Below are 42,976 nucleotides of genomic sequence, written 5' to 3'. Positions count from 1 at the left end.
CCATCCTGCGCACCAGCGGCTCGGTCCCCCGCCGGTAACCGGTGTTGAACTGCGGCTGCCCGCAACACGTCTGCGCCACCGGGAAATCCACCACCACCCCCAACCGCTCCAGCAGAGCCACCACCGCACGACCCGTGTCCGGGAAGAGGGCATCGTTGACACAGGTGACGAAGAGTGCGACACGCATCACAGCTCCCTCGGACGGCGATCGGGTACGGCGGCTGCCGGGTCGGGCCGCCGGCCACGGCCTGCGGCACCGCTCCTGCGGCCCGTCGCCGGGCCACCGGCCGGAGTGTAGCCGCGCGGTCGCCGACGGACGGCTGCCAACGCGCCCGCGGCGCTGGCCGCTTCCGGCGGTTCCGAGGGCGGGCCGGTCGACGGCGGTCGGTGCCGCCGCCCACACGTCGCCGGTCCTCACGCACCAGCCGTGGGCTCCCTCCCGCAGGGATCCCCCGGGCGCGTGCGCCGATCCGTCGATGGCCGCCACCGCGCCTGTGTAATATCCAAAGACAGGAATCAGTCATTACTTGGAGGGGTGTCCACATGTGGGAACTCGCGCGCTCGTGGGTCGACGGATGGACCGTCTCGCGGGGGACGCCGAAGCCGGTGGACGAGCCGTGGGGGCTGAGCATCCAGGTCGGGCTGCCGACCCGAACGGTCCGCCACGTCCTGCTCGACACCGATGTCGCGACCGTCCGCGGGCTCGTCGGCTCGATCACCGAACCGGCCACCTGCATCAAGGCCTTCCTGGAACCGGACGTCATGGAGCCGTGGTTCTCGTCCGAGTGGGAGCCGACCGATCCCGGCTTCCTGATGGCCGTCGACCTGCGCCCGTCCGCCGTGCGCGCGCCTGACGGTTACACGGTCACCGCCGAGGCCGCCGGCGACGTCACGAGCGTGCGCATCCTGGCCGCCGGCGGGGAGCTCGCCGCGCGCGGTCGGATCGGCCTGACAGGCGCCGCCTGTGTCTTCGACCAGATCGTCACCGAGGAGGCGCACCAGCGCCGCGGCCTCGGGACGGTGGTGATGGGCGCACTCACCGACGCGGCCGTCGGGAACGGCGCGGCCACCGGCATCCTGGGCGCGACCGTCCAGGGCCGGGCGCTCTACGGAACGCTCGGCTGGAAGGTCGTCGCACCGCTGACCGGCTTCCTCCGCAAGCCCGTCACCCCCTGAACCGCAACCCGCGGCACAGGCCGCCGGGGGCACCCTCGACAGCGGCGGCTGCGGCGGCTGCGGCCTACGGCCGACCGGCGCCCGGGTCAGCCGGCGCGGCGGGCGCCGGGCTCGTGCGCGTACCAGCGGGCGCCGCCGTGGAAGCGGTAGGAGAAGCCGGAGTCGAAGGAGCCGGGCTGGCCGGCGGCGGTGCGGAAGGCGACCAGGCCCTCGGTGGCGACGGTCAGTTCGACCCGGGTGCCGGCCGGGACGGCGCCGGGCAGCGCACCGGTGACGGCGGCCTGGACGGTGAAGCCCTCGTCGAGGGCGACGACGTACGGCATCGGCTCACCGCTGCCGCGACGGGACAGCGGCAGCAGGCGGCGGACGGTGCCGGCACCCGCGCTGCGCTCCTCGACGAGGTCGGTGCTGCCGCACGCGGGACAGAGCATCCGGACCGGCGCGGCCGCGGAACGGCACCACTGGCAGCGCAGGAAGTGCAGGGCGGGCCCACTGTCCCCGTCGGCCGGGGTGCCGACGGACGCACCGTCGGCGGTGGCGACGGACCCGTGGGGGACGGCGGTGGCGACGGGGTTCATGGCGGCTCCTCCCGCTCCGGGCCGGGACATGCGGCAACGGTGCCGCGCCCGGCCGACCTGAGACCGTCAGCGTATGGCACCGAGTGCCAGAACGTAAAGGCACTGGGTGCCGACATCTGGCACCGTCGACCGCTCAGGCTTCCAGCGCGCTCTCGACGCCCTGGACCACCCGCCACATCGGCGTGCCCCGGCGGGCGACGACGACCACGACCTCCTCCTCCCGCACCGGCGCCTGCGCCGGGCCGGGGCCGTCGCCGAAGGTCTTCGCGGCGTAGCCGAGCGCGCTGTCGACGGCCTCCTCCACATCGCCCTCCCCGCCGGAGCGCAGCCAGGTGCGGAGCGCGTGGTTGTGGGCCGCGACCACCGCGGCGGCGATCACGTCCGCCCGCAGCGCACCGTCGGAGCGCACCGCGAACCGGGCGCGCAGGTGGTCGGCGAGGGCCCGCTCGTAGCGCCACACGACGGAGAGCTCGTACGCCCGGAGGCCGGGCACCTGCCGGGTGAGGCGGTAACGCTGGACGGAGAAGGCCGGGTTGGCGGCGTACGTGCGGAGCACCAGCCGGGTGGCGTCGCACACCTGCTCCACCGGATCTCCGGCGTCGTCCGCGTCCGCCAGGTACGCCGTCATCGCGGCGAGCCCGCCCTCGTGGTCGGGGAAGACCACGTCCTCCTTCGACGGGAAGTGCCGGAAGAAGGAGCGCCGGCCGACACCGGCGAGCGTGACGATGTCGTCGACGGTGGTCTGCTCGAAGCCCCGTTCGCCGAACAGCCGGAAGGCAGCCGCGACGAGGGCCTCGCGCATCGCCGGACGCTCGGCGGCCGCGGCCTGGCCGCGCCCCCGTTTCTGCAGGTCGCTCATGGCTGGGACGGTAGCACCGGACGCCGCGCCACTCACGCACCAGACGGCACTCCACGCACGGCATGCATGGCACTCCGTGCCGCCGGAGTGCCACCCCGGACGACCATGGCACGGCGGACGACCACGACACCCCGGGTATCCAGGGCGCCCAGGGCACCCGGGGCACCCGGCGCCCGGCGGCTCCCACGCCCGGCCGGATCCCCCCCCCATGGGTGGGCGCCACGCCCGCCACACAATCGAATCGATTGTCGAAACAATCGAATCAGCCGTCATTTGTTGCCGAGGCACATGATCCGACCTACAGTCGTGCCACATCCCGGCCCCGACGTGAGGCATCTCCCATGGACCGAGCACGCCTGCAGCACCTCCTCGCCCGTGAGAGCGTCGAGGCCGAGCGCCGCAACCCCCGGTCGAAGGCGGCCTTCGACCGGGCCGACCACCTCTTCGGGCGCGTGCCGATGACCTGGATGAACAAGGCCGCGGGCGCGTTCCCCCGCTACCTCGCCACCGCGCACGGCGCCCGCATCACCGACATCGACGGCCACGAGTACATCGACTTCTGCCTCGGCGACACCGGCGCCATGGCCGGCCACTCCCCCGGGCCCGTCGCCGCGGCCGTGCAGCGGCGGTTCGCCGAGCAGGGTGGCGCGACCGCGATGATGCCGACCGAGGACGCCGAGTGGGTCGGCGCCGAGCTCACCCGGCGCTTCGGCCTCTCGCACTGGAGCTTCTCGCTCACCGCGACCGACGCCAACCGGTGGGCGATCCGGCTGGCCCGCGCCGTCACCGGACGTTCCAAGATCCTCGTCAACAGCTACAGCTACCACGGCAGTGTCGACGAGTCGCTCATCGTGGTCGGCCCCGACGGCCGGGGCATGTCGCGGCCCGGCAACGTCGGGGCGCCCTGCGACGTCACGCTCACCAGCCGGGTCGCCGAGTTCAACGACCTGGAGCAGCTGGAGCGGGAGCTCGCCCACGGCGACGTGGCCGCCGTGCTGATGGAGCCCGCCCTCACCAACATCGGCATCGTGCTGCCCGAGCCCGGCTACCTCGACGGGGTCCGCGAGCTCACCCGGAGACACGGGGTGCTGCTCGTCAACGACGAGACGCACACCTTCTCCGCCGGGCCCGGCGGCTGCACCGCCGCCTGGGACCTCCAGCCCGACATCCTGACGATCGGCAAGGCGATCGGCGGCGGCATCCCCGCGGGCGCGTACGGGCTCTCCGCGGAGCTGTCGGACCGGCTGCTCGGCCGCAACGACCTCGACCTCGTCGACATGGGCGGTGTCGGCGGCACGCTGGCCGGCAACGCGCTCTCCGTCGCCGCGATGCGGGCCACCCTGGAGCACGTCCTCACCGACGACGCCTTCGACGGCATGGCCAAGCTCGCCGAGCGCTTCGAGGCCGGCGTGCAGCAGGCCGTCGACGCGCACGGGCTGCCCTGGTCGGTCAGCCGGCTCGGCGCGCGCGTCGAGTACCGCTTCGCCTCCCCGGCGCCGCGCACCGGCGGCGCGTCCGCGGCGGCGGCCGACACCGAGCTGGAGGACTACCTGCACCTCCACCTCGCCAACCGGGGCATCCTGCTGACCCCGTTCCACAACATGGCCCTGATGTGCCCGGCGACCACCGAGGCGGACGTCGACGCGCACACCGACGTCTTCTCCGTGGCGCTCGCCCAGCTGGCCGGCTGAACCCGCCCGGCCGGAGCCCAGGCCCGGAGCCCCGGCCGACCCGACGCCCCGGCCGACCTGCGGACGGCCCCCGCCCCGCGCCGCCGGCCCCGAGTAGTCTTCGGGGCTGACAGCAGGGCGGGGGCCGTCGGCACGGAGCCGGGGCCGGGGCGGCGGGACCGAGGAGCACACGTGGACGACATCGACCGGGCGATCCTGCGCGAGCTGCAGACCGACGGCCGGATCGCGTACGCCGATCTCGGCCCGAAGGTCGGACTGTCGGCATCGGCCGCCCGCCAGCGGCTCCAGCGCCTGCTCGACGCCAAGGCCGTCCAGGTCGTCGGGGTGACCGACCCGATGGCGATGGGCGGACAGGCCATGGCGATGCTCGGCATCGGCGTGGACGGCGACCCGCGCGGCGTCGCCGACGCGCTCGCCCACCACGGCGAGGTCGTCTACTCGGTGCTCACCTCCGGCGGCTTCGACCTCTTCGCCGAGGTCGTCTGCCCGGGGCCGCGCGAACTCCTCGACTTCGTCAACGACGTCGTCCGGCCGATCGAGGGGATCCGACTCGTCCAGTCGTTCCCGTACTTCGGCATCCACACGCACCGCTTCTTCTGGGAGGTCGGCTGACACCCCGTCGGGGCAGGCCCGTCCGCCCGCCGGCCGGGCCTGCGGCGCACGGCCCGCGACCCGCGTCCGTCGCGGCTGTCGCGGCCGTCGCGGCCGTCCGGAGCGCGGCCACCGGCGGGTGCCCGGCCACCGGCGGATGCCCGACGAGCGCCCGGTGTCCGACGAGCGGCGGGCGGGCGGCAACCTTCCGGCGGGCGGCGGCGACCAGCACGTGTCAGCCCTCCCCGAAGGAGACGCCACGTGCCCACCCCTGCCTCCGCCCGGCCGTCAGGCCCGCACCCCGCGCCCGGCTCACGCGCGGCCGTGCCCCCGCACGCCCCGGGCCGGTGCGAGGCCGCGGCCCCGCCGGTCCGCGCAGCCCTTCGCCCGCGGTCCGCGGGCTGATGGCCGCGGACGTGCTGCCGGCGTCCGGCCGGGTCCGGGGCCGGAGGGCGGCCGGATTCCACGGCGCCGCCGCGGCGGGCACGCACCCGGCTCCGTGTGATGCGGCGGTCCGAGCGGTTGGTACGCTGCCGCCTTCCCATCGGGATGAGAACGCTAACATCGGATCGAGAGGCCCCGCCCCGGACATGATCGTCGATGAGGCGTCCGCGGAGTTCCACGACTTCTTCGAACGCCACCACGCCGAACTCGCGCGCTTCGCCCACCTCATGACGGGTGAGGCGGACGCCGCCGACGACCTCGCGGCGGACGCGATGGTCGCGCTCTGGCACCGGTGGGACCGCGTGCGCGGCGCCGACCATCCGGTGGCGTACGCCCGCGGGGTGGTCGCCAACATGGCGCGCAGCCGGATCCGCAGCCGGGTCAGGGAGCGCCGCCGGGTGCTGCTGTTCTGGTCCGAGCGGTCGGAACGGACGGACGGGCCGGACGTGGCCGCGGTGGTGGACGTCCGGTCGGCGCTGGCGCGGCTGCCGTTCCGCAAGCGCGCCTGCGTCGTGCTGCGGCACGCCTTCGACCTGTCGGAGAAGGAGACGGCGCTCGCCCTGGGCGTATCGGTCGGCACGGTCAAGAGCCAGACCTCCAAGGGCATGGCCGAACTGCAACGGCTGCTCGGCAGCCGCGCCGCCGGTGAACTGGCGGGGAGGAAGCGGTGATGGACGATCTGCACGGCCGACTGCGGGAAGCCGCGGAGGCCCACCGCCCGGACCGGGAGCGGATGCTCGCCCGGATCGAGCGCGGCACGGAACGCCCCGCCGACCGGCGGGCGGGCCGCCACCGGGAGCGCACCCGGCTGCTGGGGTGGCCGAAGGTGGTGCTCGCCGCGGTGGCCGCCGCCGGTGCGATGGCGGCCGGCGGTCTCGCCGTGGCCGCGATCGCGCAGCGCCCTGACCCGAAGCCGGTGCCGACGGCGACGGCGACGGCGACGGCGACCGCGAGCCCCTCGGTGTCGGCCGCACCGAGCCCGTCGGCGGCCGTGGTGCCGCCGTCCCCGGGGCCGAGCCCGTCACCGACCCGGAGCCCGTCGGCCCGGCCGTCGGCGAGCGCCTCGCCCACCCACCGCCCGGCCGCCCGACCGGCCGGGAGCCACACCGAGGACGGCCCGCTGTGGGCCGACGGCTCCGTCGACCCGCACAGCACCGACGCCTGGGCGCAGAGCAACATCACGCTCAAGACGCGCAGCCCGCTGACCGCGCTGACCCTGGAACTGCACGTGGCGAGGACCTCCGGGGTGAAGGACACGGGGCACTGGCAGACCCTGCCGGCCGCCGACTTCACGGTGACCGTGCGGGTCGAGGACGGCGTGCTGGTCTACCGCTGGACCCTCAGGGCCGGACGGACGGTCCCCGCCGGGGAGCACGTCTTCGCCGGGCAGTACGACCATGCGACCGGCGGCCGCGACGCGAAGGACGACTGGTACCGCGCGGACACCGACGGGGCGGCGGGCACCGCCTCGGTGTGGGGCGACTTCGCGCGCACCGACTGAACGGCGGCCGGGACGGGAACGGCGGCCGGGACGGGAGCAGCGACCGCGGACGGGAGCGGCGGAGGGCCGCGGCGGAGCGCCGCAGTGGCAGGACCGGACGGCCCCGGGGTGTCCGACGGCACACCCCGGGTTTATGCACCCAGTTGCAAAGAGCGCCCGCGACGGTCTACAAAGGGCTGGTCACGAGCGACCGAGGAGACCCCGGATGACCGCGTACCCCCACCTGCTGAGCCCGCTGGACCTGGGCTTCACCACGCTGCCGAACCGGGTGATCATGGGCTCGATGCACGTCGGGCTGGAGGAGGCCCCCGACGGCTTCGAGCGGATGGCGGAGTTCTACGCCGAACGCGCCCGCGGCGGCGTCGGCCTGATCGTCACCGGCGGCATCGCCCCCAACGAGGAGGGCCGCCCCTGGGAGGGCGGGTCGATGCTCACCACCGAGGAGGAGGCCGCCCGGCACCGGCTGGTCACCGACGCCGTGCACGCCGCCGGCGGCCGCATCGCGATGCAGATCCTGCACTTCGGCCGGTACGCGTACCACGCCGGGCTCGTCGCGCCGAGCCCGCTGCAGGCACCCATCAGTCCCTTCGTGCCGAACGAGCTGACCGACGAGCAGGTCGAACGCACCGTCGAGGACTTCGTGCGCTGCGCGGCGCTCGCCCGCAGCGCGGGCTACGACGGCGTCGAGATCATGGGCTCGGAGGGCTACCTGATCAACGAGTTCGTCGCCGCCCCGACCAACCGCCGCACCGACCGCTGGGGCGGCACGTACGAGAACCGCATGCGCTTCCCCGTCGAGATCGTCCGCCGGGTGCGGGAACGGGTCGGGCCCGACTTCGTGCTGATCTACCGGCTCTCCATGCTCGACCTCATCCCCGGCGGGTCCACGCTGCCGGAGGTCGTCCGGCTCGCGCAGGCCGTCGAGGAGGCCGGCGCCACCATCATCAACACCGGCATCGGCTGGCACGAGGCGCGCATCCCCACCATCGCCACCTCGGTGCCGCGCGGCGCCTACACCTGGGTCACGAAGAAGCTGATGGGCTCGGTGGGCATCCCGCTGGTGACCAGCAACCGCATCAACACCCCCGAGCTCGCCGAGCAGTTGCTCGCGGACGGCCACGCCGACCTCGTCTCGATGGCCCGCCCGCTGCTCGCGGATCCGGCCTTCGTCGCGAAGGCCGCCGCGGGCACGCCGGAGGCCGTCAACACGTGCATCGGCTGCAACCAGGCCTGCCTCGACCACACTTTCAGCCTCAGGATCACCTCCTGCCTGGTCAACCCGCGCGCCTGCCACGAGACCGAGCTGGTGCTCGCCCCGACCCGGCTGCGCAAGCGGATCGGCGTCGTCGGCGCCGGCCCCGCGGGTCTGGCCTTCGCGGTGTCGGCGGCCGAGCGCGGCCACGCCGTCACGCTGTACGACGCGGCCGACACGATCGGCGGGCAGCTCGACGTCGCCCGGCGCATCCCCGGCAAGCAGGAGTTCGACGAGACGATCCGGTACTACCGGCACCAGTTGGAGGCGCACGGCGTCGACGTCCGCCTCTCCACCACGGTCACCGCCGACGACCTGGCCGACGCCGGGCACGACGAGATCGTCATCGCCACCGGCGTCACCCCGCGCGTGCCCGACATCCCGGGCATCGACCACCCCAGCGTCGTCGGCTACCTGGACGTGCTGCGCGACGAGGTGCCCGTCGGACGCCGGGTCGCCGTCATCGGGGCGGGCGGCATCGGCTTCGACGTCGCCGAGTACCTCACCGACCCGGGCACCGGACCGGACCGCGACCCCGCGGTGTTCTTCGCCCAGTGGGGCGTCGACACCGGGCACACCACGCCGGGCGGCCTCACCGCGCCCGTCCGGACGGCCGCGCCGCGCACCGTGCACCTGCTGCAGCGCAAGACCGGCAAGGTCGGCGCCGGCCTCGGCAAGACGACCGGCTGGATCCACCGCACCGAACTGAAGCACCGCGGCGTCACCATGACCGCGGGCGCCGCCTACGACCTCGTCGACGACGCCGGCCTGCACCTCACCCTCGACGGCGAGAAGCAGGTGCTGCCGGTCGACACCGTCGTGCTCTGCACCGGCCAGGAGCCCCGGCGCGACCTGTACGACGCGCTCCGCGCACGCGGCCTCGCACCGCACCTGATCGGCGGCGCCGACGTCGCGGCCGAGCTCGACGCCAAGCGCGCCATCGACCAGGGCACCCGCCTGGCCGCCGCGATCTGACCGTGCGGTGCGGTGCGGTGGCGGCCCGGCCCGGCGGTTGATCCGGTCGGGTGGTGGCGGACCACCCGGAAGCGTCGGCGCCCGGAAGCGGCCGGGACGCTTGCTACCGTCACCGTTCCTGCACATGTCCGCGCGCACCGGCTGTCGTACCGGGCTGCACCGCTCCTGGGAAGGGAGTCAGGCATGACCGATCCGTCCGGGGAGGCGTGTCCGCCGCGTACGTGGGACCGCCGGGGGTTCCTCCGGTCGGCCACGCTGGCCACCGCCGCGCCGATCCTGACCACCGCGCCGATCCTCACCACCGCGGCCGGCCGGGCGGCCGCCGCTCCGCTCCCCCCGGCCGCGGTGACCGCCGGCCCGCCCGGCGCGGTCGCCCGGCTGATGGCGGTGGCCGGCCCGGGGCGGGACCTGGAGTGGCTCAGGTCGGCGCTGCAGATCGCCGTGGAACTCGAACTCGCCACCATCCCGCCCTACCTGTGCGCCTGGTGGTCCATCAGGGACCGCGCGGGCGAGGCGGCCGCCCTCATCGCCGACATCGTGCACGACGAGATGTTCCACATGGGCCTGGCGTGCAACATGCTCGCGGCCGTCGGCGGCACGCCGCGCATCCACGACGCCGTCCCCGCCTACCCCTCGGGGCTGCCGGGCGGTGTCCGCGAAGGCCTCACGGTGTACCTCGGCGGGCTGACGCGCCCGTACGTGCAGGACGTGCTCATGGGGATCGAGACCCCCGAGTCGCCGCTCACCCGCGCGGGTGCCGTGCCCACCATCGGCGCCTTCTACACCGCCCTGCTGGAGACCTTCCAGGACCTCGCCCCCGTGCTCTCCCCGGACCGCCAGCTCGGCACCCGGATCGGCTCGAACACGCTGCGCCCGGTGCTCGGCCCGGCCGACGTCGAGGAGGCGATCGAGACCATCAAGGAGCAGGGCGAGGGCAGTTCGGTCTCACCCGACCCGCCGCACGGCAGTCACGGCGCGCCGTCCCACTACTACGCGTTCGGCGAGATCTTCCACGGCGCCCGCATCCGGGAGGCGGGCGGCCGCTTCGAGTACACCGGGGACGTGCTGCCCTTCCCGGAGGCCCGTCCGATGGGCGCGGTGCCCGCCGGGGGCTGGCCCGACCCCTCCCCCGAGGTCCGGCGGCTGCTCGGCCGGTTCGACGCCACGTTCTCGCGGGCGCTCCGCGCGCTGCAGGCGGCCTGGACACGCGGCAGCGCCCGCGCCCTGTCGGCGGCCGTCGAGGAGATGCGCGCACTGGAGGGGCCGGCCGTCCGCCTGATGGAGATCCCGCTGCCCGACGGCAGCGGCCGCACGTACGGGCCGCAGTTCCGCCCGATCAGCTGAGGGCGGTGCGGGCGCCGGCCTCCAGGTCGAGCAGCCACCGCTTGCGGTCCAGCCCCCCGGCGTAGCCGGTCAGCGAGCCGTCCGCACCGATCACCCGGTGGCAGGGACGCACGACGAGCAGCGGGTTGGCGCCGATCGCCGCGCCCAGGGCGCGGACCGCCGCCCGCGGGATGCCCGCCCGCTCGGCGAGCCCGCCGTAGGTGGTGGTGGTGCCGTACGGGAGGGCGTCCAGCGCCTGCCACACCCGGCGCTGGAAGTCGGTGCCCGTGGCGGTGCGCTCCAGGTCGAAGGAGTCCGCCGAACCGGCGAAGTACGCGCGGAGCTGCCGGGCGACGCCGTCGAACCGCTCCGGCGCGTGCCGCCAGCCGTCACGCACCAGGGCGGCGTTGCGCTGCCCGGTCATGGACACCGAGGCGAGCGCGACGCCGCCCGGCGCGGTGGCGGACTCCTCGCCCACCAGCAGGAGGTCGCCCAGGGGGCTGTCCACGGCGGTGTACACGGTCACGGTCTTCTCCTCGGTCCTTCGCCCACGTCGTTCACCCGCCAGTCTCCCCTGCCCGCGCCGGCGGCTCCGGCGGGAATCGGACACCGCGCTGCCGCCCCGCCGGACCGCCCGCACCCGGCGCGATCAGGTCGGCGACCGCCGCGACCGGCGGCCACGACCACTGGCCGGTCCGCGCCAGCAGCAGGCTGCGGCGGGTGCCCGCGAGCGGGTCGACCGGGCGGAAGGAGACGTCCGTCCGGTCGCGTTCGATGCCGGACTCCGCCAGGAGCGCGACGCCGAGGCCGGCCCCGACCAGACTGTTGACCAGGTGGAGGCTGTCCATGCGGTGCACGATGCGGGGGGTGAACCCGGCGACGGCGCAGACCCGGTGCACGAGCTCGTCGTCGTCGCTGCCGCGGGAGTTGGCGATCCAGCCGACGTCCGCGAAGCCGCGCAGGTCGGCGAGGGCCACCGGCCGGCCCGCGCCCGGGGAGCCCGCCGGTACCGCGAGGTAGAGCGGCTGCTCCGCGAAGAGCCGGGCGTCCAGCTCCCCGGGCACGGCCCGCGGCACCAGGCTGTACTCGTAGACCAGGCCCAGGTCGACGGCGCCGGCCCGCAGCAGCTCGACGGTGTGCTCGGGCTCGTGCTCGTGGAGTTCGAGGGAGACCCGCGGGTGCAGCGCGCGGAGCCGGGCCAGCGCCGGCAGCACGACCGGCTCGACGGCGGTGAAGAAGCTCGCGAGACGCACCCGGCCGACCGGTTCGGTGCCGCCGCGCAGTTCGGCCCGCACCGCCTCGACCGAGGCGAGGACGCCGACGGCGTGCTCGGCGAGCCGCTCCCCCGCGGGCGTCAGCTGCACTCGGCGGCCGACCGGGCGCAGCAGCCGCACCCCCATCTCCTGCTCCAGCACGGCGAGGTGCTTGGAGACCGCGGAGGTGCCGTAGCCGGTGCTCGCGGCGACGGCGGCCATCGTGCCGAGGCGGTGGAGTTCGGCGAGCAGGCGGAGCCGTCCGAGGTCGGGCAGGCGGGACGGCCCGTCGGCGGCCGTCGGGTCGGGCAGGCGGGACGGCCCGTCGGCGGCCGTCGGGGCGGGCAGGCGGGACGGCCCGTCGGCGGCCGTCGGGGCGGGCAGGCGGGGCGGCCTGTCTGTGGTCATCGGGGCGGCCTGTCGGTGGTCACCCCGGGATCATCCACCATCGGTGGACGGTCGGTCCACCGATGGCCCGTGGACGGAAACGGGTGCGGGCCGGTCCAATGGCCGGGTGACCTCCACCGCCGCAACGGCCCCGGCCGCCCCTCCCGTCCTTCCCGTCCTTCCCGCCCCTCCCGTCCTCCCCGCCCTTCCCGCCCCTCCTGTCCTTCCCACCCCTGCGGCACCGCCCGTGCCGGCACCCGCACCCGGTCGGCGCCGGGTGCCCGGGGCGGTGCTGCTGCTCGTCTCCATGGCGCTGCTGCACACCGGCAGTGCGCTCGCCACCGAGCTGTTCCGGTCGCTCGGCCCGGCGGGCACGACCTGGCTGCGGCTGACGTTCGCCGCCGGGGTCCTGCTCGCGTTCACCGGGCGCTCGCTGGGCCGGACGCTGCGGGCCGCGTCCCGGCGGGACGTGCTGGCCACGGTGCTGCTGGGCGCGGTGAGCGCCGGCATGATGCTGCTCTTCTCGGAGGCCGCGGCGCGGCTGCCGCTCGGCACGGCGACCGCGCTGGAGTTCCTCGGGCCGCTGGCGGTGGCCGTGGCGGCGTCGAAGCGGCGGGCGGAGCTCGGCTGGCTGGCCCTGGCGGCGGGCGGGGTGCTGCTGCTCACCTCGCCGTGGACGGGCACCGCGGGCCCGGCGGGGGTGCTGTTCGGGCTCGGCGCCGGCGCCTGCTGGGCGCTGTACGTGCTCGGCACGGCGCACGTGGGCAGCAGGTTCCCCGCCGCCCACGGGCTGGCGGTGTCGCTGACGGTGGCCTCGCTGGTCGCGGCGCCGTTCGGCGTGCCGGGTGTCGTCGGGCACCTCACGTGGGGTGGGGTGGCCGCGGTGGCGGGGATCGCGGTGCTGATGCCGCTGGTGCCGTTCCTGCTGGAGATGCGGGCGCTGCAACGGCTGGGCGCGACGGCGTACGGCACCCTGGCGGGTCTCGAACCGGCGGTGAGCCTGCTGGCGGGCATGGTGCTGGTCGCGCAGACCCCGACGGCGGTGCAGGCGGCGGGGACGGCCCTGGTGGTGGCCGCGGGCATCGGTGCGGCCCGCCGGGAGGGCAGGCGCTGAGGCGGCGCCGCCCGCGGGTCCGGACGCACAGCCAAACTGTACAGCCAAACTGGACAGCTACGGCTGAAGAGACCTACCGTGGGCGGCATGAACGGCATCGACCACGGCAGCGGAAGGACCTCCCCGACCGAGGCGGCGGCCGACGTACGGAACGCCCGCGCACGGAACGCCGGAGCACGGAACGCCGGCGGCCGGTGCCGGGCGGCACGGCCGTGACCGGACTCGCCACCACCGACCCAGGGCGGCGCACCCGCCCCGCGGGCTTCGACCGGCGGCTGCTCGCACCGATGATGCTCGGTTCGGTGCTCAACCCGGTCAACTCCTCGATGCTCGCCGTCGCCCTCGTCCCCATCGGCCACGCCTTCGGCGCACCGCCCTCGCAGACCGCCTGGCTCGTCACCGGCCTCTACCTCGCGACCGCCGTCGGCCAGCCCGTCATCGGCCGGCTCGTCGACACGTACGGCCCGCGCCCGCTCTACCTCACCGGCACCGTCCTCGTCGGCGTCGCCGGACTCACCGGCGTGCTGGCCCCGGCCCTCTGGGTGCTGGTGCTCTCCCGGGTGCTGCTCGGCCTCGGCACCTCCGCCGCCTACCCGGCCTCCATGCACCTGCTGCGCAGCGAATCCGACCGCACCGGCGCCGACAGCCCCGCCGGGGTGCTCGCCGCACTCTCGATCGCCAACCAGGTCGTCGCCGTCGTCGGCCCCACCCTCGGCGGCCTGCTGATCGGCGCGGGCGGCTGGCACCTGATCTTCGCGATCAACGTGCCGCTCTCCGCCGCGTGCCTCGTGCTCGGCGCCCGCCGGCTGCCCCGGGGGCCCGCCCGGACGGTCCGTCCCGGCACCGCCGACGGGTCCGGCGGTGTCGACGTCCCCGGCATGCTGCTCTTCGCCGCCGCCCTCACCGCCCTCATGGTGTTCCTGATGGAGCCGCAGGCCGCCCACCTGCCGCTGCTCCTGGCCGGCGCCGCGGCCGGCACCGGCTTCGCCGCCCGCGAGCTCCGCACCGCCCGCCCGTTCGTCGACCTGCGCGTGCTGAGCGGCAACCCCCCGCTGCTCGCCACGTACGGCCGCCAGCTCCTCGCCTGCACCACCTCGTACGCCTTCCTCTACGGCTACACCCAGTGGCTGGAGGAGGGCAGGTCGCTCGGCCCCTCCACCGCCGGGCTCGTCCTGCTGCCCATGTCGGCGGGTGCGATCGCCGTCACCGCGGCCACCGGCCGGCGGGCCGGCGTCCGCGGCAAGCTCGTCGTCGGCGGGCTCGCGCAGTTCGCCGCGTGCGGTCTGCTCCTGCTGCTCGGCCCCGGCAGTCCGGTCTGGCTGCTCGTGGCGCTCGGCGCGCTCCTCGGCATCCCGCAGGGCCTCAACGGCCTCGCCAACCAGAACGCCCTCTACGCCCAGGCCGACCGGGCCCGGATGGGTTCCTCCGCCGGGCTGCTCCGCACCTTCATGTACCTCGGCGCGCTCGGCGCCTCCGCGGCCACCGCCGCGTTCTACCGGCAGGGCGCCGACACCGGCGGCCTGCACCACCTCGCCGTCCTGCTGCTCGGCGTCTCCGCGCTCTTCCTCGCCACGACCCTCGCGGACCGCTCGCTCGGCCGCGTCGGCCGGACCGGCTGAGCCACCCCGCGCCCGGCCGGTGGCCGGCCGCCGGTCACCGGGGGCCCCGCAGCACCGGCCCGGCACGGAGTGGCACCGGGGGGCTCCGCCCGGGGGGTGTCAGGTGCCCGCGCCCGGCCGGTTCCACAGCCCGCGCCGGGCGAGCAGCGGCAGCACGCCCTCGCCGACCCGGTACGCCTCCTCCAGGTGCGGCACACCGGAGAGCACGAACTCGTCGACGCCGAGCCGGTGGTACTCCTCGATCCGGTCGGCGACCTCCGTGTGGCTGCCGACCAGGGCGGTGCCCGCACCGCCGCGGACGAGGCCGATGCCCGCCCACAGGTTCGGGTACACCTCCAGCCGGTCGGTGGCCCCGCCGTGCAGCTCCCGCATCCGGCGCTGGCCCTCCGACTCGCTCTCCGCGAGGGCGCGCTGGGTCGTGCGGATGCGCTCCGGGTCCATCCCGGCGAGCAGCCGGGCCGCCTCCGCCCAGGCTTCCCCGGAGGTGTCGCGGGTGATGGTGTGCAGCCGGATCCCGAAGCGCGGGGTGCGGCCGTGCCGGGCGGCGAGGCTGCGGATCCGCGCGATCTTCTCCGCGACCTGCGGCGGCGGTTCGCCCCAGGTGAGGTACACGTCGGCGTGGCGGGCCGCGACCTGTTCGGCCGCGGGCGACGACCCGCCGAAGTACACCTCCGGCACCGGGTCGGGCAGCCGGTTGAGCCGGGCCCCCTCGACCCGCAGGTGCGGGCCGTGGTGGTCGACGGTCTCCCCGCGCCAGAGGCGTCCGACGATGTCGAGGAACTCGTCCGTGCGGGCGTACCGGCCGTCCTTGTCGAGGAAGTCGCCGTACGCCCGCTGCTCGGCCGACTCGCCGCCGGTGACGACGTTGAGCAGCAGCCGTCCGTGGGACTGCTGCTGGTAGCTCGTCGCCATCTGCGCGGCCAGGGTGGGGCTGATCAGGCCGGGCCGGAACGCCACCAGGTAGCGGAGGCGTTCGGTCTGCTGCGTGAGCATCGCGGTGGTCAGCCAGGCGTCCTCGCACCAGGGACCGGTCGGGGTCAGCGCACCGGAGAACCCCGACTGCTCGGCGGCCCTCGCGACCTGGCCCAGGTAGGCGATGCTCGGCTGCCGGTCGGAACCGGCCTCGCCCGGGGTGGAGCCGTGGCCGCCGCCCACCACGTGGCGGCTGTCGCCCGTGGTGGGCAGGAACCAGTGGAAGGTCGCCGTCACCGGGCGTCCCGGCCTGCCGCCCCGGGGGCGAACCCGCCGAAGGCGCCGTCGTGGTGGAGCAGCGGTGTGCCGCCGTCCGCGTCGGCGTCGAGCACCTCGCCGACGACCAGCAGGTGGTCGCCGACCTGCTGGAGGAGCACCGGCCGGGCGGTCAGCCGGGCGGCGGCGCCGTCGAGGAGGGGGGTGCCGTGCGGGCCCGTCCGCCAGCCGGTGCCCGCGAACCGGTCGATCCCGCTGGTGGCGAACCGCTGTGCCAGCGACTCCTGTTCGCGGCTCAGCACGTGCACGGTGAACGCTTCGGCGGCGCGGACGGCCGGGGCCGCCGAGGCGGTGCCGGCGAGGTAGAAGGAGACCAGGGCCGGTTCCAGGCTGACCGAGGTGAAGGAGGTCGCGGTGAACCCGGCCGGGCCGGGCACGGTGATGACGGTGACCCCGGCGGCGTGCCGGCGCAGGGTGCGGCGCAGCAGGTCGGCGCGCTCGGCCGCCTCCACCGGGTGTGCGGTGACGGGTCGTTCGTCGACGGCGGTCATGAGGTGGTTCCTTCCCAGGAGGAGGACACGGTGAGCAGGTGGGGCAGTGCGGTGCGGTCGGCGCGCAGCCGTTCGAGCCACTGGACGATCTGTGCGGCGACGCTGCGGTGCGCGGCGTCGTTGAGCACGTCGTGCAACCCGTCGGTGACGAGCACGAGTTCGGCGCGCTTCAGGCGTGCGGCGAGTCGGCGGGCGGCCGCCGGCGGGGCGACCGGGTCGGCCAGGCCGTGCAGCACGAGCACCGGCAGGTCGGGGGCGGCGGCCTCGACGGCGGCGGCGAGTTCGGCCGGTACGGGCACGCCGAGCCGGCCGGGGCGGAAGTCGGGGTCGGCGGCGAGCAGTCCGCGGTGCACCGGGCAGGCCGTCCGCGCGGTCAACTCGTCCTGCCAGACGGGACGTTCCTCGGCCGTACCGCCGGCGGGCAGGGTGGCCGGGGCTCCGACGAGCAGGACGCCGTCGGGGCGGGCGGCGCCCGCGGACGCCGCCAGGGCGAGCAGCGCCCCGGTGTCGGAGCCCGCGAGCACCACCGGGCCGCCGGCCTCGCGGGCGGTGTCGACCTGCTCGGCGAGGCGCGCGGCGTCGGCGAGCGCGCCGACGTCGGCGAGCGCCTGCACGCGGTAGCCGTCGTACGCCAGGCGCCGGCCGAACCGCCCGTACACTCCCGGGTGTTCGCCGCGTCCGGGGAGCAGCAGCACGGTGCCGCGCACGACGACGCCCTCGGCGGGGTGCCAGGTGTCGGCGGACCGCAGGGCGGGGGCGGCGGTCACCGGGCACCGCCCGCGAGCGCGGCGGGACGTGCGGCGGCGGCTGCGGCGTCGCGGCGGGCGACCTCCTGCCGGACCAGCGGCAGCAGTTCGCGGCCGTAGTCGAGGGCGTCCTCCAGCGGGTCGTAGCCGCGGATGAGCAGGGTGGTGACGCCGAGGTCGACGTAGTCGAGCAGGGCCTGCGCCACGGTCTCCGGGGTGCCGACCAGGGCGGTGGAGTTGCCGGCCGCGCCGGTCGCGGCGGCGGGGGCCGTCCAGAGGGCGCGGTCGTGGAGGTCGCCCTTGGCCGCGGCGGCGAGCAGCCTCTGCGAGCCGACGTTCTGCGGTGCGGCGCCGGGACCGGTGGGGAGGATCGCGCGGCGCCCGCCGAAGGCGTCGGCCCGGTCGCGGATGGTGTCGAGGATGCGGTGCGCGCGCTCCCACGCCTCGTCCTCGGTGCGGCCGAGGATCGGGCGGAAGGAGACGCTGAAGCCCGGCAGTTCGGTGCGGCCCGCGGCCTCGGCGGCGGCCCGCACGCGGCCGATCTGCTCGGCGGTCTCGGCGAGCGGCTCGCCCCACAGGGCGAACGTGTCGGCGTGCTTGCCGCCGACGCGGTAGGCGGCCTCGGAGGAGCCGCCGAAGAAGAGCGGGATGCGCGGCTGCTGGAACGGCCGCACCTCGGAGCGGAAGTCGGCGAAGCGGTAGTAGGGGCCCTCGTGGTCGAAGGGCTTCTCCTCCGTCCACGCGCGGGTCAGCACGGTGAGGTAGTCGTCGGTGCGGGCGTACCGCTCGTCCTTGGTGAGGTAGTCGCCGTCGCGGCGCTGCTCGGCGTCGTGGCCGCCGGTGATGATGTGCACGGCCACCCGGCCGGCGGAGAACTGGTCGAGGGTGGCGAAGGTGCGGGCGGCGACGGTCGGGGAGATGAAGCCCGGCCGGTGCGCGATGAGCAGGCCGAGGCGCTCGGTGTGCGCGGCGGCGTAGGCGGCGACCTGGTTGGGGTCGGGGCTCGCGGAGGAGTGGGCGACGAGGATGCGGTCGAAGCCGGCCTCCTCGTGGGCCTGCGCGAAGCGGCGGGTGTAGTCGGCGTCGACGACGGGCCCGCGGGCGGGGCGGGTCTCGGAGACGTCGTGGGTGGAGATCATGCCGATGAACTCGACGGGCACGGGTCAGCCTCTTTCGTGGGAAGGGGTGGCGGCGGCGAGGGCCGCCCGGCCGAGGGCGAGCAGGACGGTGTCGTCCTGCGGGGTGTGCACGCGGCTGCAGAGCACGTCGCGCAGGTGGCGCTGGAGCGGGTGGTGGTGGGTGAGTCCGTGGTTGCCGACCAGGGCGACGGCCTGCTGCACGGCGTCGATCGCGGCCCGGGTGCCGAGCAGCTTGGCGCCGGCCGACTCCTCCGCCGCGCCGGGCTCGCCGGCGTCGACGGCGGCGGCGAGGGCGCCGACGAGGCGTTCGGCCCCGGAGAGGGCGATGTCGATCTCGCCGACGGCGCTCTGGAAGCGCGGCAGCGTGGCGAGCGGGGCGCCGAGTGCGGTGGGGGTGCGCTCGTGCAGGAAGCCGGTGAGCCAGTGCTGGGCGGCGCGGGCGACGCCCAGGTAGAGGGCGGTGAGGCCGAGGGAGTTCCAGGCGCCGCCGGTCGCGTCGCGTCCGCCGTCCGCGCCGGGTACGGCGAGGTGCGTGGTGCGGTCCAGCGGCACGGGCACGGCGTCGAGGAGCACGTCGTCGCTGCGGCTGGCGCGCAGGCCGAGGTGGTCCCAGGTGGGCAGCACGGTGAGGCCGGGGCTGTCGGAGCGGACGAGGAACGAGCCGACACGCGGCTCGGGTTCGTCGGTGCGCGCCCAGACGAGCATCCAGCGCAGCGCGACGGCGCCGGTGGAGAAGATCTTGCGGCCGGTCAGCTCCCAGTGGTCGCCGCGCCGGTGGGCGACGGTGGCGGGCAGGCCGCCGCGGACGGGCGTGCCGAGCTCCGGTTCCACCCGCAGCGCGTTGACCAGCACCGGCCGTTCGGCCGACTCGTGGAGCAGGTCGGTGAGCGCGGACCGGGGCCAGTGCGGGGCACGGGCCTCGGCGGCGTGTGTGAAGAGGGTCATCGCGGTGACCAGCGCCACCGCCGGGTCGCCCTCGCCGAGGGCGCGCAGGATGCGGGTGGTGTCGGCGAGGCCGCGGCCGGGGCCGCCGTGGCGCCGGGCCACGGTGGCGGTCAGCAGCCCTGCCCCGTGGACGAGTTCGACGCCCTCGTACGGGAAGGTGGCGTGCCGGTCGTGGTCGGCGGCGCGGGCGGCGAGCGCCGCGGTGAGTTCGGGCAGCCGGTCGAGGTCGGGCGGGGCGAGTGCGGGCGGGGGTGGTGCGAGGGCGTTCACGGGGTGTTCTCCAGGACGGGCGACGGCGGTCGGTGCGGCAGCAGTACGGGCGCGTGGCGGACGGTGACGGGTGGCGGTTCGCCGTCGGCCCAGCGCTCGATCTCGACGAGCGCGTGCTGGCCGGTGCAGCCCTGCGAGAGGCGTGAGCTGGGCTCGTCCGCGGTCAGCACGTTGGGGTTGCCGTGCGCGCAGAGCGGCGGTTCGGTGCCGGGCACGGGGTCGAACCAGGCACCGGTGGGCAGCCGCACGACGCCGGGGCGCAGCCGGTCGGTGAGCCGGGCGCCGGCGAGGCAGGCGCCGCGGTCGTTGAAGACGCGGACGAGGTCTCCGTCGGCGATCGACCGGGCGGCGGCGTCGGACGGGTGCAGCTCGACGGCCTCCCGGTCGGCCACCTTGTCGGCCAGGCTCGGTGCGCCGACGTCGAGTTGGCTGTGCAGCCGGGTGGCGGGCTGGTTGGCGACGAGCAGCAGCGGGTGGCGTTCGGCGGCGCGGGTGCCGAGCCGTTCGGGCGGGTCGAGCCAGGTGGGGTGGCCGGGGCAGTCGGGCAGGCCGAGGGCGGCGACGGTGGCGGAGTGGAGCTCGATCCGGCCGCTGGGGGTGGCGAGCGGGCGGCCGGCCGGGTCGGCCCGAAACTCCTCGAACAGCGTGCGTTCCGGGGCTTGTTCGGGCAGCTGCCACTCCCCCGCGGTCCAGAGCTCGGCGAACGGCGGCGGGTCGCCCGCGCCCTCGGCGCGCAGGCTGTCGGCCCATCCGTCGTAGAGGTGTTCGAGCCATTCGCGCGGGCTGCGGCCCTCGGTGAACTCCTCGGCGAAGCCGAGGCGTTCGGCGAGGCCGGCGAGCACGGCGTGGTCGTCGCGGGCCTCGCCGTACGGGGCCACGGCGCGGTGCATGGCGATCAGGTGGGTGTCGCGGCGGCCGCCGCCGAGGTCCTCGCGTTCGAGGGCGGTGGTGACGGGCAGCACGATGTCGGCGTGGCGGGCGGTGGCCGTCCAGTGCGGCTCGTGCACGACGACGGTGTCGGGGCGGGCGAAGGCGCGGCGCAGCCGTCCGAGGTCCTGGTGGTGGTGGAAGGGGTTGCCGCCCGCCCAGTGGACGAGCCTGATGTCGGGGTAGGTCCGGCGGGTGCCGTCGTAGTCGTACGCCTCGCCGGGGTGCAGCAGCAGGTCGGCGATGCGTGCGCAGGGGATGAACTCGTCGACGGGGTTGGGGCCCTGGGGCAGGAAGGGCAGGCGCAGCGCGGGGCCGGTGTCGCCGACGTCGCCCATGGAGCCGTAGCCGTGGCCGAAGCCTCCGCCGGGCAGGCCGATCTGGCCGAGGGCGGCGGCGAGGGCGATGGCGGCCCAGACGGGCTGTTCGCCGTACCGGGCCCGCTGGAGCGACCAGGTGACGGTGACCAGGGTGCGGGTGGCGGCCATCCGGCGGGCGAGGGTGCGGATGCGGTCGGCGTCGAGGCCGCAGATCGGGGCGGCCCAGTCGGCGCTCTTGGGCGTGCCGTCGGTGCTGCCGTCGAGGTAGGCGGCGAGGGTGTCCCAGCCGGTGGTGCAGCGGTCGAGGAAGGCGCGGTCGTGCAGGTCCTCGGTGAGCAGGGTGTGGGTGAGGGCGAGCATGAGGGCGGTGTCGGTGCCGGGGGCGACGGGGTGCCAGTCGGTGGCGGGGCCGTCGGGCAGGTCGTCGCGGAGCGGGCTGACGAGCGCCACCTCGACCCCGGCGGCGGCGAGTTCGGCGAGGTGGCCGGGGGTGCCGTGGCGGGTGACCCCGCCTGGTGTGACGTGCACGTTCTTGGCGGGGATGCCGCCGAAGGCGACGATGAGCCGGGTGTGCCGGGTGATGACCGGCCAGGAGGTGGAGGCGCGGAGCACCGTCTCGGCGTCGCCGACGACGTGCGGCAGCAGCACGAGCGAGGTGCCGAGGCTGTAGGAGTTGCGGGAGCCCGTGTATCCGCCGAACTGCGCCAGGAACCGGTGCAGTTGGCTCTGCGCGTGGTGGAACCGGCCGGCGCTGGCCCAGCCGTAGGAGCCGCCGAAGACGGCCTGCGGGCCGTGTTCGGCGCGGACGCGGGCGAGTTCGCCGGCGACCAGGTCGAGTGCGGTGTCCCAGTCGACCTCGACGAAGGGCTCCTCGCCGCGCCGCGCGGACGGCCCGGGCCCGTGCTCCAGCCAGCCGGCCCGGACGGCCGGGCGGGCCACCCGGGTCGGGTGGCGGAGCGCCCCGGGCACGCCCGCGAGCAGCGGCGACGGCGACGGGTCAGCGGGGTGCGGTTCGACCGCGAGCGCGCCGCCGGGCCCGGTGCGGACCCGGAAGGCACCCCAGTGCGAGGTCGTGGGCGTGGTCACGGCCGGCCGGCCCCGACGAGCGCGTCCGTGTCCGCGCTCTGCTCGCGCACCAGGCGGACGAGCGCGCCGTAGTCGCGGGCGTCCTCCAGCGGGCTGAAGCCGCGGATCAGCAGGGTGGAGACGCCGAGCGCGGTGTAGTCGAGCAGCGACTCGGCGACCTGCTCGTAACTGCCGACGAGCGCCGTGGAGTTGCCTGCGGCGCCGGTGGCCTTGGCGATGGCCGTCCAGAGCCGCTTGTCGTGCACCTCGGCCTGGTCTGCGTAGTCCAGCAGCCGCTGCGAGCCCTGCTGGGCGGAGTGGTCGAGGTTGAACTGCTTCCGGAGGTCGCCGACCCGCTCCCGGGTGAGCCGCAGGATCTCGGCGGCCCGCTGCCAGGCCTCGGCCTCGGTGGCGGCGGGGATCGGCCGCAGGCTCACGCTGAAGCGCGGGTCGCGGCCGTGGGGTGCGGCGGCGGTGCGCACCTGCCGGATGCGGTCGGCGATGCCGGCCAGCGGCTCGCCCCAGAAGGCGTACACGTCGGCGTGCCGGCCGCCGACCCGGACGGCGTCGTCGGAGGCGCCGCCGAAGTAGACGGGGATCGGCTCCGCCGGGCGGATGCCGGAGAGGGCGCCGCGCACGGTGTAGAACTCGCCCTCGTGGTCGAAGGGTTCGGCGGACTCCCAGGTGCGGCGGACGATCTGCAGGAACTCGTCCGTGCGCCGGTAGCGGGTGGGCTTGTCGCTGAGGTCGCCGTCGCGGGCCTGGTCGGCGTCGTCGCCGCCGGTGATCACGTGCAGGGCGACGCGGCCGGGGTGGAAGGCGTCGAGGGTGGCGAACTTCCGGGCGGCCAGGGTCGGGGCGACGAAGCCGGGGCGGTGCGCGAGGAGCACGCCCAGCCGCTCGGTGTGCGTGAGCACCTGGTCGGCGACGGTGAAGCCGTCCGGGCTGGCGGAGGTGTGCGCCACCAGCACCCGGTCGAAGCCGGCCTCCTCGTGGGCGGTGGCGAGCGCCTTCAGGTAGCCGGGCTGGATGACGGCGCCGCTCGGCGCTCCGGACTCGCTCTGCGTGGCGACGGCGTCGGCCGCGCCGGAGGCGTTGCCCGTCTCGCTGACGGGCTGGGTGGCGGTGATGCCGATGAACTCGACGGACACGGGGTGCTCCTGGGATCGGTGCAGCTGAGCGGGGAGGGGTTCGGGGCGGCGGCGCGGGCGGACTTGTGAGGTCAGCGGGCGGGCGGACCGGCCTGCGGGGTCAGCGGGCGGCGGGCCGGGTGAGGCGGGCGCGCCAGTGCGGTGCGTGGTCGCAGGCGACGGACCGGTCGGCACCGGCCTGCTGCACGGCGGGGCGGCCGGTGCAGGCGGCGTCCGCGAACGGGCAGCGGTGCGCGAAGGCGCAGCCGGAGGCCGCCGGAGGCCGGGCCGCGGGGGTGCGCAGCAGCGCGAGGTCGGCCCGGTGGGCCCGGTCGAGGCTGGGCGCGGAGGCGGTGAGCAGCGCCGTGTACGGGTGGTGCGGGTCGGTCAGGACGGCCTCCGCGGGGCCGTGCTCGACGAGGCGGCCGCGGTAGAGGACGGCGATGCGGTCGGCGATGCCGGCGAGCGAGTCGAGGTCGTGGGAGATGACGACGACGGCGAGGCCGAGCTCCTGGCGGAGGGTGTCGAGCAGCCGCAGCACGTGGTTGCGGTTGGAGGCGTCCAGGGCGCTGACGGGTTCGTCGGCGATGAGCAGCCGGGGGCGGGTGACGATGGCCCGGGCGAGGGCGACGCGCTGGCGCTGGCCGCCGGAGAGCCGGCCGGGGGTGCGGTCGGCGAGCGCCCGGTCGAGGCCCACCCGGTCCAGCGCTTCGAGCACGCGGGGTTCGCGCTCCTCCCGCGGGGTCCGGGCGACGGCGAGGGGTTCGCCGACGAGTCGGCGCACGGTCAGGTCGGGGTCGAGGGAGCGCAGCGGGTCCTGGAACATGTACTGGACGGCGCCGCCGCGCCGCGCCAGGCGCAGGGCGCGGCCGCGCAGCGCGGTGCGGTCCTCGCCGTCGACGGTGACCCGGCCAGCGGTGACGGGGGCGAGGCCCACGACGGCCCGGGCGAGGGTGGTCTTGCCGGAGCCGGTCTCACCGATCACCCCGAGGATCTCGCCGGCCCGGGCGTCGAGGTCGATCCCGTCGAGGACGAGGGGCCCGCCGGGGTGGCGGACGTCGAGGCCGCGGATCCGCAGCAGCGGTGCGCCGGGCGCGACGGCCTGGGGGGCTGCGGCGCGGAGCTCGGTGGTGACGGTCATGCGGGCACCTCCGTACGGTCGGTGGATCGGGCTCCCTGCAGGGCGAGTTCGCCGGCGCGCAGGCAGCGCACGGCGCGGGTGCCGCCGGCGGTGCCGTGCGCGGCGGTGAGCGGCACCGGTGCCGCGGTGCACGCGTCGGTGGCGTACGTGCAGCGGTCGGCGAAGCGGCATCCGGCGCCCGCGGTGCCGGGCTCGGGCGGACGGCCGGGGATGACCGCGAGCTCGCGCCGGTGCCGGTCGCCGAGCGAGGCGACCCGCAGCAGCGCCTCGGTGTACGGGTGGGCCGGGGCGGCGATCACCTCGGCGGTGGGGCCGTCCTCGACGATCTCGCCGGCGTAGAGGACGAGGAGGCGGTCGGTCACCTCGGCGACGACGGCGAGGTCGTGGGTGACGAGCAGCAGGGCGAGGCCCCGGTCGCGGCGCAGCCGGTCGAGGAGGTCGAGCACCTCGGCCTGGACGACGGTGTCGAGGGCGGTGGTGGCCTCGTCGGCGACGAGGAGTTCGGGCTCGCCGGAGACCGCGATCGCGATGAGGACGCGCTGCAGCATGCCGCCGGACAGCTCGTGCGGGTAGCGGTCGTGGACGAGTTCGGGGTCGTGCAGGCCGACGGCGGCGAACAGCGCGACCGCACGGCGGCGGGCCTCGGCCCGGGAGAGGCCGAGCCGCAGCCGCAGCGGCTCGGCGAGCTGCCGGCCGACGGTGAGCGACGGGTTGAGGTAGGAGCCGGGGTCCTGGAAGACGGCGCCGAGCCGGTCGCCGCGGACGCGCTGCCAGCCGCGCTCGCCGAGCGTGGTGAGCTCGGTGTCGCCGAGGGTGATCCGGCCGGCCGAGACCGCGGTGCCGGGCGCCGGGAGACCGAGCACGGAACGGCAGGTCAGGGTCTTGCCGCTGCCGGACTCCCCGACGAGGCCGACGGCCTCGCCCGCGTGGACGGCGAAGGAGACGTCGCGGACGGCCTCGGTGCGGCCGTGGCCGACGGTGAGGTGGAGGCCCTCGACGGCGAGCACGGGCTGGTCAGGCGTGGGCATCGGCCTTCTCCTTCGCTGCGCCGGCGACGGCGGTGCCGGGGGCGGTGATGCCGGTGCCGGTGGCCGCGGCGCCGGTGGCCGCGGTGCCGGTGGCCGCGGTGTCGGTGGCCGCGGGGGCTCCGGCCGTGGCCGTGGCTGTGGCCGCGGCCGCGGTGCCGGGGTGCCGGACGTCGGCCGGGTCGGCGTCGCGGACGGCGTCGGCGAGCAGGTTGAGCGCACCGACGGTGATCATGATCAGTGCGGCGGGCAGGGCGGGCGCCCAGGGCTGCTGGGCGAGGAAGCCCAGGTCGCTGGCGAGCATGCCGCCCCAGGTCGGTGCGGGCGGCTGGACGCCGATGCCGAGGAAGGTCAGCGAGGCGACGGTGAGCAGCGCCGTGGCGAGGGCGTGGGCGGTGGTGACGGCGACGGTCGGCAGCACCTTGCGCCAGATGTGGGTGCGCAGGATGCGGGCCCGGGTGGCGCCCATCAGCTCCGCGGCCTCCACGTACTGGGCGCGGTCGAGGCCGAGTGCGGCGGCCCGGGTGACGCGGAAGAACAGCGGGGCGAGGAGCACGCCGAGCGCCAGCATCGCCTGGTGCAGGCCGTTGCCGAGGATGCCGACGGCGGCGATCGCGAACAGGGTGAACGGCAGCGTCATCAGGGCGTCGACGGCGCGCAGCGACACCCAGGTCAGCGCGGGCGCCAGGCGGACCGAGGCGATGCCGGGCACGACGCCCAGGAGCATCGCCGCACCGACCGCCTCGACCGCGGCGAGCACGGAGAGGCCGGTGCCGGAGAGCAGCCGGCTGAGAACGTCGCGGCCGAGGTAGTCGGTGCCGAGCAGGTGGCCGCCGCCCGGGCCCTGCAGCACGTGCGCGGTGTCCTGGGCGAGCGGGTCGTACGGGGCGATCACCCCGCCGAGGAAGGCGAGCAGGGCGATGAGGGCGAGCACCGCGAGGGCGACGCGGGCGACGGGCTGCCGGAGGACGGCACGGGTGGCGCTCACGGTCGTACCTCCGTCCGGGCGGCGGGGCGGCGGGCGGCGGGGTTGAGGGCGAACAGGCCGGCGTCGACGGCGAGGTTCGCGGCGAGCACGACGGCGACGGTGACGAGCAGGGTGCCCTGGATGACCGGCACGTCGTGCTGTTCCGCCGCCCGCAGGGAGAGCTGGGCGATGCCGGGCAGGTTGAAGATCCGCTCCGTGACGACGGCCCCGCCGATGAGCATCGGCACGCTCATGCCGAGCACGGTGACGGCCGGTCCGGCCGCGTTGCGCAGCACGTGACCGAAGAGCACGCGGCGCGGGGAGAGGCCGCGCATGACGGCGCCGGTGGCGTAGTTCTCGCGGAGGGCGCCGACGAGCGAGGTGCGCAGCTGCCGGGCGATGCCGGCGGCGGCGTCCAGGCTGAGGGCGAGCGCCGGCAGCAGGGCGAACTGCAGCCACTGGCCCGGGTTCTGGCCGAACGGCACGTACCCGCCGGAGGGCAGCAGGCCGAGCTGGACGGAGACCAGGGTGATCAGGCCGATGGCGATGACGAAGGCGGGCAGGGTGCCGAGCAGGGTGCAGACGGCGGTGACCGCCCGGTCGGTGCGGCCGCCGTTGCTGAGGGCGGCCGCGATGCCGGCCGCCGAGCCGAGCAGCACGGCGAACACCAGGGCCAGACCGGCGATGGAGAGGTCGACGGGCAGGGCGGCGGCGATGCTGTCGGAGACCGGCACGGTGGTGAACCAGGAGCGGCCGAGGTCGCCGCCGAGGGCGTGCGCCAGCCAGCTGCCGTACTGCGCGGCGAGGGACCGGTCGAGGCCGAACTCGTGGTCGAGGCGGGCGATGTCGGCGGGGGTGGCGGTCTCGCCGAGGACGGCGGCCGCCGGGTTGGCGTCGGAGACCGCGCCGAGGCCGAAGGTGAGCAGGGAGGAGAGCAGGAAGACGGTGGCGGTGCCGGCCAGCACCCGGCCGGCCGAACGGGGCGCCCGCGCGGCCCGCCGGGCGAGCCTCCCGGCCGCCGTCCACCGGGCGGCCGGGAGGGAGGCGACCGCGGTGCTCATGACGCGGTCACTCCTTCGAAGCGCTGCACGACGGTGAACTCGGGGATCTTCGAGATCGAGCGGCGGCGGGCGAGGAGCCGGGGCACGCTGTAGAGGAAGACGTTGGGCATGGTGCGCACGGCCAGTGCCGTGGCGGCCTGCAGCGTCTTCGGGTAGTCGGGCGAGTCGAGGGGGGTGCGGGAGACCTTCTCGACGGCGGCCTTCAGGTCGGGCGGGGTGGTGCGGCCGGGGTTCATCAGGCCCTGCTCGCCGAAGAGCACCTGGAAGGCCTGGGCGGCGGAGTCGCGGCCGGCGAACTGGTCGGTGAACAGCGCCTTGGAGTGCTGGATGTAGATGATCTGGGTGGCCTGTGCGGCCGGGACGACCTCGATGGTGGCGCGGATGCCGACGGCCTTGAGCTGGGCCTGGATCTGCTCGGGCAGGCCCTGTGCGGCGGAGGTCGTGATGGTGAGGTCGACCCCGTCGGCGTGCCCGGCGCGGGCGAGCAACTCCTTGGCCTTGGCGGGGTCGTACGCGAAGAGGTCCTCCGAGCCGGGGTCGTGGCCGACGTAACCCTTCGGGAAGGGCTGGTAGTTGACCTCGCCGTAGCCGAAGAGCTGGGTCTTGACGAGGGCTTCGCGGTCGATGGCGTACTTGACCGCGGCGACGACGTCGGGGTTGTCGAACGGCGCCTTGGCGGTGTTGACGTCGAGCACGGCGACCACCAGCGACGGGATGACCTGCACCTCCAGGCCGGCGGCCTTGGCGGCGGCGACCTGGCTGCCAGGGATCTGCGCGACGTCGAACTGCCCCGACTGCAGGCCGCCGACGACGGTGGCCGCGTCGGGCAGCGGGTACACCTCGAAGTTCTCGACCTTGATGGCGGCGGCGTCCCAGTAGACGGGGTTGCGGCGCAGCACGGCCTTGGTGTTGAGGGTGTACGAGGTGAGGGTGAAGGGTCCGGCGCCGGCAGGCTTGGTGGCGATGCCGGCGGCGTCGGCCTCGAAGGCCTTCGGGTTGACGACGAGTCCGGTCTTGCCCGCCAGGAGGTTGGGCAACTGGTAGTCGGGCTGGGTCAGTTGGAGTACGACGGTGGAGGCGTCCGGCGCGGTCACCTCCTTGACGTGCACGAGCTGCGGGGCGACCAGCGACTTGGCGGCGGTGCGGCCGCGGTCGAGGCTCTTCTTGACGGCGGTGGCGTCGAGCGGGGTGCCGTCGCTGAAGGTGAGGCCGGCGCGGAGCTTGAAGGTGACCGAGGTGCCGTCGGGGCTGTACGTCCAGCCGGTGGCGAGGGCGGGCACCGCGGTGCCCTTCTCGTCGAGCTTGGTGAGACCGGCGTAGACGAGCGACAGCACGTGGACGTCCCAGCCCGCCGACGAGAACACCGGATCCCACGAAGTGGGCAGCGCCCAGCCCCACTTGAGCGTTCCCGAGGTGCCTCCGGCGCCGGTGGAGACCGTCGTGGCACTGCCGCAGGCGGCGAGGGCGAGAGCGGCTCCGGCGCCCAGGCCGAGGCCGAGGAAGGAGCGTCTGGCGAGGGTCTGTGCGGTCTCGGGAAGTCGGTTCATGAGCGTGCGTCACCTTTCGCGGGCACACCGGGGAGGCCCGGGGCAGGCCTCCGGTCCGGGGCGCGGGGGGCCACGGGCAGGGGTCTGGGCGCGGGCGTCGGCGGGCACCGACGGTTCTGGGCCGAGTCTGGGGAGGCGGCGGCCGACGCAGGCCTGCTCGGAGCAGGGTGCGGTGCACGGCCGGGCCGGGAAATGACGGCCGACGGGCCCGGCGCTCACGAGGCGCGGCGAGGCAGGTCGGCGGGGGCGGCGGGTGGGGAGGCCGCCGGGGGGAGCAGGGCGCTCAGCGACAGAGGTCGCTGCTGGTGCGCCGGAAGTCCACGTAGCGGCACACCACGTTGGGGTGCGTGGAGAGCATGCGTTCATCCTGGCCAGTGCGGGGCCCGGCTGTCAATGGACACCAATTGGTGTCTCATTGGGCGGTACGGCCGCCCCGCACCGCCCCGATCCGCCGACTGCGAACGGTCCTTGCTGCTCAGCGGCGTACGGGCACGCGACGCCCCGCGGCCCGAGTACGCCGCGCGGAGCACCGGCGCCGCACGGCCGGGCCCGTACGGAGGGCCCGGCCGTACGGAGGGCCCGGCGCCGTACGGAGACCCGGCGCCGCGCGGACGGTCAGCCCCGTGCGGCCGGTCAACTCCGCACGGACGGTCAACTCCGCACGGACGGTCAGCTCCGCACCGGCGACGGGTCGCGGCCGGCGAGCAGCAGCGAACCGGCGGCCTCCCCCGGATGCAGGTACAGCGGGCCGTTGCCGGTGGACACCTCGACGGCGCCGCGCGGCGCCGCACCGCCGCTCCCGGGCAGGTCCTGCACCGTCAGGCTCCGGTACCGGTGCAGGAGTTCCTCGGCGGACGGCACGGACGGCTCCGGCCCGGGCGGCTCCGGCACGGTGGCACGCAGCCCCGGGCACACCGCCTCGGCCGCCGCCAGGTACGCCGGGAGCGGCCGCCACCCGGGCACCACCCGGCGGCCCGCGGGACCGTGGAACACCAGCGTCGGCAGGGCGTACCGGTGACCGTCCTCGGTCTCCTTCGCCGCCCCCGGGTGCGGGCCGTCCGCCCTCAGCCCGACGACCTCGGGCACCGGGCGCCGGGTCTCGGCGCGGTCCCGGGCGATCCGGGCACGGGCGGCCGGGCCGTCGGCGTCGGCGCACAGCCGGTCGAGGTCGAGCCCGGGTACGCCGTGCAGCGCGGCCCGCACCCGGGCGGGCGTGTCGGCGGGCTCCCCGAGCACGAACACCGTCTCGCGCAGCCGCCGCAGCACCCGCTCCGCGACCTGCTCCCCCTGGAGTTCGGCGGCGGCCGCGGCGAGCGAGGCCGGCGCGCTGCTCGCCGCCACCCAGCGCAGTTCCGCGGCACGCGGGGCACCGGTGTGCGCGGCGATGCCGGCGAGCCGGGCCGCGTACCAGGCCGTCTCGGCGGCGGGGTCGGGGGCCGGGTCGTCCTCGTCCTCGAAGAGGAGGCCGAAGACCCGGCGGTGCCGGGCGCGGCCCGCCAGCGCGCGGCGCAGCCTGCGCAGCGCGGGTTCGGAGCCCCAGGCCCACGGACAGAGCGGGTCGGTGTACTCGACGACCTCCAGGGCCTCGCCGGCGTCCGGCGCCGCGCCGGGCCCGCTCGAACCGGGCAGGCGGGCAGGTGCGGCGGGCCCCTCGTACGGCCCGCTCACACCGGCTCCCCCACCCGGGGGCGGCCCGCGGCCGGGCCGGTGGCGTGCACCAGTCCGGCGACCGTGGTGTAGGCGAGGATCGCCCGGGCGCGCTCCTCGACGGCGCGCCAGACGGCGGGCAGCGCGTCGGCGGGGCCCGGGTAGTCGAGGCCGCCGAGCGGCTCGCCCCTGAGGGTGATGACCTCGCCGTCCACGGCCTGCACCACGTCGAGCAGGGTGATCTCGTCGGCGGCGCGCCCGAGCCAGTAGCCGCCCTCGCAGCCGCGCTGGCTGCGCACCAGCCCGGCCCGGCGCAGGTCGCCGACGACGGACTTCAGGAACCGGAACGGGATGCCCTGGGAGGAGGCGATGGCCTCGCAGGTGAGCGGACGCGCCGTGTCGCAGGCGAGTTCCACCAGCGCGCGGGCGGCGTAGTCCGCCTTCGCGGAAATATGCATGTGCACGAGTATCCACTGCGCGGCGCCGTCTTCAAGCCCCTTCCCGGCACGGCGGGTTGGCGCGCCGACCAAAAGGACACCTCTTGACATCCTTTCGGTCGCCCGCCTAGCGTCCACCGTACGTCGGCCGCCGCGCCCGACCGGCGGCCGCGGCACGACCACGGCCCCGGGGCGCCCTGCGGCGCGCGCCCGTACACCCTCCGCCAGCCTCGCCCCCGCACCGGGAGACAGCCATGTCCACAGCCTCCAGCCACCCCGCACCGGCCGACAGCCCGGCGGGCGCGGCCTGCACCGAGGCCGGCACCGGCTTCCACCCGCACCTGCCCGGCGACGGCGCCGCGGCGGCCGGCGGTCTGCGCGCCCGGCTGCACCACATCCGCGCGGACGCGCTGGACGGCGGCACCGCACAGACCGGCGGCATGCGGCGGTTCGCCGCGATCAGCGGCCGCACGGTCGGCTCGGAGAAGCTCTGGATGGGCCAGACCCACGTCGCCCCCGCCACCGCCTCCTCCGACCACCACCACGGCGAGTCCGAGACGGCGATCCACGTGGTCAGCGGGCGCCCGGAGTTCGTCTTCGTCGACGACTCCTCCGGCGAGCCGGTCGAGGTGCGGCTGCGCACCGGCCCGGGCGACTACATCTTCGTGCCGCCCTTCGTGCCGCACCGCGAGGAGAACCCCGACCCCACCGAGGAGGCCGTGGTGGTGATCGCCCGCAGCACGCAGGAGGCGATCGTGGTCAACCTGCCTGGGCTGTACCCGCCCGCGACAGGCTGACCCCATCCTCGTCCCGTACCCGTCACCGCCCCCGTCCTCCGCACGGCGCCGCCGGTCCGGGGTGGCGCACCACCCCGGACCGGCGGACCCGCAGCCCCGCAGTCCCGCAGTCCCGCGGCACAGTCAGGCGAAGCGCCAGAGGTGGTCGCGGGTGCCGTTGTCGTCCCACTGCACGATCTGGGCGCCCTGCGCGGTGGACGCTCCGGTGACGCCGAGCACCTTGCCGCTGTTGAGGTTCTCGATCCGGAAGTACCCGTCGGCGCCGTAGCGCAGCCGCCACAGGTGGTCGCGGGTGCCGTTGTCGTCCCACTGCAGCACGCGCGCCCCGGCGGTGGTCGACGCCCCCTCGACCCCGAGCACCTTGGCGCTGTTGAGGTTGCGCAGCCTGAACGCGCCGTCGGCGTCGCGCACGGCCTCCCAGAGGTGGTCGGCGGTGCCGTTGTCGCCCCACTGCACGGCGAGGCCGCCGGCCGTCGTCGACATGCCGGAAACCCCCAGCATCAGGCCGCTGTTGAGGTTCTGGATGCGCCGCTGCCCGTTCGGCACGAACCACCAGTCGTGTCCGGCGGTGCCGTCGTCGGTGTCCTGCACCACCTTGGCGCCGGCCGCCGTCGAGGCCCCGAGCACGGCCAGCACCTTGCCGCTGCTGCCGTTGCGGAGGCGGTGGCAGCCGCTGCCCGCGTCGACCGGGGTCCACAGGTGGTCGGCGGTGCCGGTGTCGCCCCACTGGAGGGCGTCGGCGTCGTCGGCGGCCGACATGTCGCGGATGCCGAGCACCTTGCCGCTGTTGCCGTTGCGCAGCTTGAGGGCCGTGCCGGAGACGACGAGCTGCCAGTCGTGGTCGGCGGTGCCGCTGTCGTTCCACTGCAGGGCCTGGCCGCCGTCGGCGGTCGACATGTCCTTGATGCCGAGCACCAGGCCGCTGGTGGCGTTGACGAGCCGGAAGCTCGACGTGCCGGCACGGCCGTCGGCGTTCCAGTAGACGCTGTAGTTCTGGTGGTGGTTGTCGTAGAACGGGACGAGGCCGACCGACGCGCCGTCGGCCGTCGCGGTGAACGTCAGCGGCGTGCCGGTCGCCTTGACCGAGCCCGAGGTGAGCACCGGCAGCCGTCCCGCGAGGTTGGTCGTGCCGTACGCGCCGCTCAGCACGACGGGCCCGTAGGTGACGGCCTGCACGTACGGGTCGTCGTTGGCCGCGCGCACGCCCAGGCTCATCGGCAGCCGCACGGTGACGGTGTCGCCGGAGGCCCAGGTGCGGGTGACGGCGGCGTAACTCCCGGGTGTGGTGGCGATGTTCTGCACGGTGCCGTTCACGCTGACGGTGGCGCCGGTGGTCCAGCCGGGGATGCGGATCCGCATCGTCCAGCTGCCGGGGGTGCCGGTGACGGTGAGCGTGCTGGTGTCCGACGCGGGGAACGTCGTGGCCTGGGTGACGGTGACGCCGCGTGCCGCCCAGGTGAGCGTGGAGGCGATGAAGAGGTTGACGTGGAGCGAGGAGTCGTCGGAGAAGTAGATCGAGTCCATCAGCTTGGTCTGGGTCTCCAGACCGGTGCCCTGGCAGCAGGTGAAGGTGTCGTAGTCGCGGCTGTAGAACCGCTGCCCGCCCGGCACGGTGGGGGTGAAGTAGCAGACGTGGCCGTGCGCGTCGGCCGGGTCCTGCTGGCCGAGCAGCTGGTTCATCAGCGCGTTCTCGTAGTAGTCGGCGTACGCCACCCGGCCGGGGTCGAGCGCGAAGAGCTCACGGGTGAGCTTGAGCATGTTGTAGGTGTTGCAGCTCTCGCACGTGTTGTCGGTCAGGAACCGGGCGACGGCGTTCGGCGGCTGGAAGAACTCACCGACGCTGTTGCCGCCGAAGGCGTACGTGTGCGCGCCGGTGACGATGTCCCAGAAGTTGACGGCGATGTCGCGGTAGCGGGTGGTGCCGGTGGCCTTGTACTCGCGCGCGGCGCCGACGATCTTCGGGATCTGGGTGTTGGCGTGCAGGCCGGAGAGTTCGTCGGCGCGGGCCGCCAGCGGGTCGATCACCGCGGCGTGGTCGAAGCGCTGCGCGACGGCGAGCCACCGGGCGTCGCCGGTGTACTGGTACAGGTCCGTGAGCACGGCGTTCATGCCGCCGAACTCGGTGCGCATGGTGGTCTGCATCTGCGCGTAGGTCAGCCGGCCGGTGCGGAAGTCGACCCACCCGGCCAGCCGGAGCAGCACGTCGCGGGCCTGGGTGCTGCCGGTCAGCCGCCACACGTCGAGCAGGCCGGCCAGCGTCTTGTGGATGCAGTAGTACGGCACGCCCTTGCGGGTGCCGGTCTCCACGGTGTCGAAGTCGGACTCCGGAAAGCCCGACAGGTAGCCGGAGTTGAACCCGGCCGACGCGGCCTGACACTTCGCCAGTTCGGCCACCATGTAGGTGGCCTTGTCGCGGAAGGCGGTGTCCCCGGTGACGGCGTACGCCTGCGCGAGCCCGCTGAGGAAGTGGCCCTGGCTGTGGGTGCGGAACTCGAAGGTGGGGGCCTCCCAGCCGTAGCACTGCTCCGCGCCCAGGGTGGAGAGCCGGTGGTTGAGGCGGAAGTTGTAGAGCAGCCGGTCCGCGTCGATGAACCGCAGGTAGGCGAGGGTGCGGTTCATGTTGTCGCGCCAGCGTCCGGCGCCCAGCTGGACCTGGCCCAGCTCGAACGGCCGGACGACGGCGCCGATGTCGGTGCGGACCTGGGGGAGGACGGTGACGGCGGCCGCGGCAGCAGGTGCGGCAACTGCGGCGGGTGCGGCGGCGGCGGCGGCGGCCGTGAACGGGGTGGCGCCGGTCAGGGCGGTGCCCCCGGCTGCGGCGAGGAAGAGCCTGCGGTTGATCTCGGACATGGTGCCGGGACATCCCTTCGACGGGGGAACCTGGCGAAGCGCGGTGTCAGGGGTGGGTGCGCGATCGCGGTCCGGGGATGGTGGAGCCGGTGCCCGCGCGACGCGCCGCGTCGGGGCGGCGCCGGGGTCATCGGCGCTCTGGATTGTTAGCGCTCACAGATTGGGTGTCAAGACATCCGGCAGAGCCAGGCCCACTCCCGACTCGGCTTGCGGAGAGAACCACCGGTGAATGCAGGCCCCACCGTCCACCCGGCCGCAGCGAGACGGGAGCTGCCAAGCAGGGCCACCCCTGCCCGGCCCGCGGGTACGCCCAAACCCCTTTTCCACGAAGCGCCTTGGCGCGACCTGGGCTTCCGGCGCGGCACGGAAGCCCAGCCGTGCACGCATATTGACATGTCATTTGTGAGCGCTAACACTCAACTCCGGTGCAGACCGCCCACTCCGGCGCCTCCCCCATCCACCCACCGACCCCGGATCGAGGCACCATGGCGCACGGCAGGCGACTGCTCTCCGGCATCCTCGGAGCGGCCCTCACCTTCGGCACCACCCTGATCGTCACGTTCGGATCGCCCGGCACCGCGTCCGCCGCCACCGCCACCCTCGCGGTCGACGCCGGCCACACCACGGCCGCCGTCAACCCCACCCAGTTCGGCCACATCGTCGAAGACATCAACCACTCCGTCGAGGGCGGCCTGAACGCCAACACCGTGCGCAACAGCACCATGAAGGAGGGCACCGCGAGCCCGCCCTCCTCCTGGTCACTGGTCACCACCGGCGGCAGCGGGGCCGTCTCCGCCGACACGGCCGTCCCGCTCAACACCGCCAACCCCCGCTCGCTGCGGCTCGACATCGGCACCAACGGCGCGGGCCAGCGGGTCGGTGCCGCCAACGCCGGGTTCTACGGCATCGGCGTGCGGCCCTCCACCAATTACCCGGTGGCGTTCTGGGCGCGCGCCACGGCCGGTTTCACCGGCCCGCTGACCGTCACCCTGGAGAGCACCGCGGGCGCCGTCCACGCGAGCGCCACCGTGACCGGGCTGACCACCGGCTGGAAGAAGTTCACCACCACGCTCACCACCTCCGCCTCCGCGCCCGTCTCGACCGCGAACCGCTTCGTGATCTCCGCCGACGGCACCGGCGCCGGCCGGTCCGTCTGGCTCAACTCCGTGCAGTGCCTGGGCCCGACGTTCGCGCCGGCCGGCGGCATCCGCAAGGACCTCGAACAGCTGCTTGCCGACACGAAACCCGGCTTCTTCCGGGTGCCCGGCGGCAACTACCTGGAGGGCGGTGTGCTCGTGCCGCATCAGGCAACGTTCGCCCTGTGCGCCACGCAAACCAGATGACTTGAGCCTGCAGCAACTGCAGAATGCCGACTGTGACTGAGTCGTTGCTGTCTATAAGAGGGACCGGAGCATCGTGACTGCTGGTGACGCACCTTCGGCCCGGCCAACCGTTGCCTGCGCTCAGTGCGGGGAGCTGTACCAACAGGCGGGGCGAGGCAATGGCGACTGGTTCCACTTCATGGTGGTCGAGACGCACCGTCGGCCGGACGGTCAGATCCAGATCACCGGCCATTGGCGTGCGGGTGATTGGATGGACGGGATGTCGCTCGTGCTGCGGACACGTGATGGTCGCCGTGTGGCTATCACGGGGGCGGAGATGGAGCCGCCGCTCAACAGTGCGTGCGAGGCTCGCGGACAACGGCGACTGGTCATCCCCGAGCTCGGCCCGCTGCAGTCGAGCGGTTGTATCCACGCCGCGAGATAAGTTCCGAGGGCGGGCCGCATCCGCAAGCCCGATGCTACGGCGATGTGACGCCGTCCCGTCTCCGCTCAGGCGTCATGCTGGTCGGGTGGCTGAGCGTGTGCGGGTCCGCGGGATCGATGACGACGAGGGACGGCGGCTGCTGCGGATCGTACGCCGGGGCGCCGGGTCGGTGGTGACCTGGAGGCGAGCCCAGATGGTGTTGCTGTCCGCTCAGGGCATGCCGGTGGCGAAGATCGCCGAGGTGACGTTCACCAGTCCTGACCGGGTCCGGGACGTGGTCCACAACTTCAACGCCGACGGCTTCGCCTCGCTTTACCCGAAGTACAAGGGCGGACGGCCGAGGACGTTCACGCTGCCCGAGCGCCGGGAGATCAAGAAGATCGCCAAGTCCAGGCCGGTCGAGCACGGCCTGCCGTTCTCGACCTGGAGCCTGGTCAAACTGGCCGACTTCCTGGTCGCCGAGGGGGTGGTCGACGACATCAGCCACGAGGGCCTTCGGGCCCTGCTCCACCAGGAAGGCGTGTCCTTTCAACGGGTGAAGACCTGGAAGACCTCGAAGGATCCCGACTACGCGGTCAAGAAGGCCCGCGTCGAACACCTCTACGCCATCGCCGACGGCGAGGTCCTGCCCGAGCCGGGCGAGCCCGAGGTGGTGTTCTGCCTGGACGAGTTCGGGCCGCTCAATCTCCAACCCCACCCCGGCCGGCAGTGGGCCGAACGCGGCGGCAAGCACAAGGACCCCGACCGCGAACCACGTCCGCGACGCCGCGCGACCTACACCCGCCCACACGGGGTTCGCCACCTGTTCGCCGCCTGTTCGCCGCCTACGACCTGGGTAGGGACCAGCTCTACGGTCACATCAAGAAGACGAAGAACCGCTCGAAGTTCCTGGAGTTCTGCCGCTACCTGCGCTCCCTCCATCCGGCCGACACGCGCATCGCGATCATCTGTGACAACTACTCACCACACCTGACGACCAAGCGGTGCCGGCGGGTCGGGACCTGGGCCGCGGCGAACAACGTGGAGATCGCCTACACCCCCACCAACAGTTCCTGGCTCAACCGGATCGAAGCTCAGTTCACCGCCCTGCGCTACTTCGCCCTCGACGGCACCGACCACCCCAGCCACAAGGCCCAGGGCAGCACGATCCGCCGCTACATCATCTGGCGGAACAAGCACGCAGCCGACAAGCGACTCAAAGCAGTGGTGAGCCGGGCCAACGCAGCCTGACCTGCTATGAAGACAACGGTCGTCACCAAAGCTTCAGGAAGCTGCGGACATCGTCATAGCCGTCGACGGCCCTGCCGTCCACGTCCGTCGCGTCGGCCTCAGCCCGCGCCGCCAGCGACCGCGCCACCGCGAGGGCTTCATCGCTGAGCCGCCCGAAGCGTCGAGCGGTATGCCCCAGGCACAAGCCGGCCAGTCCGAGCAACGGACTGCCTGGCACGGCCCGCGTCCCGACCAGCACGCACCAGTGTTCGACGAACTCCGCGTCGTCGTCATTCAACGCGGTTCCGACCAGCACTTTCGCCGCCTCGCTCTCCGCCGAGCGGTCACGCAGAGCCCGCTCCAGCGTCTTGACCACCACCTCGTGAGGCAGCGCAGGAGGGTTCTCGAAGCTCAAGTGAGAATGCACCCCGCGAGACTACGCGGATCCCGTCCAACAGCCACTTGCCGCCGCCCCGTCCGGCAAGACGGGGCGAACGTTGCCTGATGCGGCACTCGCCAACCGGTTCGCGTGGAAGCAGACCGTGGGCGCCGTCGAGACCCGGCCCGGCCACCAGAACGACGCCTGGGGCTACTGGTCCACCGATCAGTTCGGCCTGCTGGAGTACCTGCGGATGGCCGAACAGGCCGGCGCCGAGCCGATGCTGGCGGTCTTCGCGGGCTACACGCTCAACGGCAGCGTCGTCCCGCAGGCCGACCTGGCACCGTACGTCCAGGAGGCGCTCGACGAGATCCAGTACGTCATCGGCGACACCAGCACCCCCTGGGGTGCGAAGCGCGCCGCGGACGGCCACCCGGCACCGTTCCCGCTGACGTACGTCGAGATCGGGAACGAGGACTGGTTCGACGGCAGCGGCAGCTACAACGCCTACCGCTACCCGGCGTTCCACGACGCCGTCAAGGCCGCCTACCCGCAGCTGCAGCTCGTCGCCAGCAGCGCCGTCACCTCGCGCCCCATGGACGTCCTCGACGACCACTACTACAACAGCGACCCGGCCGCCTTCGCCGCCCTGGCCACCCGGTACGACGACGCCGACCGCAACGGTCCGAAGATCCTCGTCGGCGAGTACGGCGTCACCAACGGCACGAGCGCCAACCCCACGGGCACGCTCTCCGGCGCGCTCGCCGAGGCCGCCTTCCTCACCGGCACCGTGCGCAACGCCGACGTCGTCATGGGCTCCGCCTACGCGCCCGCCCTCACCTCGGTCGACAACTGGCAGTGGTCGTCCAACCTGATCGGGTTCAACGCGGTCTTCTCGTACGGATCCCCGTCGTACCACGTGCTGAAGATGTTCGGGCAGTCGACCGGCGACCACGTCGTGCCCTCCACCCTGACCGGCGCGGCCGCGGGCATCCGCCAGGTCGCCACCCGCACCGCCGGCGGCACCGTGTACGTCACCGTCGTCAACCCGACGGCCTCGGCCGTGCAGACCGCCGTCACGGTGACCGGCGCGCAGAGCGTGGCCGGAACGGCCGCCACCACGACACTCACCGGCGACCCGGCCGCCCGGAACTCCATCGGCGCACCGAACACCGTCGCCCCCACCACGGGATCCACCGCCGCCGGGGCGAACTTCACCTACACCTTCCCCGCCAACTCCCTGGTGGTGCTGGCCCTCTCCACCACCGGCACGGCCACCCCGCTCCTCGCGACGGGCAGCGGCATCTCCCTGCGGGCCACCACCCCGGGCTTCACCGACCGCTCCGTGCGCGTGCTGAACGGCCTCGGCACCACCGCGGCCGTCGGCACCGGGTCGGCGGCCGCCGACAAGCGCGACGCATCCTTCACCCTGCGCCCCGGCCTCGCCGACCCGGCCTGCTACTCCTTCGAGTCGCGCACCACCCCGGGCCGCTACCTGCGGCACTACGACTACCGGGTGCGGTCCGACGCCTCCGACGGCAGCGCGCTGTTCGCCGCCGACGCCACCTTCTGCGCCGAGAACGGCCGCACCGGCCAGGGCGTCGCCCTCCGCTCCTACAACTTCCCCACCCGCTACCTCCGGCACTACGACAACGAGTTGTGGATCGCCTCCGACGGCGGCACGCTGCCCTCGGACGCCTCCGCCGACTGGGCCGCCGACACCACCTGGCGGGCCTCCACCCCCTGGTGGCGCAGCGGGGCCGACGTGGCCACCGGCCACCACTCCCTGCAGGCCACGACCGCCGGCTACACCGACCGCTACGCGCGCCACCTGAACGACCTGGGCGTGCTCGCGGCGGTCACCGCGGGGTCCGCGGCGGCGGACCGGCAGAGCGCCACCTTCGACCTCGTCCCCGGCCTGGCCGACAACTCCTGCTACTCCTTCGCGTCACGGGAGGCCCCCGGCCAGTACCTCCGGCACGCGGGCTTCCGGATCCACCGCGACGCGAACGACGGCGGCGCGCTGTTCGCCGCCGACGCCACCTTCTGCGCCCAGCCCGGCCACACGGGCTCCGGCGTGTCGTGGCAGTCGTACAACTTCCCCGGCTCCTACCTGCGGCACTACAACACCGAGTTGTGGATCGCCTCCGACGGCGGCGCACTGCCCTCGGACGCCTCCGCCAACTGGGCCGCCGACACCACCTGGCTGACCGCGGCCCCCTGGGCTCCCTGACCGCGCCCCGTACCGCGCCGGGCGGGGCTGCCCCCCGCCCGGCGCACCCGGGCCGCTCCTGTCCCGTGCCCGGAGCGACCCGAACTCCCCTGCCGTACCGGCCTTCTGGGCGACCGCCCGGAAGGCCGGTACGCTGCCGTGGACGGCCTGTGCCGTCGCCGACGCGGGGGGTCGCACATGTCGAACACGGTTCTCCTCCTCCTCTCCCTCGGCCCGCTCGCCCTGATCCTGGCGCTGATCGCCGTGCAGCGGGCGAACGCGGTCGACGAGGCCTACACCGGAGAGGTCACCGACCGGTGGGTGGCCAGTTCGTCCGGCACCTACGGCACGACGACCCGCAGCATGGTGCGGATACGCACAGACGCGGGCCGGGAGCTCGCCGTGGCGGTGGACGCCCGGACGTACAAGGCGCTCGGCGTCGGCGACCGGGTGGTCAAGACGCCGGGTACGCGCTGGCCGGTGCGGTCGGAATGACGGCGTCCCCCGACGGCTCCGCCCGGCCCGGGGAGGCCGGGGGCTCCACCACGAGGAGCGCCGGGCCCTCCGTGACAGGGGCGTCCGGGGTGTCCGGGATATCCGGGACCTCCGGAGTGTCCGCCCGTCCGTGGCGGCCCGGCGTCGTACCGAAGGCGAGCCGGAACGCCTCGATGAAGCTGCTGGGCGTCGCGTAGCCGCAGGCCGCGGCCGTCGCGGTGACCGTGCGGCCGGTCGCGAGCAGGGTCAGCGCGTGCTGCAGGCGCAGCTGGGCCCGCCACTGCGGGAAGCTCATGCCGGTCTCCCGCCGGAAGAGGCGGCTGAGCGTGCGCTCGGAGGCCCCGACGGCCGTGCCCAGCTCGGCCAGCGTCCGCGGATCGCCCGGGTCGGTGCCGAGCAGGGCGGCGACGTCGCGCAGCCGGGGGTCCTGCGGGGTGGGCAGCCGCCGGTCGAAGGAGGGTGCCTCGGCGAGTTCGTCGAGCGCGACCAGCTCCAGGCGCTCGCGGCGGCCGCCGGTCGGTGCGTGCGGCCCGCTGAGCACGCCGATCACCTCGCGCAGCAGCGGGCTCACGGCCAGCACGGTGGGGGCGTCGAGGGCGAGCGGGTTGACGTCGGCGGCGAAGGTGAGGCAGCGCAGCTCGCTGGGCCCGTGCGCCCGGTGCGCGTGCGGCACACCGGCCGGGATCCACACCGCACGGTGGCCCGGCACCGCCCACGAGCCGCGTGCGGTGGAGACCTGGAGCACGCCGCGGGCGGGGCAGATCAGCTGGTTGACGCTGTGGAAGTGCCAGTCGATGCGTTCGCGGTCGGCCAGCGGCACCCGGCCGGGGCCCTGCGGATCACGGCGGGTTGTCGACACAAGATGTCAGAGTACCGAAAGCCCGCGCCCGGTCGCGGGCGCCAGGCTGGTCGCCGTCAGCGGACACCACGGACGGCAGGGGCACGGCGCATGGCCGGCACACGGCACCAGCAGCAACAGAAACAGCAGCAGCACCGACGCGAGGAGCACGGCGCGGGCGCGGCGCCACCGGCGGCGACGACAGCGACGGCCGGACAGGAGGCCCCGCAGGGGGTGTGGCAGCGGATGCGGCTGTGGGGCCTCGCGCACGCCGTCGACGACCTCTACCAGGGGCTGGTGCCCGCGGTCGTGCCGTACTTCGTGCTCGACCGCGGTTACGGCTACGTCGCCGCCGGAGGCCTCACCCTGGCCGCCACGCTGGGCAGCTCGGTGCCGCAGCCGGCGATCGGGATGGCGGTCGACCGGATGCGGCTCGGCCGGCTGCCCGCCGCCGGGATCGCCCTCGCCGGGATCGGCCTGGGCCTGTCGGGCCTGGCGCAGTCGTACGCCGCCGTGTGGGCGCTGGTGCTGCTGTCCGGGCTGGGCGTGGCGATGTTCCATCCGTCCGCGGGCAAGGCCGCCCGGGAGGCCGCCGGGGACAGCACCGCCGCGATGAGCGTCTTCGCGGCGGGCGGCAGTGTCGGCTTCTTCCTGGCCCCGGTGCTCGCCACCCCCGCCCTGGCGGCGTGGGGCGTGCGGTCGACCCTCCTCTTCATGCCGCCCGCCCTCCTGATGGCGTACGTGCTGCTGCGCGGCCGCCACCGGCAGCGCGCCCTCGCCGCGGCACGGGCGGCACAGGTGCGGGACGGCTCCGACCGGTGGCCGCCGTTCCTGGTGCTCACGGCGGTGGAGGTGGTGCGATCGGTGGTCTTCTTCGGTGTCAGCACCTTCGTCGAGCTGTACTGGCTGCGCGACCTGCACGCCTCGCACGCCCTGGCGGGCACCGCGCTGGCGTGCTTCCTCGGCGGCGGTGTCGCCGGGACGCTCGGCGGCGGGCGGCTGGCCGACCGGATCGGCATGGTGCGCACGGTGCAGCTGGGCACCGCACTGGCCGTGCCCGCGCTCGTGGGCCTCTGCCTGGCACCGGGCCGGCTGGTGCCGCTGCTCTTCGCGGTGCTGACCGGCGCCGCGCTGAACCTGCCGTTCGCGGTGCTGGTGAAGCTCGGGCAGGACTACCTGCCCACCCGGCCCGGGACGGCGGCCGGCGTCACGCTGGGCCTGGCCGTCAGCGCCGGCGGGCTGGTGGCCCCGCTGCTGGGCCTGGTCGCGGACGCGCACGGGCCGCGGGGCGTGCTCGCGGTGCTGTGCGGGGTGCCGGTGGCCGGGCTGCTCCTGGGTGCGTTCCTCGTGGAACCGGGGCAGGAGGCGGGTCCGCGGCCGCCGGTGTGACGGGGGCCATGTGGGGGGTGGTGGTGCGGGTGTGGTTGGTGGGCGGGGGGTGGGGTGGTGGTGACGGTCTGTCGACGGTGTGGGCGGGGTCACGGGGGTTTTTCGGTGACGGGGGCCACATCGGGTGCGGGTGGGTGGTGGTGGGTGGCTCAACGGTGGGGTCCGGTGGTG

Annotated in this window: 36 protein-coding genes and 1 pseudogene; 15 read left to right on the top strand and 22 right to left on the bottom strand. The window is 74.8% G+C overall.

The window, feature by feature from the left end; genetic code table 11:
- The coding region (locus SNE206_RS36200) for a heterodisulfide reductase-related iron-sulfur binding cluster (RefSeq protein WP_407916677.1) at window positions 1-187 on the bottom strand (187 nt) is incomplete at its 3' end.
- Between the two features lie 356 nt (window positions 188-543).
- On the opposite strand from SNE206_RS36200, the gene SNE206_RS36195 reads away from it, so the two are divergent.
- Window positions 544-1,176 (top strand): GNAT family N-acetyltransferase, encoded by a 633-nt coding sequence (locus tag SNE206_RS36195; RefSeq protein ID WP_407917824.1) that lies wholly within the window; start codon window positions 544-546, stop codon window positions 1,174-1,176.
- Between the two features lie 86 nt (window positions 1,177-1,262).
- On the opposite strand, the gene SNE206_RS36190 is transcribed toward SNE206_RS36195, so the two are convergent.
- Both SNE206_RS36190 and SNE206_RS36185 read right to left on the bottom strand, forming a co-directional pair.
- Window positions 1,263-1,754, bottom strand: coding sequence for a Zn-ribbon domain-containing OB-fold protein (locus SNE206_RS36190; protein WP_407917823.1), 492 nt, complete (start codon window positions 1,752-1,754; stop codon window positions 1,263-1,265).
- A 133-nt stretch (window positions 1,755-1,887) separates the two neighbouring features.
- A complete protein-coding gene (locus SNE206_RS36185; protein ID WP_407917822.1) occupies window positions 1,888-2,613 on the bottom strand; it encodes a TetR family transcriptional regulator in 726 nt (241 codons plus the stop codon).
- 341 nt (window positions 2,614-2,954) lie between these two features.
- On the opposite strand from SNE206_RS36185, the gene SNE206_RS36180 reads away from it, so the two are divergent.
- From SNE206_RS36180 to SNE206_RS36155, 6 genes are all read left to right on the top strand, one after another.
- Complete coding sequence (locus SNE206_RS36180) at window positions 2,955-4,304, top strand: transaminase (protein ID WP_407917821.1); 1,350 nt, start codon at window positions 2,955-2,957, stop codon at window positions 4,302-4,304.
- Between the two features lie 171 nt (window positions 4,305-4,475).
- Window positions 4,476-4,916 (top strand): Lrp/AsnC family transcriptional regulator, encoded by a 441-nt coding sequence (locus SNE206_RS36175; RefSeq protein ID WP_405009412.1) that lies wholly within the window; start codon window positions 4,476-4,478, stop codon window positions 4,914-4,916.
- 569 nt (window positions 4,917-5,485) lie between these two features.
- Window positions 5,486-6,010, top strand: coding sequence for a SigE family RNA polymerase sigma factor (locus tag SNE206_RS36170; RefSeq protein WP_407917820.1), 525 nt, complete (start codon window positions 5,486-5,488; stop codon window positions 6,008-6,010).
- The gene (locus SNE206_RS36165) at window positions 6,010-6,840 is read left to right on the top strand and encodes a hypothetical protein (protein ID WP_407917819.1); all 831 of its coding nucleotides are present in this window, start codon (window positions 6,010-6,012) and stop codon (window positions 6,838-6,840) included. The genes SNE206_RS36170 and SNE206_RS36165 overlap by 1 nt, the downstream gene beginning before the upstream one ends.
- 205 nt (window positions 6,841-7,045) lie before the next feature.
- Window positions 7,046-9,067: an FAD-dependent oxidoreductase gene (locus SNE206_RS36160; protein ID WP_407917818.1), complete on the top strand. Its 2,022-nt coding sequence runs from the start codon at window positions 7,046-7,048 to the stop codon at window positions 9,065-9,067.
- Window positions 9,068-9,250: 183 nt separating this feature from the next.
- The gene (locus SNE206_RS36155; protein WP_407917817.1) at window positions 9,251-10,411 is read left to right on the top strand and encodes a ferritin-like domain-containing protein; all 1,161 of its coding nucleotides are present in this window, start codon (window positions 9,251-9,253) and stop codon (window positions 10,409-10,411) included.
- On the opposite strand, the gene SNE206_RS36150 is transcribed toward SNE206_RS36155, so the two are convergent.
- Together SNE206_RS36150 and SNE206_RS36145 are read right to left on the bottom strand one after the other, a co-directional pair.
- Window positions 10,404-10,916, bottom strand: coding sequence for a methylated-DNA--[protein]-cysteine S-methyltransferase (locus SNE206_RS36150; RefSeq protein WP_407917816.1), 513 nt, complete (start codon window positions 10,914-10,916; stop codon window positions 10,404-10,406). The two genes, SNE206_RS36155 and SNE206_RS36150, sit on opposite strands and share 8 nt — an antisense overlap.
- 31 nt (window positions 10,917-10,947) lie before the next feature.
- Window positions 10,948-12,051: a LysR family transcriptional regulator gene (locus SNE206_RS36145; protein ID WP_407917815.1), complete on the bottom strand. Its 1,104-nt coding sequence runs from the start codon at window positions 12,049-12,051 to the stop codon at window positions 10,948-10,950.
- Window positions 12,052-12,277: 226 nt separating this feature from the next.
- Between SNE206_RS36145 and SNE206_RS36140 the strand changes: the two genes are divergently transcribed.
- Window positions 12,278-13,144, top strand: a complete 867-nt coding sequence (locus SNE206_RS36140; protein ID WP_407917814.1) for an EamA family transporter — start codon at window positions 12,278-12,280, stop codon at window positions 13,142-13,144.
- Between the two features lie 287 nt (window positions 13,145-13,431).
- Window positions 13,432-14,763 (top strand): MFS transporter, encoded by a 1,332-nt coding sequence (locus SNE206_RS36135; protein ID WP_407917827.1) that lies wholly within the window; start codon window positions 13,432-13,434, stop codon window positions 14,761-14,763.
- A 99-nt stretch (window positions 14,764-14,862) separates the two neighbouring features.
- Here the strand turns inward: SNE206_RS36135 and SNE206_RS36130 are convergent, their stop codons facing one another.
- From SNE206_RS36130 to SNE206_RS36065, 14 genes are all read right to left on the bottom strand, one after another.
- Complete coding sequence (locus tag SNE206_RS36130) at window positions 14,863-15,972, bottom strand: LLM class flavin-dependent oxidoreductase (protein WP_407917813.1); 1,110 nt, start codon at window positions 15,970-15,972, stop codon at window positions 14,863-14,865.
- Window positions 15,969-16,502: a flavin reductase family protein gene (locus SNE206_RS36125; protein WP_407917812.1), complete on the bottom strand. Its 534-nt coding sequence runs from the start codon at window positions 16,500-16,502 to the stop codon at window positions 15,969-15,971. The genes SNE206_RS36130 and SNE206_RS36125 overlap by 4 nt, the downstream gene beginning before the upstream one ends.
- Window positions 16,499-17,269: a serine aminopeptidase domain-containing protein gene (locus SNE206_RS36120; RefSeq protein ID WP_407917811.1), complete on the bottom strand. Its 771-nt coding sequence runs from the start codon at window positions 17,267-17,269 to the stop codon at window positions 16,499-16,501. Before SNE206_RS36120 ends, SNE206_RS36125 begins: the two co-directional genes overlap by 4 nt.
- A complete protein-coding gene (locus SNE206_RS36115) occupies window positions 17,266-18,408 on the bottom strand; it encodes an LLM class flavin-dependent oxidoreductase (RefSeq protein ID WP_407917810.1) in 1,143 nt (380 codons plus the stop codon). Before SNE206_RS36115 ends, SNE206_RS36120 begins: the two co-directional genes overlap by 4 nt.
- A gap of 3 nt (window positions 18,409-18,411) precedes the next feature.
- Window positions 18,412-19,602, bottom strand: coding sequence for an acyl-CoA dehydrogenase family protein (locus tag SNE206_RS36110; protein WP_407917809.1), 1,191 nt, complete (start codon window positions 19,600-19,602; stop codon window positions 18,412-18,414).
- Window positions 19,599-21,935, bottom strand: coding sequence for a molybdopterin-dependent oxidoreductase (locus SNE206_RS36105; protein WP_407917808.1), 2,337 nt, complete (start codon window positions 21,933-21,935; stop codon window positions 19,599-19,601). Before SNE206_RS36105 ends, SNE206_RS36110 begins: the two co-directional genes overlap by 4 nt.
- The gene (locus SNE206_RS36100) at window positions 21,932-23,065 is read right to left on the bottom strand and encodes an LLM class flavin-dependent oxidoreductase (RefSeq protein ID WP_407917807.1); all 1,134 of its coding nucleotides are present in this window, start codon (window positions 23,063-23,065) and stop codon (window positions 21,932-21,934) included. Before SNE206_RS36100 ends, SNE206_RS36105 begins: the two co-directional genes overlap by 4 nt.
- A gap of 100 nt (window positions 23,066-23,165) precedes the next feature.
- A complete protein-coding gene (locus SNE206_RS36095) occupies window positions 23,166-24,185 on the bottom strand; it encodes an ABC transporter ATP-binding protein (protein WP_407917806.1) in 1,020 nt (339 codons plus the stop codon).
- Entirely contained in the window at window positions 24,182-25,213 is a 1,032-nt protein-coding gene (locus SNE206_RS36090; RefSeq protein ID WP_407917805.1) for an ABC transporter ATP-binding protein, read from the bottom strand. Before SNE206_RS36090 ends, SNE206_RS36095 begins: the two co-directional genes overlap by 4 nt.
- Window positions 25,200-26,198, bottom strand: coding sequence for an ABC transporter permease (locus SNE206_RS36085; protein ID WP_407917804.1), 999 nt, complete (start codon window positions 26,196-26,198; stop codon window positions 25,200-25,202). Before SNE206_RS36085 ends, SNE206_RS36090 begins: the two co-directional genes overlap by 14 nt.
- Window positions 26,195-27,238 (bottom strand): ABC transporter permease, encoded by a 1,044-nt coding sequence (locus SNE206_RS36080; protein ID WP_407917803.1) that lies wholly within the window; start codon window positions 27,236-27,238, stop codon window positions 26,195-26,197. Before SNE206_RS36080 ends, SNE206_RS36085 begins: the two co-directional genes overlap by 4 nt.
- Window positions 27,235-28,785, bottom strand: a complete 1,551-nt coding sequence (locus SNE206_RS36075) for an ABC transporter substrate-binding protein (RefSeq protein ID WP_407917802.1) — start codon at window positions 28,783-28,785, stop codon at window positions 27,235-27,237. Before SNE206_RS36075 ends, SNE206_RS36080 begins: the two co-directional genes overlap by 4 nt.
- A gap of 669 nt (window positions 28,786-29,454) precedes the next feature.
- Window positions 29,455-30,414 (bottom strand): DsbA family protein, encoded by a 960-nt coding sequence (locus SNE206_RS36070; protein WP_407917826.1) that lies wholly within the window; start codon window positions 30,412-30,414, stop codon window positions 29,455-29,457.
- Between the two features lie 35 nt (window positions 30,415-30,449).
- Complete coding sequence (locus SNE206_RS36065; protein WP_407917801.1) at window positions 30,450-30,890, bottom strand: RrF2 family transcriptional regulator; 441 nt, start codon at window positions 30,888-30,890, stop codon at window positions 30,450-30,452.
- Between the two features lie 233 nt (window positions 30,891-31,123).
- On the opposite strand from SNE206_RS36065, the gene SNE206_RS36060 reads away from it, so the two are divergent.
- Window positions 31,124-31,666 (top strand): cupin domain-containing protein, encoded by a 543-nt coding sequence (locus SNE206_RS36060; protein ID WP_407917800.1) that lies wholly within the window; start codon window positions 31,124-31,126, stop codon window positions 31,664-31,666.
- Window positions 31,667-31,789: 123 nt separating this feature from the next.
- On the opposite strand, the gene SNE206_RS36055 is transcribed toward SNE206_RS36060, so the two are convergent.
- Window positions 31,790-34,516 (bottom strand): beta-L-arabinofuranosidase domain-containing protein, encoded by a 2,727-nt coding sequence (locus SNE206_RS36055; RefSeq protein ID WP_407917799.1) that lies wholly within the window; start codon window positions 34,514-34,516, stop codon window positions 31,790-31,792.
- 485 nt (window positions 34,517-35,001) lie between these two features.
- Between SNE206_RS36055 and SNE206_RS36050 the strand changes: the two genes are divergently transcribed.
- Together SNE206_RS36050 and SNE206_RS36045 are read left to right on the top strand one after the other, a co-directional pair.
- Window positions 35,002-35,859: a hypothetical protein gene (locus tag SNE206_RS36050; RefSeq protein ID WP_407917798.1), complete on the top strand. Its 858-nt coding sequence runs from the start codon at window positions 35,002-35,004 to the stop codon at window positions 35,857-35,859.
- A gap of 509 nt (window positions 35,860-36,368) precedes the next feature.
- Window positions 36,369-37,513: pseudogene (locus tag SNE206_RS36045) on the top strand (IS630 family transposase).
- Between the two features lie 22 nt (window positions 37,514-37,535).
- Here the strand turns inward: SNE206_RS36045 and SNE206_RS36040 are convergent.
- Window positions 37,536-37,907, bottom strand: coding sequence for a hypothetical protein (locus SNE206_RS36040; protein WP_407917797.1), 372 nt, complete (start codon window positions 37,905-37,907; stop codon window positions 37,536-37,538).
- 82 nt (window positions 37,908-37,989) lie between these two features.
- On the opposite strand from SNE206_RS36040, the gene SNE206_RS36035 reads away from it, so the two are divergent.
- Together SNE206_RS36035 and SNE206_RS36030 are read left to right on the top strand one after the other, a co-directional pair.
- Window positions 37,990-40,104, top strand: a complete 2,115-nt coding sequence (locus SNE206_RS36035; RefSeq protein ID WP_407917796.1) for an AbfB domain-containing protein — start codon at window positions 37,990-37,992, stop codon at window positions 40,102-40,104.
- A 177-nt stretch (window positions 40,105-40,281) separates the two neighbouring features.
- On the top strand, window positions 40,282-40,578 hold the full coding sequence (locus SNE206_RS36030) for a hypothetical protein (RefSeq protein WP_407917795.1): 297 nt from the start codon (window positions 40,282-40,284) through the stop codon (window positions 40,576-40,578).
- Here SNE206_RS36030 and SNE206_RS36025 read toward each other — a convergent pair.
- The gene (locus tag SNE206_RS36025) at window positions 40,538-41,437 is read right to left on the bottom strand and encodes an AraC family transcriptional regulator (protein WP_407917794.1); all 900 of its coding nucleotides are present in this window, start codon (window positions 41,435-41,437) and stop codon (window positions 40,538-40,540) included. The genes SNE206_RS36030 and SNE206_RS36025 overlap by 41 nt on opposite strands.
- Window positions 41,438-41,662: 225 nt before the next feature.
- On the opposite strand from SNE206_RS36025, the gene SNE206_RS36020 reads away from it, so the two are divergent.
- The gene (locus SNE206_RS36020) at window positions 41,663-42,805 is read left to right on the top strand and encodes an MFS transporter (RefSeq protein WP_407917825.1); all 1,143 of its coding nucleotides are present in this window, start codon (window positions 41,663-41,665) and stop codon (window positions 42,803-42,805) included.
- Window positions 42,806-42,976 lie beyond the last annotated feature (171 nt).

Source organism: Kitasatospora sp. NE20-6, from assembly GCF_045862635.1.
Note: the sequence above shows the minus strand (reverse complement) of the source record. Positions and strands in the feature narration are given on the sequence as shown.

What these genes read in the sequence shown, in the direction of transcription:
- SNE206_RS36195 (WP_407917824.1), top strand. Translation starts at nt 544, where the DNA reads ATGTGGGAACTCGCGCGCTCGTGGGTCGACGGATGGACCGTCTCGCGG.
- SNE206_RS36190 (WP_407917823.1), bottom strand. Translation starts at nt 1,754, where the DNA reads ATGAACCCCGTCGCCACCGCCGTCCCCCACGGGTCCGTCGCCACCGCC.
- SNE206_RS36185 (WP_407917822.1), bottom strand. Translation starts at nt 2,613, where the DNA reads ATGAGCGACCTGCAGAAACGGGGGCGCGGCCAGGCCGCGGCCGCCGAG.
- SNE206_RS36180 (WP_407917821.1), top strand. Translation starts at nt 2,955, where the DNA reads ATGGACCGAGCACGCCTGCAGCACCTCCTCGCCCGTGAGAGCGTCGAG.
- SNE206_RS36170 (WP_407917820.1), top strand. Translation starts at nt 5,486, where the DNA reads ATGATCGTCGATGAGGCGTCCGCGGAGTTCCACGACTTCTTCGAACGC.
- SNE206_RS36165 (WP_407917819.1), top strand. Translation starts at nt 6,010, where the DNA reads ATGGACGATCTGCACGGCCGACTGCGGGAAGCCGCGGAGGCCCACCGC.
- SNE206_RS36160 (WP_407917818.1), top strand. Translation starts at nt 7,046, where the DNA reads ATGACCGCGTACCCCCACCTGCTGAGCCCGCTGGACCTGGGCTTCACC.
- SNE206_RS36155 (WP_407917817.1), top strand. Translation starts at nt 9,251, where the DNA reads ATGACCGATCCGTCCGGGGAGGCGTGTCCGCCGCGTACGTGGGACCGC.
- SNE206_RS36145 (WP_407917815.1), bottom strand. Translation starts at nt 12,051, where the DNA reads ATGACCACAGACAGGCCGCCCCGCCTGCCCGCCCCGACGGCCGCCGAC.
- SNE206_RS36135 (WP_407917827.1), top strand. Translation starts at nt 13,432, where the DNA reads ATGATGCTCGGTTCGGTGCTCAACCCGGTCAACTCCTCGATGCTCGCC.
- SNE206_RS36125 (WP_407917812.1), bottom strand. Translation starts at nt 16,502, where the DNA reads ATGACCGCCGTCGACGAACGACCCGTCACCGCACACCCGGTGGAGGCG.
- SNE206_RS36095 (WP_407917806.1), bottom strand. Translation starts at nt 24,185, where the DNA reads ATGACCGTCACCACCGAGCTCCGCGCCGCAGCCCCCCAGGCCGTCGCG.
- SNE206_RS36090 (WP_407917805.1), bottom strand. Translation starts at nt 25,213, where the DNA reads ATGCCCACGCCTGACCAGCCCGTGCTCGCCGTCGAGGGCCTCCACCTC.
- SNE206_RS36080 (WP_407917803.1), bottom strand. Translation starts at nt 27,238, where the DNA reads ATGAGCACCGCGGTCGCCTCCCTCCCGGCCGCCCGGTGGACGGCGGCC.
- SNE206_RS36075 (WP_407917802.1), bottom strand. Translation starts at nt 28,785, where the DNA reads ATGAACCGACTTCCCGAGACCGCACAGACCCTCGCCAGACGCTCCTTC.
- SNE206_RS36065 (WP_407917801.1), bottom strand. Translation starts at nt 30,890, where the DNA reads ATGCATATTTCCGCGAAGGCGGACTACGCCGCCCGCGCGCTGGTGGAA.
- SNE206_RS36060 (WP_407917800.1), top strand. Translation starts at nt 31,124, where the DNA reads ATGTCCACAGCCTCCAGCCACCCCGCACCGGCCGACAGCCCGGCGGGC.
- SNE206_RS36055 (WP_407917799.1), bottom strand. Translation starts at nt 34,516, where the DNA reads ATGTCCGAGATCAACCGCAGGCTCTTCCTCGCCGCAGCCGGGGGCACC.
- SNE206_RS36050 (WP_407917798.1), top strand. Translation starts at nt 35,002, where the DNA reads ATGGCGCACGGCAGGCGACTGCTCTCCGGCATCCTCGGAGCGGCCCTC.
- SNE206_RS36030 (WP_407917795.1), top strand. Translation starts at nt 40,282, where the DNA reads ATGTCGAACACGGTTCTCCTCCTCCTCTCCCTCGGCCCGCTCGCCCTG.
- SNE206_RS36020 (WP_407917825.1), top strand. Translation starts at nt 41,663, where the DNA reads ATGCGGCTGTGGGGCCTCGCGCACGCCGTCGACGACCTCTACCAGGGG.